Origin of the sequence: Actinomadura sp. NBRC 104425, from assembly GCF_030269545.1 — a bacterium.
Lineage (GTDB): Bacteria > Actinomycetota > Actinomycetes > Streptosporangiales > Streptosporangiaceae > Spirillospora > Spirillospora keratinilytica.
This window is the reverse complement of sequence record NZ_BSTN01000005.1, coordinates 56430-112628: the sequence shown is the minus strand read 5'-3', so window position 1 is coordinate 112628 and position 56199 is coordinate 56430. Positions and strand designations below refer to the sequence as shown.

The window sequence follows — 56199 nt, the reverse complement described above, 5'->3', positions numbered from 1 at the left end:
CTGTTCCGGTGACACCCCGATCCTGATGGCCGACGGCCGCACCAAGCCCCTTCGCCAGGTGCGCGTCGGTGACCGCGTCTACGGCACGCGCCGTGTGGGGAGCCACCGCCGTTACGTGGTGACGCAGGTCCTCGACCACTGGCAGACGGTCAAGCCCGCCCACCGGGTCACGCTGCGGGACGGCACCCGGCTCGTCGCCAGCGGCGACCACCGGTTCCTGACCGGCCGCGGCTGGAGGCACGTCACCGGCGGCGAGTCCGGGGGCGAGTCCGGGGGCAGGCGGCGTCCGCACCTGGTGCCGGGCGACGTCCTGGTCGGCACCGGACGTTTCGCCGCGCCGCCGAAGGTCGACGACGACTACCGCCGCGGCTACCTGTACGCGGTGCTGCACGGTCACGGGCTCACCGGCCCGCGCGGTGTGCGCCTGCCCTCCGGCGATGCCGAGGTGCTCGCCAGGGTGCGCCGCTACCTGGAGCATTTCGGTGTCCCCTGCGAGCGGGTTCCGCGTGGGCCGGCGGAGCGCGGCGGTGAGCAGGTCGGCGGTGAGGGGGTCGGTGTCGGCGGTGCGGTGGCGGTGGCCGCCGTGCAGCGGCTGGCCCGGTGTCCGCGCCGGCCGTCGCGGGCGTGGCGGACGGGTCTGCTCGCCGGGTTGTTCGACACCGGCGCCGACGGCGGTCACGCGGTGTCGCGGATCGCGGTCGCCGACGCGCAGCTGTCCGGCAGGCTCCAAGACGCGCTGGCCGAGCTGGGGTTCGCCTTCACCGTCGACGCCGGCGCCGGGGCGGCGCCGTGCGGTGTGCGCCTGACCGGCGGGGTGCGGGAGCGGCTGCGGTTCCTGCACGCGGTCGGCCCGGCGGCCGCGCGCAGGTGGCCGCTCGAGGGCGCGGCGGTGGCGGGGGATGCGTCGCTGGAGGTGGTGTCGGTCGAGCCGCTCAGCCTGCAGGCGCCGCTGTACGACATCACCACCGGCACGGGGGACTTCATCGCCGACGGGGTGGTGTCGCACAACTGTTTCGCGCGCCGTTCGCACGAGTTTTTGGACTTGGACGCGGGCGCCGACTTCGACTTCAAGGTCGTGGTGAAGGTGAACGCGGGCGAGCTGGTGCGCCGTGAGCTGGCCTCGCCGCGGTGGCGGGGCGAGCACATCGCGTTGGGCGCCAACGTCGACTGCTACCAGCGCGCCGAGGGCCGCTACCGGCTGATGCCGCCGATCCTGGAGGCGCTGCGGGACGCCGCCAACCCGTTCTCCATCCTGACCAAGGGGTCGCTGATCCTGCGGGATGTGCCGTTGCTGGTGGAGGCGGCCCGGCGCACCGAGGTCGGTACGGCGGTGTCGGTGGGGTCGGTGGACCGGGAGCTGTGGCGGCTGGTGGAGCCGGGCACTCCCGCGCCGGACAAGCGGTTGGAGGTGTGCGCGGCGCTCAACGACGCGGGCGTGCGCTGCGGGGTGGTGATGGGGCCGGTGCTGCCGTATCTGAGCGACTCCCCCGCGCAGTTGGAGGAGACGGTGCGCCGGATCGCCGAGGCGGGCGCCACGTCGGTGACGGCTATCACGCTGCATCTGCGGCCGGGGGCGCGCGAGTGGTATCTGGCGTGGCTGCGGGAGCACCGCCCCGACCTGGTGGTGCCGTATGCGCGGCTGTATCGGGGCGGCGCGTACGCGCCGCGCGAGTTCCAGCAGCGGATTGCGCAGCGGGTGCGGGAGTTGGCGGTCAAGTACGGCATCGACCGCCGTTCCTCCGGGCACCGCGGCCAGGCCCCGCCCGGGCCCCGCACCGCCGGCGCGCCGCCGCCCGGCGGTCCGCAGCAGCTGTCCCTGCTGTGACCAGGGGCCGCAGCCCCGGGGGGCATGCCTTTATGGGCGAATGCCCCCCGGGGGCTGCGGCCGGGGCGCGGGGGGATCATCGGTCGGGGCAGGCGCCGACCAGTTCCACGCCGCCGCGCGTTCCGGACGCGGCGTCCGCGGTGCCGCGGCCGGTCTCGGCCCAGTTCAGCAGGGCGGTGCGGCAGGCGTGGTCCAGGTGCCGCAGGCCCGACAGGTGCAGTTCGATCCGCCGGTCGCGCGGCAGGCTCTCGAGGGTGTCGAGCAGCTTCGGCAGCCGCAGGAAGGTCGCGTTGCCGGTGAGGCGGACGCGGATGGGGCCGGTGCCGGCGTCGTCGACGTCCAGGTGCACGTGGGAGGTCTCCCACGCGGTTTTGAGCACGGCCAGCAGCAGTCCCAGCAGCACGCCCTCGAACAGGTTGAGGGCGATCACGGCGGCGGCGGTGCAGGCCAGGATGACCGCTTCGCCGCGGTGCTCGCGCCACAGCCTTGGCAACTGCGCCAGCGGGATGAGCTTCCAGCCGGCGTGCACCAGCACCCCGGCCAGCGCGGCCAGGGGGATGGCCTGCAGGACGGCGGGGAAGGCGGCGGCGAACACCAGCAGCCACACGCCGTGCAGGACGCGGGAGGCCTTGGTGCGGGCTCCGGCCTGGACGTTGGCGGCGCTGCGCACGATCACCGCGGTCATCGGCAGGGCGCCCAGCGCGCCGCACACGGCGTTGCCGGTTCCCTGGGCGACCAGTTCCCGGTCGTAGCCGGTGCGGGGGCCGTCGTGCATGCGGTCGACGGCGGCGGCGCTGAACAGGCTTTCGGCCGAGCAGATCAGCGTGAACGCCGCGACGGTGCCCAGCACGGTCACGTCGGCCAGCAGGGCCAGCTCGGTCGGGCCGGGCGGCTGGATCGCCTCGGCCAGTCCCTGCACGTGCAGCCGGTCGACCGGCAGGTCGAACGCGGCCGCGGCGGCGGTGGCCAGCGCGACGGCCGCCAGCGGTCCGGGCACGGCGCGCACGGGGCCGGGCAGCCGGTGCCAGCAGGCCAGGACGGCGATGGTGCCGGCGCCGACGCCGAGCGCGGCGGGCACGCCGGGTGTGGTGAGGGCGTCGGCGGCCAGCCTCGGCAGTCCGGCGATCTTGGCGGGGCCGGAGTCGGGGGCGGGGGTGCCGGCCATCGCGTACAGCTGTCCGGCGATGAGGGTCAGGCCGATGCCGGCGAGCATGCCCTCGACGACGGCGATGGAGGTGGCGCGGAACCAGCGGCCCAGGCGCAGGGCGCCCAGCAGGATCTGCAGCAGCCCGGCGGCCAGCACGAGCACGCCGAGGGCGCGCAGCCCTAACTGCTGGACGGCCTCGTTCACCAGGACGGTGAGTCCGGCGGCGGGGCCGGAGACCTGCAGGCTGCTGCCGGGCAGCGGGCCGGCGACCAGGCCGCCGACGATGCCGGTGATCAGGCCGAGTTCGGCGGGGACGCCGGAGGCGACGGCGATACCGACGCACAGCGGAACGGCGACCAGGAACACCACCAGGGAGGCGGGCAGGTCGTGGCGCAGCACGGCGGCGGGGACTGCGCGTCGCCCGCCGCCGCGGTGCTGTCGGGTGCCGCGGCCGGTGGGGGCGGCGGTCGCGGCGGTGTTGTCATGGGCACCGGCTTGGGTGTCGGCGCGGGTGCCGGGGGTCACGTTGCGCTTGCCGGTCACTGTTCGTCCTTTACAGGGGCGTGAAGGTGTCGTCGCAGGGGCGGTGGGCGTACACGGTTCCGGTGTGGACCTGGTAGTACCAGCCGTGCAGGGTGAGGGTGCCGTCGGCGAGGCGTGTGCGGACGGCGGGGTAGCCGCGCAGGCGGTCCAGTTGGGTGAGGACGTGGCGTTGCACGGCGGCGGTGAGGGCGGTCTCATCGTCGGCTGTTGCGTCGGCTGTTTCGGCGGTTGTTTCGGCAGTTGTTTCGGCGGTTGTCTCGTGGGCTGTCTGCTGCGGGATGCCGGGTGCGCGGCGGCCGGTGTCCGCTCTGTCGGTGTCGGGTCTGTCGGTGTTCTGGCTGTCGGTGTCCGGTCGGCCGGTGTTTTCGCTGGCGGTGTGGTGGGCGGTGGTGTCGGCGAGCCAGCGGGCCAGGGCCGGCACGGTGGTCAGGTCGTCGCCGCGGACCAGGGCTCCGACGGCGCCGCAGTGGGAGTGCCCGCACACCACGATGTCGTTGACCCGCAGGACCTGGACGGCGAATTCGATGGTGGCGGCCTCGCCGCTGGGCCGGTCCAGGCTGTAGGCGGGGACGATGTTGCCGGCGGTGCGCAGTTCGAACAGTTCGCCGGGCAGGGCGCGGCAGATCAGCGACGGGATGACCCGCGAGTCCGAGCAGGAGATGAACAGCACCTGCGGGGACTGGCCGGCGGCCAGGGGCGCCAGTTGCCAGCCGTCGGCGTCGGCGCGGGCGGGGAAGGCGCGGGCGTGTTCGATCAGTGAGTGCATGCTGGATCCCTCCAAGGGCGCCGCCGTCTGCGGGCGTGCGCGATCGATGGAGCAACGGTCGGTCGGGGTCGGCGGTGTGGGATGGTGCGCGTGCCGCGGCGCCGGCCGGCGGCGCTCACCTTGGTGCGCGTCGTGTGCCGGGTCGCCGGTGCACGGCGGGCCGCGCCGCGCGGGCGGTGCCCGGTCGCGGGTGCCGGCGGGTGGGGGTGCCGACGGCGACGGGCGGTGTCACCGCCGCGTGGCGGGCGGAGACGCCCCCGGCGGTCGGGTGCCGGTGGAGGGTCTTGTCAGCAGCGGAACACCTGCAGCAGCGCGGAGGTCTGCGCGGCTGTTCTGCGGGTCAGGCAGCGGGGCCGGGCGTCGAAGCCGTGCGGCCGGTGGTCGGTGGGTGTGAGGGTGCCGTCCAGGTGGGGTGCCAGGACATAGTCGGGGCCGTGCAGCGGCCGGTTGTCGGTGGCGATGCCGCGCAGTCTCAGATGGGAGACGTGCAGCGGGACCTGGACGGGTTCGTGGTTCCGGCAGGACTGCCCCGCGTCGGCCCGATCGGCGCCGATGGCGGCGTTGCCGGGTGCGGCGGTGCGGGGGGTGTCGTGGACCGCGGCGGATACCGCGGTGGACATTGCGTTGGATACTGCGGCGGATACCGCGGTGGATGCGGTGGCGCGTCCGTGGGGCCGCGTGCCGTCCGCGAGGGTGCCGATCGCGCGCGGGGCGGCGTGGGCGGTGTCGGCGCGGGCGTGGGCGTCGGGGTGCGCGGAGGCGGTGGCGTGCGGGGACAGTCCCGCGATGAGCACCACCAGCCCGGCCAGCAGGCACGACAGCACGGCCGACGCCCGCGTGAGCGTTCGCGCCAGTGTCACCGCCGGCCCCCTCATCGTGTCGGCCCCGGGGGGTTTGGTCCCCGGATGTCGGCATGGTGCGTCCGGTCGCACGGACCGGTTCCGAACAGTGATCTGATGGCTACAATAAGGCAGCCTCGGCACCGCAAGGTTATCGCCGCGTTAAACATGTCGAAGATCACATTGCGGATTCCCGGTGGCCGTCGCGGTCCGACGTGGCGCAACACGCAGGTCACGCCGCACGTGCGGTCCGGCGGGCGCCGGGTCGGCGCGGCGGCGCGGCCGGTGCGGGGCGTGTCGGCGAAGTCAGCGAATACAGGCCGGCGGGTCAGGTCGCCGGAGATCACGTGCAGTGGATCGCCTATAGGCTCGGGGCATGCCGGGGTTGGCGCGTGAGCAGGAGCGGCCCGTCGTCGTCGAACGCGCGCGGGGCGGGGACGGCGAGCTGGTGCTGCGCAGGTGCGGAGAGCACCACGAGATCATCAGCAACGGGGTCTTCCTCATGGACACCCGGGACGGGCGGTCCGAGCGGCTGCTGGTGCGCGCCGCGGTGGCGGACCTCAAGGCGCCGGTGCGGGTGCTGGTGGGCGGGCTGGGCGTGGGGTTCTCCCTGGCCGAGGCGGTGACGCTGCCGCAGGTGGCCGCGGTGACGGTGGTGGAGAAGGAGCCCGCGGTCATCGCCTGGCACCGCACGCATCTGCGTCACTGCTCGGCGGGGGCGCTGGAGGATCCGCGGGTGCGGGTGCACTGCGCCGACCTGCTGGAGTGGCTGGCCGGCTCCCCCGGCCGCGGGCCCGGCGCGGCGGGTGACGCCACCGACGGCGGGGCGGGCGGCGGGGTGTTCGACGCGGTGTGCCTGGACATCGACAACGGGCCGGACTGGACGGTCACCGCCTCCAACGCGCGCCTGTACGGGGCGGCGGGGCTGGATCTGGTGGCCGCGCGGATGTCGCGGCGCGGGGTGCTGGCGGTGTGGAGCGCGGCCGCGGCTCCGGCGTTCGAGGAGCTGCTGCGGGGGCGGTTCGCCGAGGTGCGGGTGCGGCGGGTGCCGGTGCCGCGCGGTGAACCCGACGTGGTCTACCTCGCGCGCGGCCTGCGGGACGCCGCCGGCGCCTGACCGGCGCAGCCCCGGGATCGGAGGCGGCCCGCAGGCGGCGCCGCATGTGGCACGGCGGATGGCACGGCGGGCGGCGTAGTGCGGAGGCGACAAGAAACCGGGGCCGGATTCTGTAGGGATGCCGGATCCTCCGCCTCGTGCCCGGTTCGCTAGTTTCGGGCTGTCGTTAAGCGAGGGAGGTTCTGTGGCTACCGCTCATGTGGCCCGGCGGCGTGCGGCCGTCCTGGGTGATCTGCTGCCCGGTGCGCTGGCACGCGACGCCGCGCTGGTGGTCGGCTCGGCCGCGCTGGTCGGAGTCGCCGCCCAGGTCGCCGTGCCGATCCCGGGGACGCCGGTGCCGGTCAGCGGGCAGACGTTCGCCGTACTGCTGGCCGGTGCGGCGCTGGGCTGGGGGCGCGCGGCGCTGGGGATGGCGGTGTACCTGGCGGCGGGGCTGGCCGGGGTGCCGTGGTTCGCCGAGGGCGCCTCGGGGACCGGGTCGCCGTCGCTGGGCTACGTGCTGGGGTTCGTGGTGGCGGCGGCCGCGGTGGGCCGGCTGGCCGAGCGGGGCGGCGACCGCACCCCGGTCCGCACGGTCGGCACCATGCTGGTCGGCACCGCGATCATGTACGCGGCGGGCGTGCCGTACCTGATGGCCGCGCTGGGCGTGGACCTGGGCCGGGCCCTGGAGCTGGGCGTCACGCCGTTCCTGGTCGGGGACGCGCTGAAGGTGCTGCTGGCGGCGGGGCTGCTGCCGGCGGCATGGCGGCTGGTGGGCACCCGCCGCGACGGCGCCGCCTGACCGCTCCCCTGTCTGCCGATCCGCCCGCCCCGGGTGCCGCCCCGGGGCGGGCGGTCGCCTGTCCGGGGCCGATCAAGGCCCGGCGGCGGCCCGCCCCGGGGCTGCCGGAGTGTGGCGCACGCCTCAGAACGACCACCGGCCACCCCCGTTTGAACGGGTTCAAATCTGCCGTACAGTGGGCGCGTGAGGCTCGCCGTGACCGCGCCGGACCGTCTCGACGTGCGCACCGTCGAGATCGACGATCCAGGCGACTTGATCAGTTGTCTTCCGCATCCGTCCGCGCTGGCGTGGGTCCGCCACGGCGAGGGCCTGGTGGGCTGGGGGGAGGCGGCGCGGTTGACGGTCCCGGCGGGTCCGGGCCGGTTCACCGCGGTGCAGGACCTTCTGGCCGAGCTGTTCGGCGGGGCGCGGGTGGACGACCCGCTGGGCGTGCCCGGGTCGGGCCCGGTGGCGTTCGGCAGTTTCGCGTTCGACCCGGCCTCGGGCGGCTCGGTGGTGATCGTGCCGCGGCGCGTGCTGGGCCGGCGCGGCGGCCGGGCCTGGCTGACCACGATCGGCGAGGCGTCCGGCCCGGTGGCGCGCCCGGTGGAATCCGCCGACCCGCTCACCGCACCCTCCCAGCTGACCTGGAGCGACGGCGCGCTCAGCGCCCCGCGGTGGCAGCGCGCCGTGGCCGCGGCGGTGCAGCACATCCGAGCCGGGCGGCTGGGCAAGGTGGTGCTGGCCCGCGACCTGTTCGCCCAGGCGGCCGAGCCGATCGACGCGCGCGTGCTGCTGGCGCGGCTGGCCCACCGGTTCCCCGCCTGCTACACCTTCGCCTGCGGGGGGCTGGTCGGCGCGACCCCCGAACTGCTGATCCGCCGGACCGGTGACGAGGTGGAGTCGCTGGTGCTGGCGGGCACCACGGCGCGCGGCACGGACCCGGCCGACGACACCGAACGCGCGGCACGCCTGACGGCCTCGGCCAAAGACCGCCAAGAGCACGCCTACGCGGCGCGGATGGTGCGGGAGGCGCTGGCGCCGCTGTGCGCCGAGCTGAGCGTGCCCGACGACCCGCAGGTGCTGACGCTGCCGAACGTGATGCACCTGGCGTCGCCGGTGCGGGGACGCCTGCACGGCGAGCGGTCGGTGCTGGACGTGGTGGAGGCCCTGCACCCCACGCCCGCGGTGTGCGGAACGCCCACCGACCAGGCCCTGGAGCTGATCAGGCGGCTGGAAGGCATGGACCGGGGCCGGTATGCGGGCCCGGTGGGCTGGGTGGACGCCCGCGGCGACGGCGAGTGGGGCATCGCACTGCGGTGCGCCGAACTGGACGGCGCCCGGGCCCGGCTGTTCGCCGGATGCGGCATCGTGGCCGACTCGGACCCGGCGGCGGAACTGGCCGAGGCGCACAACAAGTTCCGCGCCATGCGCTACGCCCTGCAGGGCTGACGGCCGGCGGCTCACTCGGGCTGGCAGGTGGGGCACCAGAACAGGTTGCGTCCGGCCAGGGTGCGGGCGCGCACGGCCGTGCCGCACACCAGGCAGGGCTGCCCGGTGCGCCGGTACACGTAGACCTCGCCGCCGTGGTCGTCGACACGCGGGGGCCGGCCCATCGCCTCGGGGGTGTGTTCGGGGCGGACGGTGTCGATCCGCCCGGTGCGCACCCCCTCGTTCATCAACGCCACCAGGTCGTCCCACAACGCCTGCCACTGCGGCCGGGACAGGGCGCGCCCGGGCAGGTCGGGGTGGATGTTGCCGCGGAACAGCACCTCGGCGCGGTAGATGTTCCCCGGGCCGGCGATCACCGACTGGTCCATCAGCAGCTGGGCGATGGGGGCGCGGCTGCGGCTGATGCGGCGCCAGGCCCGGTCGGCGTCGGCGTCGGCGCGCAGCGGGTCGGGCCCCAGCCGGTCGCGCAGCAGCTTCACCTGGGGCGTGTCGAGCAGCTCGCAGGTGTTGGGGCCGCGCAGATCCGCATAGTCGCCGGTTCCGGTCAGGCGCAGCCGGACCTGCCCGACGGGACCGGGGGCGGGCAGCGCCCCGAAGGCGTACTTGCCGTAGATGCCCAGGTGCACGTGCAAGACGCGGTCGTTGGCGAAATACAGCAGCAGGTGCTTGCCGTGGGCGTCGGCGCGGTCGAGCACCTGCCCGTCGATGAGGCGGGCGCCGTCGGCGAAACGCCCCTGGGGGCTGAGGGCGCGCACGGGCCGGCCGCCGAACCGGGCACGGTGTTCGGCGGCCAGGCGGTGGATGGTGTGTCCTTCGGGCATAGCGCGCCCAGCATAGGCGGACGGTGATCTCCACCGCGCCCGAAACCAGGCGGGTCAGCCGCGGGCGGCGGCGCCGACATCGCGCATGTGCCGCAGCGCCTGCCGGTAGGAGTCGACCAGGCCGGTCTCGGTGTAGGGCAGGCCGACCCGGGCGCAGTGCGCTCGGACCAGCGGCTGCAGCCGGCGCAGGCTGGGCCGCGGGGCACTGGGGAACAGGTGGTGCTCGATCTGGTAGTTCAGGCCGCCCATCAGCCAGTCGGTGAGCAGCCCGCCGCGCACGTTGCGGGAGGTGAGCACCTGGCGGCGCAGATGCCCCCAGCGCTCACCGGGGCCGGGCATGGCCATGCCCTTGTGGTTGGGGGCGAACACGCACCCCAGGTGCAGGCCGAACAGGGCATGGTGGACCAGCGCGAACACCACCGCCTTGCCCGGCGACATCAGCGTGAACACCAGCACCAGATACCCGACCGCGTGCGCGGCCAGCGCCAACGCCTCCACAAGCAGCCCGCCGCGCCCGTCCCGCCAACCGCTCCGCCCGCCGCGCCGGTCACCGGCACGGGACCGCAGATGCAGAACACTGCCGGCCTTCAGATTGAACCCCTCCAGCAGCAGCAAGGGAAAGAACGCGGCCGCCTGATGCCGCGCCAGCCACGCCCAGACGCCGCGGCGCCGCCCGGCCTGCTCGGCCGTCCACACCAGGACGCCCTCCCCGACGTCGGGGTCCTTGCCGACATGGTTGGGATTGGCGTGGTGGCGGTTGTGCTTGTCGTTCCACCACGACTGCCCCATACCCAGCAGCAGGTTGCCCAGCAGCAGCCCCAGCCACCAGCCGGAACGGGCGGTGCGGGTGATCTGATGGTGCCCGGCGTCGTGGCCGAGGAAGGCGGTGCGCGCCGACAGCACCGCCAGCGGCACCGCCAACGCCGCCACCCACCACGACGACCCCGCCCACGCCACCGCCGCCCAGGTCAGGGCGGTACCGCCGAGGGTGATCACGAAGTCGCGGACGTAGTAGCCGGTGCGGCGGTCCAGCAGGCCGCGGGCGCGGACCTCGCGCGCCAGCGGCGCGAAGTCGCTACCGGACGGACCACCGGACGGACCACCGGACGGACCACCGGACGGGCCGCCGGCCGGTTCGGCGGCGGTGGCGGGCAGGGCAGCGGGCATCGGTCCTCCGTGGATCGCGGGATGGAAAAGCAGGGTGCGCGGCGTCCTCCGCCGTCGTGATCACCTGCTGGCGACGCTATGCGCACCGCAACCGCACGGTCGCCCCGCCACAGAGCCAACCGCGGCCTGGCTCCCAGGTCTGGGGTGAGGCGACCGTCCGGCACCTGCGGTACCGGGTGATCACCGGCACCCGCCAGCCTGCCGCCGCCCGCCACCGCACGCACGGGTGCCCGCTCCCCCACCGAGGTGGGGCCAACCCCCCGAAGGAGGGGGGCAATACTCCCCTCAAGGTCTCCCCGAACTACCCCCGGGCCGCCTCCCCCGCCCCGCCGGCACCACGCCGCGTCACGGAGCGGGGGCGTAGCAACCCTGCCCACCACCGCGCCCACAAACGGCATATAGGGTCGTAAGTCATGAATGCGAGCAGTCGGTGGATCGAACTGGACGGTGCGGTCAACGTCCGCGACCTGGGCGGACTCCCCACACTTGACGGACGCGCGACACGCCGCGGACGAGTGCTCCGCGCCGACAACCTGCAGAACCTCTCAGTAGCCGACGTTCGCGTACTCCTCGACGAACACGCCCTCAAAAACGTCATCGACCTGCGCAGCGAAGCCGAAGTACGCCTCGAAGGCCCCGGCCCGCTCACCCGCATCCCCTCAGTACGCCTGCACCACCTGTCGCTCTTCGCCGAAGGCGGCGCACACACCGACGTCACCGCCGACACCGTCGACGTCGACAAAGTCCTGCCCTGGCACTACCGCGAACACCACGGCCCCGAACACGAACGCCCCATCGCCCACTACCTCGGCTACCTGCACAACCGGGCCGACTCCATCGTGACCGCCCTGCGCGTCATGGCCCGCACCGACGGCGCCGCACTCGTCCACTGCGCCGCAGGCAAAGACCGCACCGGCGTCGTCTGCGCACTCGCCCTCGAAGTGGCCCAGGTGACACGCGAAGCCATCGTCGCCGACTACGCCATGACCGGCGAACGCCTGGAAGCGATCCTGGCCCGACTGCGAGCCAGCGACACCTACGCCGCCGACCTCGACTCCCGCCCCGCCCACACCCACCAACCCCACGCCGCCATCATGGAGAAATTCCTGGCACGCGTGGACGAGGAATTCGGCGGCACGCTGGAATGGCTCGCCCAACACGGCTGGACCAGCGACGACACCGCCGCCCTGCGCAACCGCCTCCTCACCTGACCACCGCCGGGACCACCACCCCGCTCACACCGGGCCGCCGTCCTCCCCCTCACCACCGTCCGACGGCCCCGGCGACGGCGAAGACGGCGACGGAGACGTCGCACTCGGCGACGGGCGCGGCGCCTCCGTCGGCGGCGGCACCAGCGAAGGCGACACCGACGGCGACGGCGGATCCTGCGGCGCCACCGGCGGCTCACTCACCCGCGGCTGACACGCAAACAACACCACCAGCAACAACCCCAACAACCCCAAAACCGCCACCAACGTCACAATCGCCGCAACCAACGGCCGATCCGAACGCCGCCCCGGCACCACCCCCACCGGACCAGCCGACACCTGCCCCAACGCAGGCTCCCCCGCCCCCAACCAATACGGCTGAAACTGCGGACCCCGACGCCGCCCATTCCACCGCCCCCCGAAAGACCCCCGCAACAACACAGAATCCAAAAACCGCTCTGCCCCCACACGATCAGGACGGTCCGCGTCATACCGCGTCGCCACCCACGGCGCCACCCCATCCGGCTGCGCCGCCACCACCGGCGCCGCATCCCCATCCCCCTCACCGGCCTGCGCCCCCGACCCCGGCCACGCAGCCTCGATCGCCGCACGAAAACGATCCCGCGCCGCCGCATCCCCCGCAGCCCCGCGGTTCAACACCGCCACACTCGCCTGCCGCCCCTCGGCATCCACCCCCAGATACACCACCCCGGCAGACGTCTCCGCCAACCGCGCCGACAACCGATACGGCCCAAGCTGAACAGGATCACCCGATGGCAGCGGCCTCGACATGGCCGCCAGACTAACAACCCACACCCACCACCAGACCCCACCACACCCGCATGTCCCGCACACCCCCGCAAACGTGATCGCGTAGGGTCGAAAGGAGCGCCCGGCCGCTCCCCGCGGAACCACTCCGAGGACAGTGAGGACGCCCAATGACCACCGCCGCCCACGATGTCGACCAGGCCGCGACCCTCCTCCAGCAGACCGTGAGCGAGGTCAAAAAGGTCATCGTCGGCCAAGACCACATGGTCGAGCGTATGGTCGTCGCCCTCCTCGCCAAAGGCCACTGCCTCCTCGAAGGCGTCCCCGGCGTCGCCAAGACCCTCGCCGTCTCCACCCTCGCCCGCGTCGTCGGCGGCACCTTCGCCCGCCTCCAATTCACCCCCGACCTCGTCCCCTCCGACATCGTCGGCACCCGCATCTACCACCCCTCCACCGAACAGTTCGACGTCGAACTCGGCCCCGTCTTCGCCAACTTCGTCCTCGCCGACGAAATCAACCGCGCCCCCGCCAAAGTCCAATCCGCCCTCCTGGAAGTCATGGCCGAACGCCAGGTCTCCCTCGGCGGCAACACCTACCCCCTCCCCCAGCCGTTCATCGTCCTGGCCACCCAGAACCCCATCGAATCCGAAGGCGTCTACCCCCTCCCCGAAGCCCAGCGCGACCGCTTCCTCATGAAGATCGACGTCCGCTACCCCGGCGCCCACGAAGAACTGCAGATCCTGCAACGCATGAGCGTCGACCCACCCGAAGCCACCCCCGTCCTCGCCCCCGACCGCCTCACCGCCCTCCAACGCGCCGCCGCAGAAGTCTCCGTCCACGAACTGGTCGCCGACTACATCGTCCGCCTCGTCATGGCCACCCGCGAACCCGACCAGTACCGCCTCCCCGACCTCCGCCAGGTCATCGAAATCGGCGCCAGCCCCCGCGCCACCCTCGGCCTCGTCGCCGCCGCCCGCGCCCTCGCCCTCATCAACGGACGCGACTACGTCCTCCCCGACGACGTCCGCGCCGTCGCCCGCGACGTCATGGCCCACCGCATCGTCCTCACCTTCGACGCCCTCGCCGACGGCGTCGACACCAACGAAGTCGTCGCACAGATCCTCGCCGCCGTCCCCCCACCCCGCGTCGTCTGGAACCACGGCGCCGCGGTGAGCGCATGACCGCACCCGCACCCCACCCCCACCGGGGCACCCCGCACAAAGCCTCCCCGGCGCCCCAGCCTGCCTTCCACCCGCCCGCCGACACCCCCGCCCGCCCACGCCGCACCGACAAACTCGCCGCCCTCGCCCCCGAACGCACCCTCCGCCGCCTCGAACTCGCCGTCACCCGACGCCTCGACGGCCTCCTGCACGGCGAACACATGGGCCTGCTCCCCGGCCCCGGCACCGAACTCGCCGAAGCCCGCCTCTACCAACCCGGCGAAGACGACGTCCGCCACATGGACTGGGCCGTCACCGCCCGCACCACCACCCCCCACGTCCGCGACCTCATCGCCGACCACGAACTGCACCTCTGGGCCCTCACCGACCTCAGCCCCAGCATGCAGTTCGGCACCACCACCCTCCTCAAACGCGACCTCGCCGTCGCCGCCCTCGCCGCCGTCGGCTTCCTCACCGTCCGCCTCGGCGACCGCGTCGGCGCCTACCTCCTCGGCCCCGGCGGCCTGCGCCGCTGGCCCGCCCGCACCGGCAAAGCCGCCATGTACACCCTCCTGCAAGGCATCCTCGACACACCCACCCCCACCGCCGACACCCACCCCCACACCCCAACCCCCGACCTCGCCCAGGCCATCACCGCCCTGCACCGCGGCCAGACCCGCCGCGGCCTGCGCGTCATCGTCTCCGACTTCCTCGACCCCACCGACCCCGCACTTCACAACCCCCACCCCGCCTGGGAACGCCCTCTCCGCCGCCTCGCCGCCCGCCACCAGGTCCTCGCCGTCGAGATCATCGACCCCCGCGAACTCGACCTCCCCGACGTCGGCCTGGTCGAAATGACCGACCCGGAAACCGGAACCGTCCACGAGATCGTGCTCAACCGACGCACCCGCCAACGCTACGCACAGGCCGCCGCAGCCCAACGCCGACGCACCCGCGACGCCCTCCGCCGCTGCGGCGCCCACCACCTCATCCTCCGCACCGACCGCGACTGGATCACCGACATCGCCCGCTTCGCGCTGCGCCAACGCCGCGCCGCCGGACGCGCCGTCGCCGCCCAGGGGGTGCGCCCATGACCTTCCTGTCACCCGAACGCCTCTGGCTGCTGGCGCTGCTCCCGGTGCTCGCCGCCGCCTACGTGCTCGTACAGCTGCGCCGCCGCCGGCACACCGTCCGCTTCACCAACCTGGCCCTGCTCAGCCAGGTCGCCCCCCGCCGCCCCGGCTGGCGCCGCCACGTCGCCGCCGGCCTGTTCCTCAGCATGATCCTGCTGATGATGATCGGCTTCGCCCGCCCCGCCACCGGCGTCAAGGTCCCCCGCGACCGCGCCACCGTCCTGGTCGCCGTCGACGTCTCCCTGTCGATGATGGCCCGCGACGTCGCCCCCACCCGCTTCGAGGCCGCCAAGGCCGCCGCCAAGAAGTTCATCCGCGACCTGCCCAGCCGTTTCAACGTCGGCGTCGTCTCCTTCGCCGGCAGCGCCAACCTCGTCGCCGCCCCCTCCACCGACCGCGAGGCCGCCATCGCCTCCATCGACCAGCTCGTCCTGGCCAAGCGCACCGCCATCGGCGAGGCCGTCTTCACCTCCCTGCAGGCCGTCCGCTCCTTCGACGCCCAGGCCAGCCAGGGCGACCCGCCGCCCGCCCACATCGTGCTGCTGTCCGACGGCGACAACACCACCGGCCGCACCGTTCCCGAGGCCATCGACGCCTCCCGCGCCGCGAACGTCCCGGTTTCCACCATCGCCTTCGGCACCCCCTACGGCACCGTCGACATCGAAGGCGAGACCACCAGCGTCTCGGTCAACAAGGAGACCCTGCGCATGCTCGCCGAGAACACCCAGGGCAAGGCCTACGAGGCCGCCGACGCCGACCAGCTGTCGGAGGTCTACGCCAACATCGGCAGCTCGCTCGGCTGGAAGATCGAGCACCGCGACGTCTCGGCCCGATTCACCGGCATCGCCCTGCTGTTCGCCCTCGCCGCCGGCGGCACATCCCTGCTCTGGTTCTCCCGCCTGCCCTGACGGCCCCGCCCCGTCCGGCACGGCGGTCCCGTGCGCTCCGGCGGGACGCCCGCCGTGCGCGGCCGTCCCGCAACGCTGGTACGGTCGGCCGACGTGGGGGAACACTACTTCGCCTCGCGGCCCGAGGCGCCCAGCCGCCGCCGCACCGTCGATCTCGTCCTGCCCGACCTGCACCTGCGGCTCGCAACCGACAGCGGCATGTTCTCGCCCGACCGCATCGACCCCGGTACGCGCATCCTGCTGGAGACCGCGCCGCCTCCCCCGGCTGCCGGCACCCTCCTGGACCTGGGCTGCGGCTACGGCCCCATCGCGCTCACCCTGGCGACCCGTTCGCCCCAGGCGATCGTGTGGGGGGTGGATGTGAATCGCAGGGCTTTGGAGCTGGCTGAGCAGAATGCCACAACCGCGGGCCTTGACAATGTAAGGTTCTGCTTGGCGGACGAGACCGATCCCGGGCTCCGCTTCGACGCGATCTGGTCCAACCCGCCGATCCGCATCGGCAAGAAGGCCCTGCACGACCTGCTGCTCGCCTGGCTGCCCCGCCTCACCCCCGGCGGCCGCGCCCACCTGGTCGTCCAAAAGCACCTCGGCTCGGACTCCCTGCAGCGCTGGCTGAACGACCAGGGCTTCCCCACCGAGCGGATCGCCTCCCGCTCCGCCTACCGGGTCCTCGCCGTGTCCGCCCGAACGCAGGAAGGCCGAACGCCATGAGCAAGCCGCGCACCGCCGCACCGGCCCGCCGGCAGCTGCGCCCCACCGACGTCAAGCGCCTCAACCGCGACTGGCGCCGCCGCACCGACGCGCGCCTGGGGCTGCTGGTCGAGTCGGTCACCCAGCCGTTCAACATCGGCTCCATCCTGCGCAGCGCCGCAGCCTTCGGCGTCGAGCACCTCTGGCTGGCCGGCAACGCCACCACCCCCGACCACCGCGGCGTCGGCAAGACCGCCCTGGGCAGCGAACGGTTCGTCCCCTGGGAGCACGCGGGAACCGCCGCCCAGGCCGCCGCCGCCGTGCGCGAGGCCGGCCTGCGCCTGGTCGCGATCGAACTCACCGGCGACGCCCAGCCCCTGCACGAGGCCCCGCTCGACGGAGACGTGTGCCTGGCCGTGGGCGGCGAGGACCACGGCTGCTCCCCCGCCCTGCTGGCCGCCGCCGACGCCGTCGCCTACATCCCCCAGATCGGCCGCGTCGGCTCCCTCAACGTCGCCGTCGCCACGGCCATCGCCCTGGCCGAGGCGCGCCGCCGCGAATGGGCTCACGACCCCACGCCTTGACAAAGTAAGGCGACACCCCGGGACGGTGAAGATCGCCTGCGGCCGCGCCGCACGGCGATAATCGGGACGTGCGGCGCAGCTACGCATTCCTCGACCACGACGGCCCCATCGCCTTCGCCCACCGCGGCGGGGCCGCCGGCCGTCCCGAGAACTCCATGGCCGCCTTCCAGCGCGCCGTCGACCTCGGCTACCGCTACCTGGAGACCGACGCGCACGCCACCGCCGACGGCGTCGTCGTCGCCTTCCACGACCGCACCCTCGACCGCGTCACCGACCGCCGCGGCGCCATCGCCCGCCTCCCCTACGCCGAGGTCGCCAAGGCCCGCATCCACGGCACCGAGCCCATCCCCCGCCTGGACGACCTGCTCGGCTCCTTCCCCGACGCCCGCTTCAACATCGACCTCAAGGACGCCCCCGTCATCGGCCCCCTCGCCCGCGTCCTGCACCGCACCAAGGCCTGGGACCGGGTGTGCATCACCTCCTTCTCCACGCGCAGGCTCGCGCAGATGCGCGCCCGCCTGCCGCTGTTCACCGACAAGGAGGTGTGCATGGCGCTCGGCCCCCGCGGCGTCATGGCGCTGCGCGCCAAGTCCTACGGCGGCCCCGCCGCCAAGCTCGTGCGCCTGGCCGCCACCGGTGTCGCCTGCGCCCAGGTCCCCTACGGGCTGGGGCCCGTCCCGTTCGTCACCGAGTCGTTCGTCGCCCAGGCCCACGAACTGGGCCTGCAGGTGCACGCCTGGACCGTCAACCGCCGCGCCGAGATGGAACGCCTCCTCGACCTGGGCGTCGACGGCATCATGACCGACGACCTGATCGCCCTGCGCGACGTCATGGCCGCCCGCGGCCTGTGGCGGCCCGTCCCCGCCTCGCCCGACGGCCGCTGAAAGCCCGCCGGCCCCCGGTCAGCCGGTGGCGGCGGCGTCCGCGGCCCGGTCGGCCAGCAGCCGCAGGCTCTCCACCGCCGCCGACCCGGCGGGGGCGTGGTAGACGGTCAGGACCTGCTCGTCGTCGTCGGGCAGCCGGAACGACTCGAACGACAGGGCGAGGTCGCCCGCCAGCGGATGGCGCAGCCGCCGCACGCCGTGGCTGCTCTTCCTGACGTCGTGGCGGGCCCACAGGCCGCAAAACTCCGCGCTGCGCGCCGACAGATCGCCCACCAGCGCCGCGAGCCGGGGATCGTCCGGCCGGCACCCCGCGTACAGGCGCAGCGCGCCGACGACGTCCGCCGCCACCGCCTCCCAGTCCACGAACAGGCGCCGATGGCCGGGCCGCAGGAACACCAGCCGGGCCCAGTTGCGCTCGCAGAGGGGCAGCCGGCCCCAGTCGCCGAACACGGCCGCCGCCATCGGGTTCCAGGCGAGGATGTCGGTGCGGCGCCCGGTCACGTAGGCGGGCACCGTCTCCAGGGAGGCCAGCATGTCCCGCAGTGCGGGGCGCACCCGGTCCCGCTGGGGCGGCGCGTCCCCGTGCCGGCGCCGGCACTTCACCAGATGCGTCAGGTGCGCGTGTTCGGCGTCCGTCAGCCGCAGGGCCCGGGCGATGGCGTCGAGCACCTCGAAGGACACGTCGTTGCCCCGGCCCTGCTCCAGACGCGTCAGGTAGGCGACCGACACCCCGGCGAGCTGCGCCAGCTCCTCGCGGCGCAGCCCCGGCACCCGCCGGTGCCGCCCGCCGGACGGCAGCCCGACGTCGGCCGGCTTCACCCGGGCCCGGCGGCTGCGCAGGAACGCGCCGAGCTCGCCGCGCGGATCGACCGCCGGCTCACCGGCGTCCGCCGCGTCGTCCGCTTCAGCCCGATGGTCCATGGGTGCATTATCCCGGTTGCTCCCCACCCGGCGGAGCCCGCTCGCCCGGCGGGCGCCGCCGGGCCGTTTCCCAGCCGGCTCGCTGCGCGTCGCGGGACCGCACGGCGGCGCGGGCCGCAGCGGGACGCATCCGGGAGGCGACGGCCAGCGCGAGGGCGACGACCGCGGCCATGGTCAGAAAGGCGCCGGAGAAGGCGGCGCCGGCCTGACCGGAGTGCACGGGGTTGACCGCGCCGCCGGCGTGCCGCCCGGCGGTCACCGGCACCCCGAACAGGGCCGGGCCCGCGCCGGCGCCGAGGAACCGGGCGCCCTGCAGAATCTCCGGGCCGGCGCCGACCTGGTCGGGCGGCAGCGCGCCGGCCGCGGCGCTGATGACCGGTGTCAGCACGAAGATGAAGCCGACGCCGAGACCGAGCATCCCGGCCGCGGCGGGGACCGGCGACCCGGTGCCCGCGAACACCGACAGGAGCAGGGCGAACAGCCCCATGGCCGCAAGGCCCGCCGGCACCGGGGACCGGGTGCCGGCGACGGTCGGCGATGCGCCCGGCCGGCGGCGACAGAACGGCGGCGCCAGGACGGCGGCGCCAGGACGGCGACGGCGATCCCCGCCGGGATCATGACCAGGGCGCCCGCTCCCGGTGTGAGACCGTTGACATCGACCACCGGCAGCGGGACGGACACCAGGCCGCCCGGATCGACGGTCGTGGCGAGGAACGGCTCAGGGGGTGAAGCCGGGGCGCTGAGGGCCGCCGGGGCCGGGAGGGCGGTACTGGGCGGCGATGCGCAGCGGGGCCTGGTGGGGCGGGGGCGCGGGCTGCGGCTCCGGGCGCTCCTCCACGCCGGACGAGCCGGTCTGGATGAGGTGGAGGCGCCCTTCCCGCAGGCTCTCCAGCAGTTCGAGGTCCTCGGCCGACACCAGGGCCGCCATGACCTTCCCCCGCCGGGTGAGCGCGATTCGCTCCCCGGAGTAGGCGACCCGGTTCACCAGGTCGGCGAACTCCGCGCGTGCCTCCGTCACCGGCTTCTCCACGTGTTCATCTTACGGCGAACTCCCCTGTCATCCCGGGCGCCGCCGACGTAGGCTCCCGGGTTGAAATGTACAGTACGTACCGAACGTACAGATGATGTCGGGAGGGTTCATGCGCGAAGGGCTCCGGCAGGGCTTCGGCGAGGAGCGGTCCGGCCCGGCGACGTACGTGGGCAGGAGCGAAGCGGCGGTGGACGTGCCGGCGCGGCTGGGGCAGGAGCAGCTGATGCACCGGCTGCTCGACCAGCGGATCGTGCTCCTCGACAAGGAGATCGACGACGACCTGGCCAACCGGGTCTGCGCCCAACTGCTGCTGCTGGCGGCGCAGGACCCGCACCGCGACATCACCGTCTACATCAACTCCCCCGGCGGCGTGGTCGACGCCGGGATGGCGATCTACGACATGATGCAGTTCGTGCCCAACGACGTGGCCACCGTCGCGCTGGGCCTGGCGGCGTCCATGGCGCAGACGCTGCTGTGCGCGGGCGCCCCGGGCAAGCGGTACGCGCTGCGGCACGCGCGGGTGATGATGCACCAGCCGCACGGCGGCATCGGCGGCACCGCGTCCGACATCAAGATCCAGGCCGAGCAGTCGGTCTACCTCAAGCGCGTGCTGGCCGAACTGCACGCCCGGCACACCGGGCAGCCGCTGGAGCGCATCGAGGCCGACTCCGACCGGGACCGCTGGTTCACCGCCGAGCAGGCGTTGGAGTACGGGTTCGTCGACCGCGTCGTCGACAGCACCGACCGGGTGGACGCGTGATGGGGCGCCTGCCGCGGGCCGAGGGCCGGTACGTGGTCCCCTCGTTCGTCGAGCGCACCGCGTACGGCCACAAGGAGATGAGCCCGTACAACAAGCTGTTCGAGGACCGGATCGTGTTCCTGGGCGCACCGGTCGACGACACCGCCGCCAACGACGTCACCGCGCAGCTGCTGGCGCTGGAGGGCATGGACCCCGACCGTCCCATCAGCCTGTACATCAACTCGCCCGGCGGTTCCCTGACGGCGATGATGGCGGTGCTGGACACCATGCGCTACATCCGCCCGCAGGTGGAGACCACCTGTGTGGGGCAGGCGGGGGCAGCGGCGGCGGTGCTGCTGGCCGCCGGGGCCCCGGGACGGCGGGCGGCGCTGGTCAGCTCGCGGATCCTGCTGCACCAGCCGGCGGTCGAGGTGTCCCGCGGGCCGTCCGCCGACCTGGAGGTCCAGGCGCGGGAGATCAACCGGCTGTGGGAGCGGATGGCGGAGATCCTGGGCGAGGCCACCGGCCGGGACCCGGCGCGGGTGAGCGAGGACATCGCGCGCGAGCGGTACTTCACCGCCGCCGAGGCGCTGGAGTACGGGCTGGTCGATCATGTGCTGACCACGCGCGGCCGGCCGGGTGCGGGGGCGCCCGCCGGGCCGAACGTTTCTGCCGGGCGGCCCGGCTGACCGGATAGAGCAGGGTTGGAACGGCCCCGCGACGGGAATCTTGTCACGGTCAGCAGCGTTGGCTAGGACGAGACCGCAAGCCGTCTGGGAGGCACGTGACGATGGCCGAGCGCGCACTTCGCGGCACTCGACTCGGAGCGACGAGCTACGAGAACGATCGCAATACCGATCTTGCTCCCCGTCAGGAGGTGGACTACACCTGCTCCCGGGGGCACCGGTTCACCGTGACGCTCGCCGCCGAGGCCGAAGTGCCGATGACCTGGGAATGCCGCAACTGCGGCGTGACGGCGCTGCGGGTCGACGGTGAGGCGCCGCAGGCGAAGAAGGGCAAGCCGCCGCGCACCCACTGGGACATGCTGATGGAGCGCCGCACGGTCGAGGACCTTGAGGAGGTCCTGGCCGAGCGGCTGGCTATCCTGCGGGCGGGCCGCAGAAAGACGGCCTGACCCCGTTCCGGCTCGGATGCGGTCCGTGCCGTCACACCGGCGACGGCACGGATCCGCGGCCGCGTCCCCCGACCGCGCTTGCAGACCTGGTCTCGCCTCTGCCGGCGGCACATCGGCGCTCCCCTCGGTCGTCCCTCGGATGCTCGCCTCAGAGCCGTCAGCGCCCGCCGCGAACGTTGATCTCGCCGCTGCCGCCGTCGTCCTTGATGACCTCCCCCGGCACCACCGTTCCCGTCGGCGTGCCGCCGGTGCCACCGCTGCCGAACGGGTCGCGGATGCCGAAGGGGCCGAACGCCTCGTCCATCCCCGGCGGGGGGACGGTCCGGACGCCGGCGGCCCGGACGCCGGCGGCCCGGACGCGGCGGGCGACGCGGGCGGCGAGCAGCCGCCGCAGCAGCGGCCGGGTGACCGGCAGCACGAACGCCAGGCCGAGCACGTCGGTGAGGAATCCGGGGACGAGCAGCAGCATGCCGCCGATGAGGATCAGCGCGGTGTCGGCGGGTTCGCGGCCCGGCGCGCGGCCGCGGCCCAGGGTCTCCTGCAGGTCCCGCCAGGCGCGCCGTCCCTCGCGGCGGACGATCCAGCCGCCGAGCAGGCTGCCGGCCGCCAGCAGCGCGACCGCCCACCAGGGGCCGATCGCCTGCACCGCCTGGACGATCAGGTAGATCTCCAGGATCGGCAGCAGCAGGAACGCCAGAACCAGTACGAGCGGCAGCATGGCTCCATCTTCAGCTAGGCGGTCGGCCCTTCACCTGTGTCAACGCCGGGGCGGCGGCGAACGTTTCCACGCGGCGGCCGCACCCGCCGGCCGGGTCTCCCCGAGGCGGGCCGGATGCGGCCGTGATGGGCGGGGGTGCGGGTCAGCGGGGCGGGCGGCGCTTGCGCAGGCGCGTGCTGGTGCCCCACTGGGTGATCCGCCACATGGCCTCGACCATGATGTCGCGGTTCATCTTGCTGGCGCCGTGGGTGCGTTCGACGAAGGTGATGGGGACCTCCACGACCCGCAGCCCCTCGCGCAGCGCGCGCAGCGCCAGGTCGATCTGGAAGACGTAGCCGCGGGAGTCGACGCCGTCCAGGCCGATCTTCTCCAGGGTGGCGGCGCGGAAGGCGCGGTACCCGCCGGTGGAGTCGTGCAGCGGCAGGCCGAGCATGAGCCGGGCGTAGGTGTTGGCGCCGCGGGAGAGCACCTCGCGGCGCAGCGGCCAGTTGCGGACCTGGCCGCCGGGCACCCAGCGGGCGCCGATCACCAGGTCGGCGTCGGTCAGGGCGCCGAGCAGCCGGGGCAGCTCCTCGGGCTGGTGGGAGCCGTCGGCGTCCATCTCGACCATGACGTCGTAGCCGTGGTCCAGGGCCCAGCGGAACCCGGCGATGTAGGCGGCGCCCAGACCGTTCTTGGCGGTGCGGTGCAGCACCTTGATCTGGTCGTCGGCCGCGGCCATGGCGTCGGCGACCTCGCCGGTGCCGTCCGGGCTGTTGTCGTCGACCACCAGCACGTCCACCGACGGCACGGCCTTGCGCACCCGGCCGACCAGCCGCTCGATGTTGTCGCGCTCGTTGTAGGTGGGCACGATGACCAGCACCCGACCGAGCTCGGCTGGGATCTCCATCGGCGTCAATTCCCCTCGTCTTGTCCGGCGGTTGCCCTCGCGGCCGCCGCGACCGCCCCCGCGGCCAGGAGCACAAGCGCCCATTCGGGCGCCGCGCCCAGTCGGTCGGCCACCGTCCGCGACGTGCGCGCCGGCACGGCGGCGACATGCATGTCGGGGACGAACTCCCGCGACCGGTAGATCATCCGGCCGTCCGGGGCGACGACCGCGCTGATGCCGCTGGTCGCCGCAACCAAGATCGTACGGCCATGTTCGACCGCCCGCAGCCGGGACATCGCGATCTGCTGCGGGGGCAGGCTGGTGCGCCCGTAGGTGGCGTTGTTGGTCTGCACGACCAGCAGGGAGCCCGCGGACACGTCGCGGACCTCCTTGTCGTAGGCGACCTCGAAGCAGATGACGTCGCCGATCGTGGTCGGCCCGAGGCGCAGCACGCCCGAGCGGGTGCCCTTGGCGAAGTCGCGGGGGATGCGCTCGAACCGGGTGATCAGCTTGGTGAGCAGGGAGCGGAACGGCAGGTACTCGCCGAACGGGACGGGGTGCCGCTTGACGTAGTAGTCGCCGGGGCCGGCGCGGGGGTCCCAGACGATGCCGCGGTTCTCCACCTTCTGCCCGTCGGGGGTGTCGACCAGGGCGCCGACGAGCACGGGCACGCCGATGTCCTTGACGGCGCCGTCGATGGCGGCGTAGGCGTCGGGTTCGGCGAAGGGGTCCAGGTCGCTGGCGTTCTCGGGCCACACCACCAGTTCGGGGCGGGGCAGCTGCCCGGCGCGCACGCGGGCGGCCAGCTCGTGGGTGCGGCGCACATGGTTGTCCAGGACGGCCCTGCGCTGCCCCAGGAAGTCCAGGCCGAGCCGGGGGACGTTGCCCTGGATGACGGCGACGGTGACCGGTTTTCCGTCTGTGGGCGTCGGGATGAGGAACGCGCCGCCCACGACGGCGGCCGACACGGCCAGGGCGACGGCCAGGGGCCGGGCCGCGGCGCGGTGCAGGCGCAGGCCGCGGCGCGCCCGGGCGGCCGCGACGACGGCGTAGGCGGCCAGCGCGCCGACCAGGGCGGTCAGGAAGGTCACCAGCGGCGCGCCGCCGACCGCCGCCCACGGCGTGAAGGGGGAGGCGGTCTGGCTGAACGCCAGCCGCGCCCAGGGGAAGCCGCCGAACGGGACGCGTCCGCGGACCGCCTCCTGGGCCACCCACAGCGCGGCGGTCCAGACCGGCCAGCCGGGCAGGCGGGTGACCAGGGCGATTCCCGCGCCCATGGGCGCCCAGTACAGCGCCTCGATCAGGCTGAGCGCGATCCACGCGTCCGGGCCGACGGGCCGGACGCCCTCCAGCACCGGGACGAAGAACGCCACGCCGCCGACGAACCCCAGCCAGGCGCCGGTGCGGGCGGGCAGGCCGCGCAGCGCCAGGGTCAGCAGGGCGACGCCGACGAGCGCCAGCGGGGGCAGGTCGGCGGACGGGAACGCAAGCCACAGGATCAGGCCGCCGGCCGGCGCCAGCAGGATGCGGGGCCAGCCGGCCCGCCCGCCGCGGCGCAGCCGGACCGACCAGGCCGGGCGTGCCGTGCGCGCGGCGTCCGCCTCGGCCGTCCCGGCCGTGCCCGCCGCGTCGGCCGCTGCGGGCTGTTCCGGGAGAGTCTCCTGCGCCACCGGCACGCTCCTCCGCTCGTGCTGTTCCCCTGGCCGAACGGTACCGGGCCGCCGGGGCGGTGGCGACCGGGCGCGATCCCCTTTATGCCGGAAACGCACCGAGTGAGGGAAGCCGTAGTGTTCATCCGCCCGCTGGCGGGGGTGCGGGGGAGCGTGCGCAGGCGGGTCGGAAGGCGAGAGGGCGGGGGCACGGAGGAGGGCCCGCGACATCCCTCGGGCCGGAGTCGTCCCACAGGCGGTGAGAACGAAAGCTCCGTTTTCTACTGGATGTCCGGGCCCTTCCCGGGTCCAAGCCCCCGACCGATCGGGCGGCCCCGCCGGGCGCGGCACCCGGGCAACGCACCTGGCTCGGGACGGAGGCGAGGAGCGATCGGTGTGCGATCCGCGCTCGTCCCCGTCGTGGCGCGGTGTCCGGTGGCGCCATCGAGCGGCCGATCGGTGAGTCCCGTGCTGGACTGGTGCCAAACTACCGGCTTCGCGAGCTGTGTCAACCGCCGCATGCGCTGCGGTGTTTCCGTGTCATCCCAGCTCAGCGCCATGATCGACGGTGCGGGGAGATCGCGCCGCCCGTCCGTTCCGCCGCCGGTGCCCGATTCGGGGCGCCCCGCGCCGCGCCCCGGCCGCCGCGAACCGGCCGTCACGCGCCCGCCGGAGGCACCACGACGGTGCCGGTCGCGGTGACCGCGACGATCGGCTCCGCGAGCACCTCGGCGGCCGACGGACCCTGGTCGGGACGGCCCCGGCACACCACGCGCGCCTCGAAGTCCAGGGTGCGGCTGCGGGTGCCGACACGGGTGACGGTGGCGGTGGCCTCCAGCACGTCGCCGGCCCGCACGGGCGCGCGGAACTGCACGTCGGAGTAGGAGGCGAACAGGCCCTCGTCGCCGTCGGTGCGGATGCACACCTCGGTGGCCACGTCCCCGAACATCGCCAGCACGTACGCCCCGTCCACCAGGTTCCCGGCGTAGTGGGCGTGCCCGTAGGGGACGTAGCGGCGGTGGGTGACGGTGAGCCCCAGACGCGGGTCGCTCACGGGGCGGCCTCCCGGGGGAGCAGGGCGTGGACGAGGTAGCTGGCGACCTCCGACGGAGTGGTGCCCTTGCCGAAGATGCGGTCCACCCCCAGCTCCTCGGCGGTGACGGTGTCGAAGCGGGGGCCGCCCACCACCAGCAGCGGACGCCCCATGCCCGCGGCCACGGCGGTGGGGTACTCGGCGTGGAACGCGGCGGCCATCTGCTTGGTGTTGTGCAGGTGCGCGTTGCGCTGGGTGACGACCTGGGACACCAGCACCGCGTCGGCGTTCTCGGCCTTGGCGCGCGCCACCAGTTCCTCCACGGTGACCTGGGCGCCCATGTTGACCACGTGGATCTCGCGGTAGTACTCCAGGCCCTTCTCCCCCGCGTAGCCCTTGACGTTGAGGATGGCGTCGATGCCGACGGTGTGGGCGTCGGTGCCGATGCACGCGCCCACCACCACCAGGCGGCGGCCCAGCGCCGACCGGATCGCCAGGTTGACCTCCTGGGCGCTCAGCAGCGGGTACTCGCGTTCGGGCGGGGCGGGGATGGCCGCGTAGTCGATGAGGTGGCTGACCCGTCCATAGACGATGAAGAACGTGAAGTGGGGGCCCATCGCCTTGGCGTGCACCACGCTGGCCGGGTCCAGCCCCATCTTGGCGGCCAGTTGCAGCGCGGCGGCCTCGGCGCGTTCGCCCGCCGGCACGGGAAGGGTGAACGACAGCTGCACCATGCCGTCGCCGGTGGTGTCGCCGTAGGGGCGGATGACCTGCCGGGTTCCGGCCTCGGCGGGGGTGCGGGCGGCGGTGGAGCCGGGGGTCGCGGCCGTCATGCGGGCACCTCCTCCTGCGCGCGCGCCGCGGCGTGGGGGTCCTCGGTGTCGAGGATCTCGATGGCGGGGTTGAAGTAGCCGTCGGCGCGTTCCACGACGCCGTCCAGGCCCTTGCCGCCGTCGGGGGGACGGCGGGTGACGCCGAACGTGCCGTCGGCGATGGCGTTGAGCAGCCCGTCGTCGGCGATGCGGGCCAGCAGGTCCACCGCCTCGGCCAGCACGCGCCGCGCCCGCTGCACGATGAACCCGTCGGGGCGCGGGGCGAAGTCCTCGGCCAGGTCGCCGCAGGCGTCGCGGACGTAGCGCACGTTCTCCAGCGCCAGGTCGCGGTCCGACAGCCAGGGGGTGTGGATGCCCTCGGTCATCATGCCGATGAGGATGATGGACTGGCCGGTCATCACCCCGGCCAGGTTGAAGAAGGCGTCCAGCAGGTACCCGGCGAAGATGTTGCCGGTCATGTGCTTGGTGGGCGGCATGTACTTCAGCGGCGCGTCGGGGAACAGCTCGCGCACCAGCTGGGCGTGCGCCAGTTCCAGGCGGAACGAGCCCGGCAGCGACGGGTCGATCTCGAAGGCGTGGCCGAGGCCGAGCTGGGCGTCGGCCAGACCCGCCTCGTGCCCGAACCGCTCGTTGAGCAGCTGGCTGACGATCACCGTGTGCGCGGCGTCGACCGCGTCGGCGGTGGTGAGGTAGTTGTCCTCCCCGGTGTTGACCACGATGCCGGCGCGGGCGTGGATCTGCCGGGAGAACCGCTGGTCGATGAAGGTGCGGCGGGGGTTGATGTCGCGGAAGATGATGCCGTACATGCAGTCGTTGAGCATCATGTCCAGGCGTTCCAGCCCGGCCAGCGTCGCGATCTCCGGCATGCACAGGCCCGAGGCGTAGTTGGTCAGCCGCACGTACCGGCCCAGCTCGCGGGACACCTCGTCGAGCGCGGCCCGCATCAGCCGGAAGTTCTCCTGCGTGGCGTAGGTCCCGGCGTAGCCCTCGCGGGTGGCGCCCTCGGGCACGTAGTCCAGCAGCGACTGCCCGGTGGAGCGGATCACCGCGACCACGTCGGCGCCCTCCCGGGCGGCGGCCTGCGCCTGGGGGATGTCCTCGTAGATGTCGCCGGTGGCGACGATCAGGTAGATCCACGGGTGCGGCGGGTCGCCGACCTGCCCGAGCAGCCGGTCGCGTTCGGCGCGGCGGGCGTCGATGCGGTCGATGCCGGCGCGGGCGGCGGCGCGGGCCGCGTCACGCGCCGCCCGCGCCGCGTCCCCGGCGGGCAGCCGGAACCGGACCCGGCCTCGGGCGGCGGCCCGCGCCAGCTCGGCCAGCGACTCATGCGGGCCGGTCAGCAGCGCGTCCCACACCGGCAGCGCCACGCCGTGCTCGAGGCCGACCTGGCCGCGCACGGCGTCGGCGAGGTGGTTGACCCAGGGACGGCCGTCGGCGTCGGCGCCCGCCAGCCCGGCCAGGCGCAGCAGCGCCCGCTCCACCGACACCGTGGTATGGGTCCGGGCCATCTCGATGATGGGTTCGGCGGCGCGCGCGGCCAGCCGCCGGGCCGTGCGCACCGCCTCCGGATCGAGATCCAGCTTGGGCTGCGGCGTCATCGCCGTCCTCCGATCCACCGGCAATCATCCGTCTCAACGGAACATCTACGGAAGATCCTCCGGTATCAGACCCTGATTGCGCAAGAACCTCTATGGCCGGCTCCGCTCGCAGCCCGCCGCCCGCGCCCGGCGCCGCCCCGGCGGCAAGGCCGGACGCCGGACGCGGGGGCCGGTCACAGCCCCGGGATCTGGTGGTTGCGGAACGCGTCGACGAAGAGCCGGTGGTCGTCGCGCACCACCGCCGCGTACTCCATCCCGAACTCGATCATCGCCGCCACGAACGCCGACTCGTCCGGGCCGATCACCTTGGCGATGGCCTCCTCCACCTGGAAGTCGACCAGCGTGTGGTCGGAGTCGGTGTCGGACACGCAGTGGATCTTGGCGGTGGCGCGGCCCAGGTCGTCCAGCAGCGGCAGCATCTCCTCCGGCTCGGTCAGCCCCGACCAGTCCAGGTCCTCCTCATAGGGCGACAGCTCCTGCACCACGAAGCCCACGCCGTCGATCTGCGTGTACCCCAGCCACGGGTCGGTGTTGGCCTGCAGCGCCCGCCGCGACACCGCCGTGCGGTGGCCGTGGTGCAGGAAGTAGCCGCGGATGCGCTCGTCGTCCACCACCCGGCTGGGCGCGGCCACGTTCCCCTGCTTCACCGACAGGATGACGTCGTTCTCCAGCGCCTGCGTGTGCCCCTCCACCAGCACGTTGTAGGCCGACAGCCCGGCCGACCCGATGCCGAAGCCCGACGCGCCCACGATGTCCTTGACCCGGTAGGTCAGGCTGCCGAACCGCTTGTCCTCGGGGATGGTGCGCAGGTACTCCTCGTAGGCCCGCTCGACCTTGGCGCGTTCCGCCTCGTCCAGCCGCCGCACCCCCGGCCCCTCGCGGAAGCGCCGCTCGTGCCGCTCGACGACCGTCTTCTCCTCCAGCAGCCCGATGCGGGTCGACGACAGCGCCGAGACCAGCACCTGGCGCACGTGCCCGTCGGTGTTGTCCAGGGTCAGCGCGAAGCCCTGGTCGTCGCCGTGCTCGGCGAAGGACCGCACCTGGTCGACGTAGGCGCGCACATACGTCTCGATCATCCGCTGGATGTCGGCGTCGGAGATCGCCTTGCTCCACGCCAGCAGCGCCACGCTGGCCACCAGCCGCTTGACGTCCCAGGTGAAGTGCCCGACGTAGGCCTCGTCGAAGTCGTTGACGTCGAAGACGAACACCCCGTCGTCGCTCATGTAGGTGCCGAAGTTCTGCGCGTGCAGGTCGCCCTGGATCCACACCCGGCTGGTGCGCTCGTCGGCCCACGGGTCGTCGTCGTGCACGATGTCGGCGTAGAACAGGCAGGCGCTGCCCCGGTAGAACGCGAACGGGTCGGCGGCCATCTTCCGGAACCGGCGGCGGAAATCGGCGGGACTGCGCTCCATCAGATCCGCGAAGGCCTCGACCAGCACGTCGACGATCTGCCGCTGCCGCTCCTGCGGGGCCTTCTCCCGCAGGGACCGGGTGATGCTCGCCATCTACTGTTCTCTTTTCTGCTCTCGAACGCCGGGGCGCGCTCCTCCCCGGAGTCCGGGCCCGGGCGCCCCCCGCCGCTACCGGACGTACCCGAGTCATTGTGCCGAATCACCCCCCGTCCGGGCGGTGAACAACGCGCGAACCCCGGGCACCGACCGCACCAGTTCCAGCGCCATCCGCGCGTGCCCGGGCACGAATCCGTTGCCGATCAGCATCGTGACGTCCGCGGCCAGCCCCTCGGCGCCCAGCGCCGCCGCCGGGAACGAGGTCGCCATCGAGAAGAACACCACCGTCCCGCCCGGCGCGGTGCCCAGGATCGCCCCGTGCTCGCAGCCGGGCACGTCCACGCACACCACCGTCACGTCGGCGGGCTCCCCCAGCGCCTGCGCCACCGCCACGGGGTCGCGCGCGTCCGCCACCACCACCGCGTCGGCCAGCCCGGAGGACTCCAGCCGCCGCCGCTCATCCTCATCGGGCACCAGTCCCACCGTGCGCGCCGCCCCCGCCCGCCGCGCCGCCGCCAGCGACAGCGACCCGCTCTTGCCCGCCCCGCCCAGCACCGCCACCGCCGGGGGCGCGCCCCTGCCGACCCGCTCGGCCACCACGCGATGGGTGAGCGCGGGCGCGCCGCACACGTCCATCACCGCCAGCGCCAGCGGCATCGGCAGGTCGTCGGGCAGCACCGCGGCGGCGGATCGGGCGAACAGGATGGCGTGCCCCTCGGCCGGCACCTGCTCGGACCGGCCGTCCCACCGGGCCAGCCCGTCGGTGATCGCCAGCGGGGTGAGCGTCAGCGACACCAGCGTGGCGATGCGCTCCCCCGGCCGCAGACCGAGCGGCGAGGCGGGGCCGGCCTCGTCGACGACGCCGACGAGCATGCCGCCCGAGCCGGTCACCGGGTTGTGCATCTTGCCGCGCTCGGCCACGATCTCCAGCACGGCCCGGCGCAGCGCCTCGGCATCGTCCCCGTGCTCGGTGCGCAACTGCCGGTAGGACGCGGCGTCCAGGTTCAGCCGCTCCACCCGCACCCGCACCTCGTCCGGCCGGATGCGCGGATCGGTGTCCAGGCGGCGGGCGGCCTGCGGCAGCACGCCGCGCGGCTCCAGCACCCGGTGCAACCCCACCGCCGTCCCCGCCACGGCCGTGCCCTGGGCGCTCAACGCGGCGCGAGAGTTTTCGGGCCCGCTGCGAAGATCGTTCATCTCTGTCCCGCCTCGCCTTCCCTGTCCGAATGCGAATCTGTAGATTATCCCGGGCAGCACTGGTTTATCCGGAAGTCTTCCCGTAACGTCCGTCTTATACAAGATTTTGTCCGCAGCACGTCGCGAGAGGTCAACGATGACCACTGCCCTGCACTCCCAGCCGGACACCGCCCGCAGCGCCGGCGGGCCGGCCGAGCAGCCCTACGCCTACCGGCGCCGCCCCCTGGTCGAACCCGACTGGCGCCGCCTCCCGGGCTGGCGGCACGTCACCACGGCCGAATGGGAGTCGGCCCAGTGGCAGCGCGCGCACTGCGTCAAGAACATCCGCCAGCTGCGGCAGGTGATGGGCGGCCTGCTCGACGAGTCCTTCTACGCCGACCTGCAACGCGACCAGGACGAACGCGCCACCATGTCGATGCTCGTCACGCCGCAGATGCTCAACACCATGGACACCGCCTCCACCGAGGCGTTCTACGCCGACCCGGTCCGCCGCTACATGATCCCGGTGTTCAGCGACCGCCGCACCGACTGGCCGTCCCACCCCCGGGCCACCCGCGACTCCCTGCACGAGGCCGACATGTGGGCCGTCGAGGGCCTCACGCACCGCTACCCCACCAAGGTCCTGGCCGAACTGCTGCCCACCTGCCCGCAGTACTGCGGCCACTGCACGCGCATGGACCTGGTCGGCAACTCCACCCCGGCCGTCGACAAGCACCGCTTCACCGTCCGGCCGCCCGACCGGCACCGGGCCATGCTGGACTACCTGCGCCGCACCCCCGGCGTCCGCGACGTCGTCGTCTCCGGCGGCGACGTGGCCAACCTCCCCTGGCCGCGCCTGGAAGCCTTCGTCGACGCCCTGCTGGACATCGACAGCATCCGCGACATCCGCCTGGCCACCAAGGCGCTCATGGGCCTGCCCCAGCACTGGCTGCAGGACGACGTCCGCGCGGGCATGGAACGCCTCGCCGCCAAGGCGCACCGGCGCGGCGTGCAGATCGCCGTCCACACCCATGTCAACGCCGCCCGGTCCGTCACACCGCTGGTCGCCAGGGCGGCGCGCGGGCTGCTCGACACCGGCATCCGCGACGTCCGCAACCAGGGGGTGCTGCTGCGCGGTGTCAACGACTCCCCCGCCGCACTGCTCGACCTGTCGTTCGCCCTGCTCGACGAGGCCGGGATCATGCCCTACTACCTCTACATGTGCGACATGATCCCGTTCAGCGAGCACTGGCGGCTGGCGGTCTGGGAGGCCCAGCGGCTGCAGCACGCCATCATGGGCTACCTGCCCGGCTTCGCCACCCCCCGCATCGTGTGCGACGTGCCGTACGTGGGCAAGCGCTGGGTGCACCAGCTCGCCGACTACGACCGCGAACGCGGCATCTCCTACTGGACCAAGAACTACCGCACCGGCCTGGAGGCCGCCGACCCTGACGCCCTCACCCGCCGCTACGAGTACTACGACCCCATCTACACCCTCCCCGAGTCCGGCCAGAACTGGTGGCGCGACCACTGACCCCGAACGACACCGCCGAACGGGAGACCGCCCCGCACCCCTGCCGGCACACCTGCTCGCACAAGCCGCCCTCTGGCAGCCCGCCCTCGACGGCCGGCCGGTCCGCCTCGCCGGTCGCCGCCCTCGCGCCGCTGGGGAGGTTGCGGCGAGACAGGTGGCCGCGCTGCCACACCGGCGCGCCTCCGCGAGGCGCCCGGCAGGCCGGACCGGACGCCTACAGGCCCGGCATCGACGCAGCCCGCCCCTGAAGCCGGCGGCCACCGGGGCGGAGACGCCCCCGGCACTGCGCCACGTCGTGCCGCGCCCCCGCCGGCCATCCGGCCCCTCTACCACCTGACCGGCCGCGTCATGGTTTGCGCCGCCGCCTTCACCGCGCGACCCTTCGGGCTCAGCATGCCGTGGCCGCTCACGACCGCAACCGCCGTGTCGCGCCCCCGCGCCGGCCGCGCCTACACCCGCACGGCGCTTGCCGTCCTGCTCGAGCGCCCGCGCCTCGCCGTGGTCCGTTTCACGTCGTTGTGGGGTTGGTTGTTCGTGGGTTTGTGCGCTTGTGTGTGGTGGGTCGCTGAAACCGAACGTCTTTACATTGTAGATTTTTTTGGGCGGTGTGGGGCGTCACACCGGCGGCGGGCCGGGAAACCAGGGGCGGCACGGCGGCGTCGGAGAGAGATCACTCGGGACGGGGTCCCGGGCGATAACGTCACAACGGATGAGTGGGGGCATCTGCGCATGGTCGTGGAACGCCAGGTCGAGCTTGTCTTCGGGCGGGAGAGCCGGGACGCCGGGACGCATACCAACCTGTCCGCCGTCCGCCAGGACGGCCGCTGCCTGTGGGTGGCCGGGGACGAGACCGCCACCGTCGAGCGGCTGACGGCGACGGTGGCCGGCGACGGGCGGGTGACCGGCTACGACGGCCAGCTCACCGTCCCCCTGGCCGACCTGGTCCCGCTGCCCGCCGGACGCGGCGAGGAGGCCGACATCGAGGGCCTGGCCCGCGCCGACGGCTGGCTGTGGGCGATCGGCTCGCACAGCCTCAAGCGCAAGAAGATCAAGGACGGGCAGAAGGCCGCCAAGGCCCGCAGGCGGCTGGCCACCGTCGTCCGCGAGGACAACCGCTTCATCCTGGCCCGCATCCCCCTGGCCGCCGGCGCCGACGGGCTGCCCGAGCCCGTCCGGCGCGACGGCGGGCGCACCGCCGCCGTCCTCGGCGGACACGGCGACTCCATCACCGACCTGCTGGCCGACGACCCGCACCTGGCGCCGTTCCTGCACCTGCCGGGCAAGGACAACGGCGTCGACATCGAGGGCGTCGCCGCCCACCGCGACCGCCTGTACGTGGGGCTGCGCGGCCCGGTGCTGCGCGGCTGGGCCGCGGTCATCGAGATCAGCCCGCAGACGCATCCCGACGACCCGCACCGGCTGCGCCCGCGCCCGCTCGACGGCGGCGAGCCGTACCGCACCCACTTCCTCGAACTGGACGGGCTCGGGGTGCGCGACATGTGCCCGCACGGCGACGACCTGCTCCTGCTCACCGGGCCGAGCATGGACCTGGACGGGCCGGTGCGCGTGGTGCGCTGGCCCGGCGCGGCCCTCGCCGACTCCCCCGGCGTGGTGCCCGCGTCCGACCTGGAAGTGCTGGGCGAACTGCCGCACGGGCAGGGGGACGACCACGCCGAGGGCATCGCCGTCCTGGACGAGTCCGACGCGTCCGAGCTGCGGCTGCTCGTCGTCTACGACAGCCCGTCGCCGGCGCGCCTGACCGAGCGCGGCGGCGTCCTGGCCGACGTGGTCGCCTTCGAACGCCGACCCCCGCGCGGCACGTCGGCCTCCGGGTGATCCGCGATCCTCACATCCCTTAACCGGCATACGCACCCGCCCGTATACGGGTCGTCCGTAGGTGGAAACACGCAGGCGTCGGGTCACGTGGCTCCGCCACCTCCGGAGAGTCGCGGATGACCTGTCCAGAAGGTTGACCCATTGTCACCTTGGAGATGCATGCTGTTACTTCATGTAACCGGTTCCGGACGCTGCGTACTGCTAGGTTTTCGACCGGTCGCCCAGCCGCCGCCCCTCACCCCGGCGGGCGGCCTCGCGGCGTTCACAGTGGGCCGGCCGGTCCGTTGCGCGACCGGAACCTGCTCCGGGGGCGATCGACCGCGTCGCAACCACCGGCGCCTCGATCACCCCGCGACGATGTGGACCGCCGCAAGGCCGTGCCGGACGCCGCGCCCTCCCCCGGCATCCGGCACGGCCGTCCCGACGCCCGCTCCCGACGGCCGGGATGCGCCGTGCGGCGGCCCCGCGAAGGCGCGAACCCGAGCGCCGGAGACGTCGTCCTACAGGCCGAGGAGGGGCGAAAGTGATCTTTCTTCCCTCGCTTGCGGGCTTTTCTGGACAGGCGACGACGGGATCTGGATACTCACAGCTATGGACGGTCAGCCCTCATATCCGGTGAGAGCGTCCGATATGGAGCGCGACCGGGTGCTGCGTGTGCTCAGCGATCGCGTGGCCGAGGGCCGGATGTCCCAGGAGACGTTCGAACGCCGCGTCGACCAGGTGCTGCGCGCCCGCAGCCAGGCGGAGCTCGCCGACATCGTGCACGACCTGCCCACCGGCAACCGGATGGTGGACCGGCTGACCGGGCTGGTGTCCCAGGTGTCGCAGGTGACCGCGCGGCTCGAGGCGGCCTGGCGGACGCCCCGGCTGCCCCGGTTCGTCCTGCCGGGCAACGGGCTCACCCGGGTGCTCATCGGCCGCGCCCCGGGGTGCCAGTTCATCCTCACCGACCTGACCGTCTCCCGGTTCCACGCCGAGATCTACCGCGCCGACGACGGCTGGATGGTCTCCGATCTGGGCTCGATGAACGGCACCCGGGTCAACGGCTGGCGGCTGACCGGCCCCGCGCGGGTGCGGCCCGGCGACGAGATCGGCTTCGGCAATTCCAGCTTCATCGTGGCCGCCCCGACCGCCTAGCCGCGGGCGGCCCGACCGCTCAGCCGAACACCTCGGCGGCCTGCGGCGCTAGACCGTGCCGGCGCGGTAGACGACGAACGACACCGCGATGTACTGCAGGACGTAGGCGGCCACGGTGAGGGCGTGGAACACCTCGTGGAAGCCGAACCAGCGCGGGGACGGGTCGGGGCGGCGCAGGCCGTAGACGAGGCCGCCGATGCTGTACAGCACACCGCCCAGCGCCACCAGTATCGCGACGGTGACGCCCGTGCCCTCCAGGAACTGCGGGACGAAGAAGGCCGCCACCCAGCCCAGGCCGATGTAGAGGGCGGTGTAGAGCCAGCGCGGGGCGCGGATCCACAGCACGCGGAACAGGACCCCGGCGATGGCGCCCGCCCACACCACCGACAGCACGATCGCCCGTACCGCGCCCTCCAGGATCAGGTAGGCGAACGGCGTGTAGGTACCGGCGATGATCAGGTAGATGTTGGCGTGGTCGAAGCGGCGCAGCCAGTCCGCGACGCGTGCGGACCAGCGGCCGCGGTGGTAGGCCGCGGACACCCCGAACAGCAGCGTCGAGGTCAGCGCGTACACCGCCGCGCACAGCCGCGAGCCCACGGTGGGGCCGAGCGCGACCAGCAGCAGCCCCGCCACCAGCACCAGAGGGAACGTCCCCGCGTGCAGCCAGCCGCGCAGTTTCGGCTTGACCGCCTGCGCGAGGTCCGCCGCCGCCTGCCTCACCGCGCACCTCCCTTGCCGCTCGGGTTTCAGCGTAGCCCGGTCCCCGGTCCCTTGATCACAGGAATGCCGGGGTGATTCCCGGCACGTTCCCACGGAATGGTTACGCGGTGCACAAGGCCGCGTGCCTTGACAAAGTAAGGTGCATTTCGGCACCCGGTAGGGTCGCCCTGTCCGGGCACGCGGAACGCGTCCGGAACACCGGAGACGGGAAGCGAGCGGGAGGGAGCAGCCTGTGCGGATCGGGTTCGCGGTGCCGGCGTCGGGAGGATGGGCGACGCCGCACAACCAGGTCGAGGTCGCGCGGCGGGCCGAGGAGCTCGGCTACCACTCGGTCTGGACGCTGCAGCGGCTGCTCAACCCGGCGGACTCCGCCGACCTCACCTACCGCAACGTGCCCGACCCGCTGCTGACGCTGGCGTACCTGGCGGGGCAGACCGATCGCGTCCGCCTGGGCGTGGCGGTGGTCAACATGCCGTTCCTCTCCCCCGTCCTGCTCGCCAAGCAGGCCGCCACGCTCGACCGCCTGTCGGGCGGGCGGCTCGACCTGGGGCTGGGCCTGGGGTGGATGCCGGAGGAGTTCGCCGCCGTGGGCGCGCCCATGGAGCGGCGCGGGGCGCGCGCCGAGGAGTTCCTGACCGTGCTGCGCACGCTGTGGAGCGACGAGGTCAGCCGGTTCGACGGCGAGTTCTACCGGCTCCCGCCCGTGCGGATGGAGCCCAAGCCGGTGCAGACCCCCGGGCCGCCGGTGCTGCTCGGCGGGGCGTCCGAGCCCGCGCTGCGCCGCGCCGGACGGCTGGCCGCGGGCTGGGTCAGCTCCAGCCGCGCCGACCTGACCGCCATCGGAGCGTCCATCCGGGTCGTGCGCGAGGCCGCCGAGCAGGCGGGGCGCGATCCGGACGCGCTGCGCATCGTGTGCCGGGGCGCCGTCCGGCTGCGCGAGCCGGGCCTGCCGGACCGCCGTCCGCTGACCGGTTCGCCGGAGGAGGTGCGCGGCGACATGGCCGAGCTGGCCGCGCACGGCGTCACCGAGCTGTTCGTGGACCTGAACTTCGACCGGGATCTGACCGGCCCGGACGCCGATCCCGCGCGGTCGATGTCCGTCGCCCGGGAGGCGCTGGAGGCGTTCGCCCCCCGCGGCTGAGCGGGGCACGCCCGGTCTCACCGGGCCGGGCGGGGTCCGGGCGGCCGCCGGTCGTGTCCGGGGGGAATACCGGCGGCCGCGGAAACGAGGGCCGGGTGCCGTCACAGCTTGGGACGGCGGCCCTCCCAGGGGGTGCTGAGGACGACCGTGGTGCGGGTGGCCACGTTGGCCGCGGCGCGGATCTTCTGGAGCAGATCCTCCAGCTCGTTCGGCGACCCGACGCGGACCTTGAGGATGTAGCTCTCGTCGCCCGCGACCGAGTGGCACGCCTCGATGGCCGACAGGTGGGCCAGCCGTTCGGGCGCGTCGTCGGGCGCCGACGGGTCGATCGGTTTGATCGACACGAACGCGGTCATCGGCAGCCCGATCCGCTCGTGGTCGAGCACCGCGGTGAACCCCTTGATCACACCGCGCTTCTGCAGCCGGCGCACCCGCTGGTGCACCGCCGACACCGAAAGGCCGGTCTCCTTGGCCAGGTCGGTGAAGCTCATCCGGCCGTCGTCGGCCAGCAACCCCATGATCTGGCGATCGATCTCCTCCACCCCGAAAATCTAGCGTGTCCGCGCGACACGCCGCAGAATCTTCGGCGAGCGGACCGCACCGGAATCGGCCCGCGGCCCCGTGCCGCAGGGCGGTTCAGCGCCCCGCCGCGCGGGACGAGGCGGTCCGCGGGGAGCGGGGCGGGCCGCAGCTGCCCCGGATCACCAGTTCGGTCGGCAGCAGGACGGGCCGGGCCGCGCGCAGCGGGCGGTCGCGCAGCAGCATCTCGCACGCGCGGTAGCCGATGTCGCGGGCCGGACGCGCCACCACGGTCAGCGGCGGGTCGCACAGCTCCGCCCACGGCACGTCGTCCACCATCGCGATCGACACGTCGGCGGGGACCCGCAGGTCCAGTTCGCGGGCCACCAGCACGGCCGCCTCGCCGAGCAGGTGCCCGGCGGCCAGCACGGCGGTGACGTCGGTGCGCCGCTGCAGCAGGCCGGCCGCGGCGGCGTAGGCGGAGTCGCGGGCGGGCCGCGCGGACACGATGAGGTCCTCGTCGGCGGCGACGCCCAGCTCGGCCAAAGTGTCGCGGAACGCGCGCTCGCGCACGCCGGCGGCGGCGCCGGGCGCGGCCGCGCCGAGGAAGGCGATGCGCCGGTGCCCGAGCCCCACCAGGTACTCCACCAGCGTCCGGACGCCGGAGCGGTCGTCGGCCAGGACGGCGGGGAGCTCGTGCAGGCCGGGCAGCGCCCGGTCGGCGAACACCACGCGGGCGCCCGAGCGCACCGCGGCCCGCCAGGCCGCACCGGACCCGGACGCGGCGGGCAGGGCGATGACGCCGGCCAGCCGCTGCTCGACCAGCCGGTCGACGATCTCGGCCTCGCGGGCGGGGTCGCCGTGCGCGGCGTCCAGCACCAGGTGCTCGCCGAGGGAGCGGGCGCAGGCCAGCACGCCGTCGATGAGCCCGGCGCAGAACGGGTCGGTGACGTCGGGCACCACCAGCCCGATGCCGCCGCTGCGCCGCAGCCGCAGCCCGCGCCCGAGGGCGCTCGGCCGGTAGTCCAGCTCGCGGGCGGCGGCCAGCACCCGCTCGCGGGTGCGCTCGCTGACCGCCCCGGTGCCGGAGAACACCCGCGAGACGGTGGCGATGCCGACGCCGGCCGCCGCCGCCACGTCCTTGATGGTCGCTGATCCGCGTTCGCTGGTCACCGTCCGATTTTTCCACGAGCACCCTTGCCTTGGAAACGTTTCCATGAGTTTTAATCCTCCTCATGGAAATGGGCCCACATCGAGAGCATGGGCTGGAAACGTTTCCATCGGAGGGATGAGATGGCCAAGATCGTGCTGGACCGGGTCGACAAGGTGTACGCCGGCGGTGTCAAGGCGGTGAACGGGCTGAACCTGGAGATCCGCGACGGCGAGTTCATGGTGCTGGTCGGCCCGTCGGGCTGCGGCAAGTCCACCGCGCTGCGGATGATCGCCGGGCTGGAGGAGATCAGCAGCGGCAAGATCTCCATCGGCGACCAGGTGGTCAACGACCTGGCGCCCAAGGACCGCGACATCGCGATGGTGTTCCAGAACTACGCGCTGTACCCGCACATGACCGTCGCGCAGAACCTGGAGTTCGGCCTGAAGCTGCGCGGCGTGAGCAAGGAGGAGCGGCGCAAGAAGGTCGAGGAGGCCGCCAAGATGCTCGGCCTCGAGCAGTACCTGTCGCGCAAGCCCGCGGCGCTGTCCGGCGGTCAGCGGCAGCGGGTCGCGATGGGCCGCGCGATCGTCCGCGAGCCGCAGGCGTTCCTGATGGACGAGCCGCTGTCCAACCTGGACGCCAAGCTGCGCGTGTCGATGCGCGCGTCGCTGAGCCAGCTGCACGAGCGGCTCGGTGTCACCACGGTGTACGTCACCCACGACCAGATCGAGGCCATGACCCTCGGCGACCGGGTGTGCGTGCTGCGGGAGGGCAGGCTGCAGCAGGTCGACACGCCGCAGCGGCTGTTCGACAGCCCGGTCAACCTGTTCGTCGCCGGCTTCATCGGCTCGCCCGCCATGAACTTCGTGTCCGCCGAGCTGACGCGCGGCGACGGCGGCGCGCAGGTGGCGTTCGCCGGGTACACCCTGCCGGTGCCCGACGAGGTGCTGGACGGCAAGCCCGGGCTGGACGGCTACCTCGGCAAGAAGGTCATCCTGGGCGTGCGGCCGTCGGACTTCGAGGACGCCGCGCACGCCAAGCCCGACTGGGCGCCGCTCACCGTGACCAGCACCGTCACCGAGGAGCTGGGCAGCGAGATCAACGTGATCTTCACGATCGACGCGCCGCCGGTGGAGCACAAGGACACCGCCGACCTGGCCGAGGACGCCGCCGAGGGCGACGGCGACGGCGCCATCCCGCTCACCGACAACAAGGCGCTGTGGACCGCCCGGGTCAACGCCCGCTCGCACGCGCGGCCCGGCCAGCAGATCGAGCTGGCCGTCGACACCCGCCGCCTGCACTTCTTCGACCCGGCCACCGGCCTGGCGATCGGCCACCCGGACGCCGCCGGCGCGGCCGGCTGACGTGCCGCCGCGGGAGCCGCCCGCCGACCGGCGCCGGACGGCCGCCGCCCCCGGGAGCAGACGGGCGCGGGCGGCGGCGAACGCGCCGGCGCGCCGGCACGGCCGTCGGCGACCCGCGCCGTGCTTCAGCGCCGCGCAGCGGGACCCGCGCGATGCGGTCGCCGGTGTGCGGCGGCCCGCGCATGGCGCCGGTCCCGCTGAACCGCGCCGGACGGCATGACCCGCGACGGGGCACACGACCGATCACAGACGGCGCGGCTCACGGATGAGGCCCACGGGACACCGCGTCCCGGGGGCCTCGTCCGTGGCGCCGGGGGCGTCCCCGGCTTCATCCACAGGTTGTCCACAGACTGTGGGTTGTGTGACTCTCCGTAACCGCCAGGCCGCCCGCCGGCCGCCTGACGGACGGCCTCCGTTCATCCGGCGTGCTCGCTCAGCGGAAACCCGCCCGGGCGGCGCATCACTTGACCGATCCCGCGAGGACGCCCTGCACGAAGTAGCGCTGGAAGGCGAAGAAGACGGCCAGCGGGACGACCAGCGACAGGAACGCGCCCGGCGCCAGGATGTCGATGTTGCCGGTGAACTGCCGCATCTGCGACTGCAGCCACTTGGTCATCGGCTGCGACTCGGTGTCGGCGAACACCAGCGCGACCAGCAGGTCGTTCCACACCCACAGGAACTGGAAGATGCCCAGGGACGCGATGGCCGGGCCGCCCAGCGGGAACACCACCCGCCGGAAGATCGTCCACTCCGTCCCACCGTCCATCCGCGCCGCCTCCAGCAGGTCGCGCGGGATCCCGGCGAAGAAGTTGCGCAGCAGGAAGATCGCGAACGGCAGGCCGAACGCCACGTGGAACAGCACCACGCCGGTGATCGAGCCGAACATCTGGAACCCGCCGAACTCGATCTTGCCGTACAGCTTGGCCACCGGGATCAGCGCCACCTGGACCGGCACCACCAGCAACGCCACCACCAGCAGGAACAGCCAGTCGCGGCCGGGGAACTCCAGCCAGGCGAAGGCGTAGGCGGCCAGTGCCGCGATCACCACCACCAGCAGCGTGGACGGCACCGTGATCAGCACCGTGTTCCAGAACGAGTCGACGAAGTCGGGCTTGTCGAGCAGCGCCGAGTACGACTCGACGGTCAGCTGGGACGGCTCGGTGAACACCTGCCACCAGCCGCCGGCGGCGTTGTCCTCGTTGGACCGCAGCGACGCCACCAGCAGCCCGAACGTCGGCACCAGCCAGAACAGCGCCACCAGGACCAGGACGACCTGGACCGCTCCCCCGCCGACCCGGGACACCACCCGGGACGCGATGCTCCGCCGCGGGGCTCCCGCGGCCCCGTTTCCCGCGTCCGCGCCGACCGCGCCCGGCCCGGGCCGCTCCGCTGCGCTCGCCGTGCTCATCTGCGCTCCTGCCGTAGCCGCCGGATGTTGAACAGCATGGCGGGCATGACCAGCAGGAACAGCAGCACCGCGATGGCGCTGCCCGCCCCCTGGTCATTGCCGCCGCCGAAGGACTCGGTCCACATCCGCAACGCCAGCACGCTGGCGTTGGGATCGCCGCCGCCGATGATGAACACCAGGTCGAACACCTTCAGCACGTTGATCACCAGGGTGACCAGCACGACCATCAGCACCGGCGCGAGCAGCGGGATCGTCACCCGGCGGAACACCTGCCACTCGGTGGCGCCGTCCACCCGGGCCGCCTCCAGCGCGTCGCGCGGGATGGCGGCCAGCCCGGCGGCGATCAGCACCATCGCGAAGCCCGCCCACACCCACAGGTAGGACCCGATGATCGCGGGCGTGATCAGCGTGCTGCCCAGCCACTCGGCGCCGCGGTAGGACGCGGTGAAGGTGTCCTTGGGCACCCGCACCGTGAACGTCCCGGACGGCAGGTCCTTGATCGTGAACGTGCCGTCGGCGGCGGTGGTGGCCTTGCCGACGACCTTGCCGTCCCGCACCGCCTCCACCGTGACGCCGGGCAGGCCGGACTCGCCCGGGTCGGGGGCGTTGGGCGTGCCGCCGCCTCCGCGGGTGAAGTCGAACCAGACCGTGCCGGTGAGCTCACCGGCGCGGGCGGCGGGCGGACGCGCGGCGGGCCGCACCTTCTCCGGCAGGTCCTCGGCCTTGACGCGCAGCAGCGGCACCAGCGCGCTCTGCCCGGCGGCGACCGGCTGCGCGCTCACCACGGCCCCGCCCTCGGCCCGCACCGGCGAGCCGTTCGTGGTGCGGGGCGCGGCGCCCGGATAGGTGACCTGGTCGCGGAAGACGTCGTGCACCGCGACCATCGCGGCGTTGGCCACGCCCTTGTCGGGGTCCTGCTCGTACACCAGCCGGAAGATCACGCCGGAGGCGAGGAACGAGATCGCCATCGGCATGAACACCACCATCTTGAACACGGTGGCCCAGCGGACCCGCTCGGTGAGCACGGCGAACAGCAGGCCGACGATGGTGACCAGCGTCGGCGCCAGCACGACCCAGATCGCGGTGTTGCGGACGGCGACCAGGTTGTCATGCCCCTGGAACACTCCGACGTAGTTGTCCAGCCCGACGAACGAGTCGCCGGACGCGTCGAAGAAGCTCCGCACGACCGAGTAGACGATCGGGTAGACCACCAGGAAGCCGAGCAGCAGCAGCGCCGGCAGCAGGAACACCAGCGCCAGCCAGGACGGCGGGGCGATGCCCTCGCCCCGCCCTCGGGGTTGCCTCATCGACGAACGTCCCAGTCCCTCAGTCCTTGTACGCCTTGGCGGCCGCGGACTCCAGCCGCTCCTGCGTGCCCTTGACGTCGGACGGCTTCTGCACGAAGGCGCGCAGCGCCTCCCACATGCCCTCGCCGGGGGTGGCGCCGAACGCGGCGGGCGTCAGGTCCGACAGGTCGTAGCGGGCGGCGTCGCCGGCCTGCTGCAGCTGCTGGATGAGCTGCTTGGCGACCGGGTCGGAGTAGGCGTCGGGCGCGACGTTCTTGTTGGGCGACAGGTAGCCGCCCAGCTTGGCCCAGGTGCGGCCGGACTCCGGCGAGGCCAGGAACTTCATCAGCTCCATCGCGCCCTTGGAGTCCTTGAGCGCCACGGCGATGTCGCCGCCGAGCATGGCCGGGGCGGTGTTGCCGGCCTTGGGGAAGGCGAACACCTGCGCGTCGGTGCCGACCTTGGCCTTGGTGGTGGCGATGTTGGCCGCGGCGAAGTCGCCGCCGTAGACCATGGCGGCCTTCTCCTGGCCGAACACCTGGGTGACCGACTCGTCGAACTTGGTCTTGGTGGCCTGCGCGACGCCGCCGGAGATCAGGTCGGGCTTGCCCCAGATCTCGGCGAGGGTCTGCAGCGCCTTGCCGACGGACGGGTCGGTCCACTTGATCTTGTGCTCGGCCAGCTTGTCGTACATCTCCGGGCCGGCCTGCGACAGGTAGACGTTCTCGAACCAGTCGGTCAGCGTCCAGGAGTCCTGCGGGCCGGCGGCCAGCGCCAGCGGGGTGGTGCCCGAGTCCTGCAGCGTGCCGGCGGCCTTCACCAGGTCGGCCCAGGTCTGCGGGGGCTGCACGCCCGCGTCGGAGAACACCTGCGGCCGGTACCACATGATCGACTTGTAGGCGGCCTTGACCAGCACGCCGTAGGTCTTGCCGTCGGCGGAGGCCAGGTTCTTCCAGTACGGGGAGAAGTTCTGGTCGACCTGCGCGACCACGTCCTGCGCCAGCGGCTTGAGCGCGCCGTCGGCCGCGTACTGCTTGAGCAGGCCGGGCTGCGGCAGGATCGCCACGTCCGGCGGGTTCTTGGCCTGGATCCGCGGCCCGAGGTAGGCGTCGGTGTTCTCACCGGTGGAGGCGTAGGAGACCGTGGCGCCGGTCTTCTTCTCGAACTCCTTGAGGACTTCGCGGAAGTTCTTCTCCTCCTGGCCGGTCCACTTGGCCGCCACCTCGACCTTGACGCCCTTGAGCGCGCCGCCGCCGGCGGGGGTGTCCTCGCCGCCGTCGTCACCGCCGCCGCAGCAGGAGGCCGCGACCAGCAGCCCCGCCGCCAGGACGGCGCCCGTCACACGCCTGCTGACCCTCATCTGTCATCCTTCCTGGTCGCCGGACGCGGCCGGTGCCTCCCACAGCGCCGCGCCGGTGTCGATGTCGAAGAAGTGCAGCCGCCCCGTGTCGACGTGGACGACGACGGGGTCGCCGACCTTGACACGGGTGCGGGGGCTGAACCGCGCGACGAGGTCGGTGCGCGGGGCCTCCAGGGCGCCGAGCACGTCGGTGCCCGCGTCGCGGGCGAGCTCCTTGGTGTCCTCGGTGACGACCTGCGCGGCCTCGACCGCGAAGTGCACCAGCACGTCCGAGCCCATCGCCTCCACCAGGTCGGCGGTGGAGCGCAGGGTGCCGCCGGCCTCGCCGCCGCCGGATCCGGCCAGTTCGGCGTCCTCCATGTCCTCGGGGCGGATCCCGACGACGACGTCGCGGCCGAGGTGGGCGCGCAGGGCGGGCCGCTCGTCCAGCACCCGGGCCGGCACCGGCAGGGTCTGCCCGCCGACCTCCAGCCGCAGCCCGCCGTCGTCGCCGTCGCGGTCGAGCCTGGCCTGCAGCAGGTTCATGGCCGGGGAGCCGATGAAACCGGCGACGAACAGGTTGGCGGGCCGGTCGTACAGCTCCTGCGGCGGCGCGACCTGCTGCAGCACGCCCTTCTTCATGACCGCCACGCGGTCGCCGAGGGTCATCGCCTCGGTCTGGTCGTGCGTGACGTAGATCGTGGTGACACCGAGGTCGCGCTGGATGCGGGCGATCTCGGCGCGCATCTGGACGCGGAGCTTGGCGTCCAGGTTGGACAGCGGCTCGTCCATCAGGAACGCCTGCGGCTCGCGGACGATCGCGCGGCCCATCGCGACCCGCTGCCGCTGGCCGCCGGACAGGTTGCGGGGCTTGCGGTCCAGGTACTCGGTGAGGCCGAGGATCTGCGCGGCGTGTTCGACCTTGGCGCGGATCTGGTCCTTGGGCAGCTTGCGCAGGGACAGCCCGAAGCCGATGTTGTCGCGCACCGACAGGTGCGGGTAGAGGGCGTAGCTCTGGAACACCATCGCCACGTCGCGGTCGCGGGCGGGGACCCGGTTGACGACGCGGTCGCCGATGAGCACGCGTCCCTCGGAGATGTCCTCCAGCCCGGCCACCATGCGCAGCGCGGTGGTCTTGCCGCATCCCGACGGCCCCACCAGCACCAGGAACTCGCCGTCGGCGATGGAGAGGTTGAGATCTCGCACGGCGCGGGTCCCGTCGGAATAGACCTTGCCCACGCCTTCCAGGACGACCTCTGCCACGACGTCTCCTCTTCTACCGCCCCTGGGGCGGACACCCCTCCCACCGCCGGGGACCGCACCCGGCCGGACGCCCGTTCCGCCGAGCGCGTCACCTGGCGGTCACACGTTCGTAATATCGTCGGAACGGTGCCCCACGGTCGTACCGCCATCGGCACCGCCCGGGCAACACGCAGAGCACGTCGTAACAAAGATCGTTATGCGGTCGAATTCAAACGTTGTCCGCTGTGACCCTTTATCTGCCGTAATCCAATCCCACTGTGACATTCCTGGCATTGGGCTGGACCGGCCGGCGGTGGTCCGCCAGGGTGGAAAGCGGAGCCGCCGGGCGGCCCCGCGGGGCCGCCCGGCGGCGGGTCATGGGCGGCGGATCGCGGATCGCCGTGCCGGCGGACCGCCGGGCGCCGCCGAAAGCGGGCGAGATCATCGCGGCGGCTCCGCCGGGCGCGCGGCGGCCGCCCGCCGGCCCGCCGCGGAGAAATCGCTTTCCCTGACGTCGGCGCTGTGGGCGGTGTCGCCGTGACATCAGGCCCGTCCGCCTGCGGGCCCGAGGTCCGGGGTGGATGCGCAGCGTGCCGCTACGGCTTGCGGCCGACGCCGCAGAAGTGGGCGTACTCGGGCGGCTCGCCCCAGGGGGTGGCCTCGGGCCGCCACCTGGAGCACGACACCACGCCGGGCTCCAGCAGCTCCACGTCCTCGAAGAACGTTCGCAGCTGCGCCGCCGAGCGGGCCACCACGGGCGTGCCGCCGCTCTCGGTCACCCCGCGGGTGGCCTCGTGCATGGCCTCGCCGTCGACCTCGTCGGTGGTGTGCGAGATCGCCATGTAGCTGCCCGAGGGCAGCACCTCCACCAGCCGCCGCACGATGTCGCGCGCCTCGTCGTCGTCCACGATGTGGTTGAGGATGCCGAGCAGCAGCAGCGCGATGGGCCGGGAGAAGTCCAGCGTCCGCGCCGCGGCCTCCAGCAGGGCGGCGGTGTCGCGGATGTCGGCGTCGATGTAGTCGGTGACGCCCTGGGGGCTGATGTTGGTGAGCAGGGCGCGCGCGTGCACCAGCACCAGCGGGTCGTTGTCGACGTAGACCACGCGGGCGTCGGGCACCGCGCGCTGCGCCACCTCGTGGGTGTTGTCGGCGGTCGGCAGGCCGGTGCCGATGTCGAGGAACTGGCGGATGCCCTCCCCCGCCGCGAACCGCACGAACCGGCCCAGGAACGCCCGGTCGTGGCGGGCGGAGACGGCGATGTCGGGCAGCAGCTGCTTCACCATGTCCCCGGCCTCCCGGTCGACCGGGTAGTTCTCCTTGCCGCCCAGCCAGTAGTCCCAGATGCGGGCCGAGTGCGGGACGCTGGTGTCGATCACCGGCGGCGCGGAGCCGCCGTCGTGGGCGCCGGGGATGTCCTCTGCCATGGCACGGCCTCCTGTGCGACGTTCTACGACAATTCTGACGAATGCTGACGAATCAAGTGATCACAGACTAGGGCGTCGGCGCCTCGTCCGGCTCTGCGATGCCGGCTCTTCCGATAGCGTCTGGCGCCATGCGGCTTCACGTGGGATGCGCGATGTGGTCTCATGCGCCATGGCAGGGGCGCTTCCTGCCCCATCCGCTCCCCCCGGCCGAGCGCCTGCGCGCGTACGCGAGCTGGTGCAACGCGGTCGAGGGCAACACGACGTTCTACGCGACGCCCTCCCGGAGCACCGTGGAGACGTGGGCACGGCAGACCGGCCCGGACTTCCGCTTCCTGGTCAAGCTGCCCAGGACCATCACGCACGAGCGCCGTCTCGGCGGCGGCGGGGAGGAGCTGCGGGCCTTCCTGCACGCGATCGAACCGCTGGGGCCCCGGGCGCACGCGCTGTGGGTGCAGCTGCCGGGGTCGTTCGGCCCGTCCGACCTCGGCGCGCTGGCGAGGTTCCTGCGCGGGCTGCCCCGCTCGTACGGGTGCGCCGTGGAGGTCCGGCACCGCGCGTTCTTCGAGGACCCGCGGTCCGAGCAGCAGCTGGAGCGCATGCTCGGCGGCGTCGGCGCCGAGTGGGTGCCGTTCGACACCACCGCGTTCTTCCAGAGCCCGCCGACCAGCGACGCCGAACGGGACGCGTGGGTGAAGAAGCCGCGCCTGCCGTACCGGGCGCGCGCCCTCACCGCAAGCCCGGTCGTCCGGTACCTGGGCCGCGACGACACCGCCCGCACCGTCGAGGGCTGGCGGCGCTGGGTCGGGACGGTCGCCGGGTGGCTGCGCGAGGGGCGCTCGCCGACGGTGTTCGTGCATACCCCCGACAACGCCGACGCCCTGGAGCTCGCGCGGCGCTTCCACGAGGAGGTCCGGGCCGTCGTGCCGGGACTGCAACCGCTGCCCGAGCCGGTGCCCGCCGAGCCGCCGACGCTGTTTTGAGCCGCCGCGCCGCAGGTGCCGTGCGGCGCCGCCGGGATAGGGTGCGGACCATGCGCGACGTCCCGCCGGAGCTGGCCGAACACCCCGACCGGCTGCGCTGGAACGCCAAGTACGCGCAGGCCGCCGAGACGTTCCCGGTGCATCCGCTGGCCGAGCGCGCCCTGGCGATGCCGCTCCCGGACGGCCCGGTGCTCGACCTGGCCTGCGGCACGTCCGGCAGCGCGCTGCTGGCGGCGGCGTCCGGGCGCGCGGTGACGGCGGTGGACGTGTCGGAGGTGGCGCTCGACCGGCTCGGCCGGGAGGCGCGGCGGCGCGGCCTGGTCGGCCTGGTCGCGCTCGTCCAGGCCGACCTGGGGACGTGGCGGCCGCCGCCGGGGCGGTACGCGTTCGTCTTGTGCGCCGGGTTCTGGGACCGGGCGGTGTTCGGTCCCGCGGCGGCGGCCGTGGCGCCCGGCGGGCTGCTCGGCTGGGAGGCGTTCACGGCCGAGGCGCGGCGCGTGCGGTCCGGGCTGCCCGCCGAGTGGTGCCTGGCCCCGGGGGAGCCCGCCGCGCTGCTGCCCGGCGATTTCACGGTTGTCGATCAGAAGGACGCGCCGGATCCCAGGCACGGGGCCAAGCGGTGGATGCTCGCGCGGCGGGAGACCGGCCCGCGCCCGTGATCCGTCACCGCCGGGGATGTCACGGACAGACCGAAGCCAGGTTTTCGGATCAGCCGACTCGCACGGCGACACTGACAGATGATCAAGACATGGTTAGGGTGCGTGGGGTGCCCGCAGCGGCCCGGTGCCGAGGCCGCGCGCTCCCTTCCCCCCACGCGTTCAGGAGAGGACGATGCAGCCTTCCGCAGTCGCCCCCCTTGTCATCGATCCCACCGGCAGCGACCTGCACGGCGAGGCCGCCCGCATCCGCGAGCGCGGACCGGTCGCGCGGGTCGAGCTCCCCGGCGGCATCGAGGCGTGGGCGGTCAGCGACCCGCAGCTGATCCGGACGCTGTTCACCGACCCGCTCGTGTCCAAGGACCCGTACCAGCACTGGCCGACCTGGATCAACGGGGGCATCGGCCCGGACTGGCCGCTGTTCGCCTGGGTGGTCGTGCGCAACATGCTCACCGCCTACGGCGAGGACCACCGCCGCCTGCGCCGCCTGGTCTCCAGCGCGTTCACCGCGCGCCGCACCGCCGCGATGCGGCCCCGGATCGAGGCCATCGCCGCCGGGCTGCTCGACGAGTTGGACGCCCGGGCGCCCGGCGAGGTGGTCGACCTGCGCGAGGGCTACGCCTACCCGCTGCCGATCCAGGTCATCTGCGAGCTGTTCGGCATCGAGGACCGCGCCGCCCGCGAGGAGATGCGCCGCTGCACCGACTCGTTCTTCCACACCTCCGCCGGACCGGAGGAGGTCGACCACGCCTACACCCGGATGCAGGAGCTGCTGCGCGACCTGGTCGCCGCCAAGCGCAAGACGCCCGGCGACGACCTGTCCTCGGCCCTGATCGCCGCCCGCGACGACCAGTCGCGGCTGTCGGAGCAGGAGCTGGTCGACACCCTGCTGCTGCTGATCAGCGCGGGCCACGAGACGACCGTCAACCTGCTCGGCAACGCGGTGCACGCGCTGCTCACCCACCCGGATCAGCTGGCGCTGGTCCGGGACGGCCGGGCGAGCTGGGACGACGTGATCGAGGAGACGCTGCGCGCCGAGGGCCCGATCGCCAACATCCCGCTGCGGTTCGCGGTCGAGGACATCGAGCTGGACTGCGGTGTCACGCTGGCCAAGGGGGAGCCGATCATCGCCTGCCTGGACGCGGCCGGGCGCGACCCGAACGTCAACGGGCCGGACGCCGACGAGTTCGACATCACCCGTTCGGTCAAGGAGCACCTGGCGTTCGGCCACGGCGTCCACTACTGCCTGGGCGCGCCCCTGGCCCGGCTGGAGGCGTCGATCGCGCTGCCCGCCCTGTTCGACCGCTTCCCCGGCATGGCGCTCGCCGCCGGTCCGGGAGAGCCCGCTCCGCAGGAGTCGTTCATCTCCAACGGGCGCCGCACGCTGCCCGTCCGGCTCAAAGGCTGACAGCGCGACAGCACTCTGACGCCATATGTGACATCACAAATGACGTCATGATGACGTCACTCTGTTGACGGTGACGTCATCATGACGTCATAGTGGTGTCATGGACCTCACGCCGTACGTCGACACCCTCCGCCGCGAACTCGCCGTCGCCGCCGAGGCCGGTGGCGAGGACGCCCGCGCGCTCGCCGAACGGCTCGTCGCGCCGCTGGACTCGGCCGCCCGGCTCGCCCTGCTGGAGGCGCTGTCGGCGGCCGCGGACGAGATCACCCGCGAACTGGCGCCCGGCTCGGTCGAGGTGCGCCTGCGCGGCCGCGACCCCGACTTCGTGGTGACGCCGCCCCCCGCCGACCCGCCGCCCGAGGCACCGCCCGCCAGGAGCCTGAAGGATGCGCTGGTCGGCGCCTTCGAGGTCTCGATGGGCGTACGGCCGGCCGCCGTGTCCCCCGAGGACGCCGACGAGGGCGGCGAGGGCGGCGAGGGCGGCGGCACCGCGCGTCTCACCCTGCGCCTGCCCGCCCATCTCAAGCCGCGCATCGAGGAGTCCGCCGCCGCGATGGGCCTGTCGGTCAACGCCTGGCTCGTCCGCGCCGTGACCGCCGCCCTCGACCCGTCCGGCCCCGGCGGCCCGGCCGGCCCCGCGCAGGGCCGTCCCATCGGCCGCCACTACACCGGCTGGGCGCGCTAGCGCCCCCAGCGCATCACCGCTCTTCACCCACTGGGTCCAACGCCCGTCCGCGGTGACGGGACATCTGCTCGCGCCATGAGGAAGGCCTCGCCATGCCCGCATTCGACACCCCGGAACCGATCGCCGCGACCATCGAGATGGCCGCCGGCCACCTGTACATCCGCGCGGGCGACCGCGCCGACACCGTCGTGGAGGTGCGTCCCACCGACGAGTCCAGCGAGGCCGACGCCAACGCCGCCCGGCAGACCACCGTCGAGTACGCCGACGGCCGGCTGACCGTCACCGGGTACAAGAACCGGCTGCGCTCGCTCGTCGGCCGCGGCCCGTCCATCGACGTGACGGTGGAGCTGCCCGCCGGCTCGGCCGTCGACGCCGACTCCTGGTCGGAGATCCGCACCGAGGGGCCCCTGGGCGACTGCACGTTCGCCACCGCCGCGGGCGCCCTGCGCATCGACCGCACCGGACGGCTGCGGGCCCGCACCGCCGCGGGGGAGGTGACGCTCGGCCGGGCCGACGGGCCCGCCGAGGTCACCAGCTCCACCGGCAGGATCCGCGTCGGCGAGGTCGACGGCACGGCCGTGCTGAAGACCTCCAGCGGCGACATCGGCGTCGGAGAGGTCACCGGCGAGGCCCGGCTCAAGACCGCCCACGGCGACATCACCGTCGGAAGGGCGCTGGCCGGCCTGTCGGCCAAGACCGCCTTCGGCGCCGTCCGCGTCGGCGAGGTGGTGCGCGGCTCGGTCGTGCTGGAGACCCGGTTCGGCGAGGTGGAGATCGGGGTCCGCCAGGGCACCGCCGCCTGGCTGGACGTCGCGTCCCAGAACGGCAGCGTGCGCAGCGACCTGGAGACGGCCGAGGGTCCCGGCTCCGCCGAGGAGACCGTCGAGGTGCGCGCCCGCACCGGCTTCGGCGACATCGTCATCCGCCGCTCCTGACCCCGTGCCCCGTCCCCCCGAGAGAACCTGCCGAGAAAGAGGAACATCATGGAAGGCCCCCCGAACCGGCCCGCGATCAGTGTGTCCGGGCTGCGCAAGTCCTACGGCGACAAGGTGGTGCTCGACGGCGTCGACCTGACCGTGGCCGAGGGCACGATCTTCTCGCTGCTCGGCCCCAACGGCGCCGGCAAGACCACCATCGTCAAGATCCTGTCCACGCTGATCCCCGCCGACGCGGGCGAGCTGCGGGTGGCCGGGCACGACGTGGTCCGCTCCCCCGACGCGGTGCGCGCCGCCATCGGCGTCACCGGCCAGTTCTCCGCCGTCGACGACCTGCTCACCGGCGAGGAGAACCTGGTCCTCATGGCCGACCTGCACCGCCTGGGCCGGGCCGAGGGACGGCGCCGCGTCGCCGCGCTGCTGGAGCGGTTCGACCTGGTGGACGCGGCGAAGAAGACGGCCGGCACCTACTCGGGCGGCATGAAGCGCCGCCTGGACCTGGCGATGACCCTGGTCGGCGACCCCCGCGTCATCTTCCTGGACGAGCCCACCACCGGGCTGGATCCGCGCAGCCGCCGCGCCATGTGGCAGATCATCCGCGAGCTGGTCGCGGGCGGCGTCACCATCTTCCTGACCACCCAGTACCTGGAGGAGGCCGACGAGCTGGCCGACCGGATCGCCGTGCTGGACGGCGGCCGCATCGTCGCCGAGGGCACCGCCGACGAGCTCAAGCGCCGCGTGCCCGGCGCCCACGTGCGGCTGCGGTTCGCCGACCCGGCCGCGCTGGAGTCGGCCGCGCGCCTGATCGGCACGGCGGCCCGCGGCGACGAGCCGCTCACCCTGCGGGTGCCCAGCGACGGCGCCGTGCGGTCGCTGCGGGTGCTGCTCAGCCTGCTCGACCAGCAGTCGATCGACGTGGACGAGCTGACCGTCCACACGCCCGACCTGGACGAGGTGTTCCTCGCCCTCACCGGCCACCACACCACGGAGGTCTCCCGATGACCGCGCTGTCGCTCGCCGTGACCGACTCGGCGACCATGCTGCGCCGCCAGCTGCGGCACATGCTGCGCTACCCGTCCCTGACCGTGCAGCTCATCGGCATGCCCGTCATCTTCCTGCTGCTGTTCGTCTACGTGTTCGGCGGAACCCTCGGCGCCGGGCTCGGCGGCGCCGCCGGCGCGGCCGTCGGCGGCGACGGTCGCGACGAGTACCTCGCCTACGTCACCCCCGGGATCCTGCTGATGACCGTGGGCCTGTGCGCCACCGGAACGGCGGTCGCGGTGGCCATGGACATGACGGCGGGGATCGTCGCGCGGTTCCGCACCATGGCGATCTCCCGGTCGTCGGTGCTGACCGGGCACGTGCTGGGCAGCATGGTGCAGATGGTGCTGGCCGTCGCGGTGCTGCTCGGGGTGGCCGTGGCGATCGGGTTCCGTCCCGACGCAACCCCGCTCGAATGGCTGGCCGCGTTCGGCATGCTGCTGCTGATCAGCCTGGCGCTGACCTGGCTGTCGGTGGCACTGGGCGCCCGGTCCAAGAGCGTCGAGAGCGCCAGCAACGCGCCCATGCCGCTGACACTCCTGCCGTTCCTGGGCAGCGGTTTCGTCCCCACCGACTCGATGCCGGACTGGCTGCGCTGGTTCGCCGACTACCAGCCCTTCACCCCTGTCATCGAGACCCTGCGGGGCCTGCTGCTCGGCACCGAGATCGGTCACGACGGCGCGCTGGCCGTGGCCTGGTGCGCAGGCGGGACGGTGGCGTGCTTTGTGTGGGCGCGGCGGCTCTACGAGCGCGCCCCCGTCCGCTGACCCGCGCCACGAGCCGGACGGGCGGCGCGGCCGCGCGACATCGTGCGCCTCGGCGCATGGAGCGCGGCCGCTCCGCCGTTCCGGTGGTCCTCCCTGTGATCCCGCTAGTCGGCCGATCCTGCAAAGGCGGCGTCGAACGAGGCGGCGGGCGGCTCGATCTCGGCCAGCCGCCGGACGATCCGCAGGGCCTCAGGCGCGCCCGCCAGCCGGTCCATCCCCGCGTCCTCCCACTCGATGGACACGGGCCCGTCGTAGCCGATGGTGTTGAGGGCGCGGAAGCAGTCCTCCCACGGCACGTCCCCGCGGCCGGTGGAGATGAAGTCCCAGCCGCGCCGCGGGTCGCCCCACGGCAGGTGGGAGCCGAGCCGGCCGCGGCGCCCGTCGGCCCGCCGCACCTTGGTGTCCTTGCAGTCCACGTGGTAGATGCGGTCGGCGAAGTCGAGCAGGAAGTTCACCGGGTCGATGTCCTGCCAGACCATGTGCGAGGGGTCCCAGTTGAGGCCGAACGCGGGCCGGCGCCCGACCGCCTCCAGCGTCCGCACCGCGGACCAGTGGTCGTAGGCGATCTCGCTGGGGTGCACCTCCAGCGCGAACCGCACCCCGACCTCGTCGAACACGTCCAAAATCGGGTTCCACCGCTCGGCGAAGTCGGCGTATCCGCGTTCGATCATCGCGGGCGGCACCGGCGGGAACATCGCCACGGTGTGCCAGATCGACGAGCCGGTGAACCCGACCACCGTGCGCACGCCCAGCTTCGCCGCGGCGCGGGCGGTGTCCTTGATCTCCTCGGCGGCGCGCCGCCGCACCCCCTCCGGCTCCCCGTCGCCCCAGATCCGCGCGGGCAGGATGGCCTGGTGCCGCTCGTCGATCGGATGGTCGCACACCGCCTGCCCGACCAGGTGGTTGGAGATCGCCCAGACCTTCAGGTCGTACTTGGCGAGCGTCTCCAGCTTGCGCGGGACGTAGGAGTCGTCGGCCAGGGCCTTGTCGACCTCGAAGTGGTCGCCCCAGCAGGCGATCTCCAGGCCGTCGTACCCCCACTGGGAGGCCAGCCGGCAGACCTCCTCGAACGGCAGGTCCGCCCACTGGCCGGTGAACAGGGTGATCGGTCGTGCCATGTCGCTCCTCGGTTCGTGCAACGGGTCAGGTGCGCGAGGCCGCGTCCGGTGTGTCCAGGGTCACACGCGCCGGGGCGCGTCCCAAGGGGGTCACCGCCTCGGGAACCGGACGGCGCGCAGGTACTCGTAGCCGACCTCGGCCGTGGTGAGCGGCGCGGTCGGCTGGTCGTGCTCGACGATGTACTCGACGACCCCCGCCTCCCGGGAGTGGGAGAAGATCCGCGGGAAGTCGATGGTGCCGGTGCCCAGGTCGGCGAACGAGCCGTCGGCCGCCCGGTCCTTGACGTGGAACTGCAGGACGCGGTGCCGGTGGGCGCGGATCAGCTCCACCGGGTCGCGACCGCCCGCGACCGCCCAGTACAGGTCCAGCTCCAGGTGGACGTACCTGGGGTCGGTGCGGGAGGTGATGATGTCGTACGGCACCTCGCCGGTGGGCAGCCGCTGGAACTCCTGCGAGTGGTTGTGGTAGCCGAACCGCAGCCCGTACCGGCGGGCCAGCCGTCCCGCCGCGTTCAGGTCGTCGGCCAGCTTCTTCCATTCGTCGGCGGTACTGAACGACGCCCACGGCACCACCGCGAAACGGTGTCCGAGGGTGACGCAGTCCTCGAACATCGGGGCCATGTCCTCCGCGAGCGAGATGTGCCCGGAGGTGGCGTGCAGGCCGTGGCGGTCGAGGACCCGCCGGAACTGCGCGGCGGTGAGGCCGTAGGTGCCCGCCAGCTCGACCTTGCGGTAGCCGATGGCGGCCAGGCTGCGGAGCGTGCCCTCGACGTCCTGGGAGAGCAGGTCGCGCAGGGTGTACAGCTGGATGCTGATGGCGCCGCGCGGCACCCGGCCGGTGGGGCGGCGCCCGCCGGCGGCGTGCGCGGTGCCGGGGAGCGCGGCGAGGCCGAGCCCGAGCGCGGTGGCGGCGGTGCCGCCCAGCAGGGTACGGCGGTTGATCTCGTGCACCGTGGGTCCCCTTTCGGAGGGTGGGATCCGTCCCGCCGCGTGCGCGCCGCGGCGGGACGGAGGGTCGAGGGGGAGGTCAGGACGAGGTGGTGTCAGGGTGAGGTGGTGTCAGGGTGAGGTGGTGTCAGGGTGAGGTGGTGAAGGTGATCTCGTCGATCTCGAACAGGTCGCCGGAGCCGCCGGTGAAGACGAAGTAGATCTTCCCGGCCTGGGCGGGGGCGCGGGAGATCGCGCCGGTCACGGTGGTGAACGTGGCGCCGTCCCAGGCGCCTTTGCCGGTCACCCGCGCCGAGCCGAGCAGCCTGCCGTCGGGCGCCCCGGCCCGCAGCTCGATCGTGCCGCCCGCGCCGCCGGCGGAGACCCGCGCGGTGAACGCGGAGGCGTCGCCGAGCCAGTACGGCTCGAACATGATCCAGTCGCCGTTCTGCACGTCGCCGGCGGTGGCGCCGCCGTGCGCGGCGGGGCGGTCGACCCGCGACACGCCCGACTGCTCCTTGTGGTGCTCGGCCTGGCGCGTCCTGGGCTGGGTGACGTTGACGTCGGTTCCGCGCAGCGGCACCACGCCCTTGCGGCCG

General features: G+C 73.3%; 53 protein-coding genes (2 of these 53 running past the window's edge). 26 read left to right on the top strand and 27 right to left on the bottom strand.

Annotation, left to right across the window (positions count from 1 at the left end):
* A protein-coding gene (locus QSK22_RS10240; RefSeq protein WP_285493820.1) for an intein-containing Rv2578c family radical SAM protein crosses the window boundary here: on the top strand, positions 1 to 1825 show its 3' portion. Its footprint begins 230 nt before the window's first position; 1825 of the gene's 2055 nt are visible here — the last part of the coding sequence; its start codon lies off the left edge, out of view; its stop codon occupies positions 1823 to 1825.
* 76 nt (positions 1826 to 1901) lie between these two features.
* Here the strand turns inward: QSK22_RS10240 and QSK22_RS10235 are convergent, their stop codons facing one another.
* The 3 genes from QSK22_RS10235 to QSK22_RS10225 form a co-directional block, all read right to left on the bottom strand.
* Positions 1902 to 3515 (bottom strand): SulP family inorganic anion transporter, encoded by a 1614-nt coding sequence (locus tag QSK22_RS10235; RefSeq protein ID WP_285493819.1) that lies wholly within the window; start codon positions 3513 to 3515, stop codon positions 1902 to 1904.
* A 10-nt stretch (positions 3516 to 3525) separates the two neighbouring features.
* Positions 3526 to 4281 carry a carbonic anhydrase gene (locus QSK22_RS10230; RefSeq protein ID WP_285493818.1) on the bottom strand — a complete coding sequence of 252 codons (756 nt, stop codon included), beginning with the start codon at positions 4279 to 4281 and terminating at the stop codon, positions 3526 to 3528.
* A gap of 287 nt (positions 4282 to 4568) precedes the next feature.
* A complete protein-coding gene (locus QSK22_RS10225) occupies positions 4569 to 5141 on the bottom strand; it encodes a hypothetical protein (protein WP_285493817.1) in 573 nt (190 codons plus the stop codon).
* A 355-nt stretch (positions 5142 to 5496) separates the two neighbouring features.
* Between QSK22_RS10225 and QSK22_RS10220 the strand changes: the two genes are divergently transcribed.
* From QSK22_RS10220 to QSK22_RS10210, 3 genes are all read left to right on the top strand, one after another.
* Complete coding sequence (locus QSK22_RS10220) at positions 5497 to 6237, top strand: spermine/spermidine synthase domain-containing protein (RefSeq protein ID WP_285493816.1); 741 nt, start codon at positions 5497 to 5499, stop codon at positions 6235 to 6237.
* A 184-nt stretch (positions 6238 to 6421) separates the two neighbouring features.
* On the top strand, positions 6422 to 7018 hold the full coding sequence (locus tag QSK22_RS10215) for a biotin transporter BioY (RefSeq protein ID WP_285493815.1): 597 nt from the start codon (positions 6422 to 6424) through the stop codon (positions 7016 to 7018).
* Positions 7019 to 7201: 183 nt separating this feature from the next.
* Positions 7202 to 8449, top strand: a complete 1248-nt coding sequence (locus tag QSK22_RS10210) for an isochorismate synthase (RefSeq protein ID WP_285493814.1) — start codon at positions 7202 to 7204, stop codon at positions 8447 to 8449.
* Between the two features lie 11 nt (positions 8450 to 8460).
* Here QSK22_RS10210 and QSK22_RS10205 read toward each other — a convergent pair whose 3' ends face one another.
* A complete protein-coding gene (locus tag QSK22_RS10205) occupies positions 8461 to 9270 on the bottom strand; it encodes an Fpg/Nei family DNA glycosylase (protein WP_285493813.1) in 810 nt (269 codons plus the stop codon).
* A 54-nt stretch (positions 9271 to 9324) separates the two neighbouring features.
* A complete protein-coding gene (locus QSK22_RS10200; protein ID WP_285493812.1) occupies positions 9325 to 10437 on the bottom strand; it encodes a fatty acid desaturase family protein in 1113 nt (370 codons plus the stop codon).
* Between the two features lie 413 nt (positions 10438 to 10850).
* On the opposite strand from QSK22_RS10200, the gene QSK22_RS10195 reads away from it, so the two are divergent.
* The 7 genes from QSK22_RS10195 to QSK22_RS10165 all read left to right on the top strand — a co-directional run bounded on the left by QSK22_RS10195 (position 10851) and on the right by QSK22_RS10165 (position 17772).
* Positions 10851 to 11648 (top strand): tyrosine-protein phosphatase, encoded by a 798-nt coding sequence (locus QSK22_RS10195; RefSeq protein WP_285493811.1) that lies wholly within the window; start codon positions 10851 to 10853, stop codon positions 11646 to 11648.
* 935 nt (positions 11649 to 12583) lie between these two features.
* Positions 12584 to 13594: an AAA family ATPase gene (locus tag QSK22_RS10190; protein ID WP_285493810.1), complete on the top strand. Its 1011-nt coding sequence runs from the start codon at positions 12584 to 12586 to the stop codon at positions 13592 to 13594.
* Entirely contained in the window at positions 13591 to 14667 is a 1077-nt protein-coding gene (locus QSK22_RS10185; protein WP_285493809.1) for a DUF58 domain-containing protein, read from the top strand. The genes QSK22_RS10190 and QSK22_RS10185 overlap by 4 nt, the downstream gene beginning before the upstream one ends.
* The gene (locus QSK22_RS10180; RefSeq protein WP_285493808.1) at positions 14664 to 15614 is read left to right on the top strand and encodes a VWA domain-containing protein; all 951 of its coding nucleotides are present in this window, start codon (positions 14664 to 14666) and stop codon (positions 15612 to 15614) included. Before QSK22_RS10185 ends, QSK22_RS10180 begins: the two co-directional genes overlap by 4 nt.
* 93 nt (positions 15615 to 15707) lie before the next feature.
* Entirely contained in the window at positions 15708 to 16325 is a 618-nt protein-coding gene (locus QSK22_RS10175; RefSeq protein WP_285493807.1) for a class I SAM-dependent methyltransferase, read from the top strand.
* Positions 16322 to 16888: a TrmH family RNA methyltransferase gene (locus QSK22_RS10170; RefSeq protein WP_285493806.1), complete on the top strand. Its 567-nt coding sequence runs from the start codon at positions 16322 to 16324 to the stop codon at positions 16886 to 16888. The genes QSK22_RS10175 and QSK22_RS10170 overlap by 4 nt, the downstream gene beginning before the upstream one ends.
* 68 nt (positions 16889 to 16956) lie before the next feature.
* Positions 16957 to 17772 carry a glycerophosphodiester phosphodiesterase family protein gene (locus QSK22_RS10165; RefSeq protein WP_285493805.1) on the top strand — a complete coding sequence of 272 codons (816 nt, stop codon included), beginning with the start codon at positions 16957 to 16959 and terminating at the stop codon, positions 17770 to 17772.
* 18 nt (positions 17773 to 17790) lie between these two features.
* Here the strand turns inward: QSK22_RS10165 and QSK22_RS10160 are convergent, their stop codons facing one another.
* The 3 genes from QSK22_RS10160 to QSK22_RS10150 form a co-directional block, all read right to left on the bottom strand.
* The gene (locus tag QSK22_RS10160; protein ID WP_285493804.1) at positions 17791 to 18693 is read right to left on the bottom strand and encodes a helix-turn-helix domain-containing protein; all 903 of its coding nucleotides are present in this window, start codon (positions 18691 to 18693) and stop codon (positions 17791 to 17793) included.
* 7 nt (positions 18694 to 18700) lie between these two features.
* Complete coding sequence (locus QSK22_RS10155; protein WP_285493803.1) at positions 18701 to 19180, bottom strand: MFS transporter; 480 nt, start codon at positions 19178 to 19180, stop codon at positions 18701 to 18703.
* A gap of 231 nt (positions 19181 to 19411) precedes the next feature.
* On the bottom strand, positions 19412 to 19711 hold the full coding sequence (locus tag QSK22_RS10150) for a type II toxin-antitoxin system Phd/YefM family antitoxin (RefSeq protein ID WP_285493802.1): 300 nt from the start codon (positions 19709 to 19711) through the stop codon (positions 19412 to 19414).
* A gap of 235 nt (positions 19712 to 19946) precedes the next feature.
* Between QSK22_RS10150 and QSK22_RS10145 the strand changes: the two genes are divergently transcribed.
* The 3 genes from QSK22_RS10145 (at position 19947) to QSK22_RS10135 (ending at position 21597) form a co-directional block, all read left to right on the top strand.
* Entirely contained in the window at positions 19947 to 20483 is a 537-nt protein-coding gene (locus QSK22_RS10145) for a ClpP family protease (RefSeq protein ID WP_502872294.1), read from the top strand.
* Complete coding sequence (locus QSK22_RS10140) at positions 20483 to 21151, top strand: ATP-dependent Clp protease proteolytic subunit (RefSeq protein WP_285493800.1); 669 nt, start codon at positions 20483 to 20485, stop codon at positions 21149 to 21151. The genes QSK22_RS10145 and QSK22_RS10140 overlap by 1 nt, the downstream gene beginning before the upstream one ends.
* 101 nt (positions 21152 to 21252) lie before the next feature.
* Positions 21253 to 21597, top strand: coding sequence for an RNA polymerase-binding protein RbpA (locus QSK22_RS10135; RefSeq protein ID WP_285494043.1), 345 nt, complete (start codon positions 21253 to 21255; stop codon positions 21595 to 21597).
* A 157-nt stretch (positions 21598 to 21754) separates the two neighbouring features.
* Here the strand turns inward: QSK22_RS10135 and QSK22_RS10130 are convergent, their stop codons facing one another.
* The 8 genes from QSK22_RS10130 to kdd all read right to left on the bottom strand — a co-directional run bounded on the left by QSK22_RS10130 (position 21755) and on the right by kdd (position 31001).
* Complete coding sequence (locus QSK22_RS10130; protein ID WP_285493799.1) at positions 21755 to 22315, bottom strand: FxsA family protein; 561 nt, start codon at positions 22313 to 22315, stop codon at positions 21755 to 21757.
* A 142-nt stretch (positions 22316 to 22457) separates the two neighbouring features.
* Positions 22458 to 23204 (bottom strand): polyprenol monophosphomannose synthase, encoded by a 747-nt coding sequence (locus QSK22_RS10125; RefSeq protein WP_285493798.1) that lies wholly within the window; start codon positions 23202 to 23204, stop codon positions 22458 to 22460.
* Positions 23205 to 23209: 5 nt separating this feature from the next.
* The gene (gene lnt, locus QSK22_RS10120) at positions 23210 to 24853 is read right to left on the bottom strand and encodes an apolipoprotein N-acyltransferase (RefSeq protein WP_285493797.1); all 1644 of its coding nucleotides are present in this window, start codon (positions 24851 to 24853) and stop codon (positions 23210 to 23212) included.
* Positions 24854 to 25490: 637 nt separating this feature from the next.
* Positions 25491 to 25886 (bottom strand): 3-aminobutyryl-CoA ammonia lyase, encoded by a 396-nt coding sequence (kal, locus tag QSK22_RS10115; protein WP_285493796.1) that lies wholly within the window; start codon positions 25884 to 25886, stop codon positions 25491 to 25493.
* Complete coding sequence (gene kamE, locus QSK22_RS10110; RefSeq protein WP_285493794.1) at positions 25883 to 26698, bottom strand: lysine 5,6-aminomutase subunit beta; 816 nt, start codon at positions 26696 to 26698, stop codon at positions 25883 to 25885. The genes kal and kamE overlap by 4 nt, the downstream gene beginning before the upstream one ends.
* The gene (kamD, locus tag QSK22_RS10105; RefSeq protein ID WP_285493793.1) at positions 26695 to 28296 is read right to left on the bottom strand and encodes a lysine 5,6-aminomutase subunit alpha; all 1602 of its coding nucleotides are present in this window, start codon (positions 28294 to 28296) and stop codon (positions 26695 to 26697) included. Before kamD ends, kamE begins: the two co-directional genes overlap by 4 nt.
* A 173-nt stretch (positions 28297 to 28469) precedes the next feature.
* Complete coding sequence (locus QSK22_RS10100; protein ID WP_285493792.1) at positions 28470 to 29801, bottom strand: DUF2252 domain-containing protein; 1332 nt, start codon at positions 29799 to 29801, stop codon at positions 28470 to 28472.
* 93 nt (positions 29802 to 29894) lie between these two features.
* Positions 29895 to 31001, bottom strand: coding sequence for an L-erythro-3,5-diaminohexanoate dehydrogenase (gene kdd / locus QSK22_RS10095; protein ID WP_285493791.1), 1107 nt, complete (start codon positions 30999 to 31001; stop codon positions 29895 to 29897).
* Between the two features lie 136 nt (positions 31002 to 31137).
* Here kdd and QSK22_RS10090 point away from each other — a divergent pair, with 136 nt between their 5' ends.
* The 3 genes from QSK22_RS10090 to QSK22_RS10080 all read left to right on the top strand — a co-directional run bounded on the left by QSK22_RS10090 (position 31138) and on the right by QSK22_RS10080 (position 35487).
* A complete protein-coding gene (locus QSK22_RS10090; RefSeq protein WP_285493790.1) occupies positions 31138 to 32514 on the top strand; it encodes a KamA family radical SAM protein in 1377 nt (458 codons plus the stop codon).
* A gap of 729 nt (positions 32515 to 33243) precedes the next feature.
* Complete coding sequence (locus QSK22_RS10085; RefSeq protein ID WP_285493789.1) at positions 33244 to 34350, top strand: DUF3616 domain-containing protein; 1107 nt, start codon at positions 33244 to 33246, stop codon at positions 34348 to 34350.
* A gap of 615 nt (positions 34351 to 34965) precedes the next feature.
* Positions 34966 to 35487 carry a DUF1707 and FHA domain-containing protein gene (locus QSK22_RS10080; protein ID WP_352231430.1) on the top strand — a complete coding sequence of 174 codons (522 nt, stop codon included), beginning with the start codon at positions 34966 to 34968 and terminating at the stop codon, positions 35485 to 35487.
* A 48-nt stretch (positions 35488 to 35535) separates the two neighbouring features.
* On the opposite strand, the gene trhA is transcribed toward QSK22_RS10080, so the two are convergent.
* On the bottom strand, positions 35536 to 36207 hold the full coding sequence (gene trhA / locus QSK22_RS10075; RefSeq protein ID WP_285493787.1) for a PAQR family membrane homeostasis protein TrhA: 672 nt from the start codon (positions 36205 to 36207) through the stop codon (positions 35536 to 35538).
* 232 nt (positions 36208 to 36439) lie between these two features.
* Between trhA and QSK22_RS10070 the strand changes: the two genes are divergently transcribed.
* Positions 36440 to 37348 carry a TIGR03619 family F420-dependent LLM class oxidoreductase gene (locus QSK22_RS10070; protein ID WP_285493786.1) on the top strand — a complete coding sequence of 303 codons (909 nt, stop codon included), beginning with the start codon at positions 36440 to 36442 and terminating at the stop codon, positions 37346 to 37348.
* 101 nt (positions 37349 to 37449) lie between these two features.
* On the opposite strand, the gene QSK22_RS10065 is transcribed toward QSK22_RS10070, so the two are convergent.
* Both QSK22_RS10065 and QSK22_RS10060 read right to left on the bottom strand, forming a co-directional pair.
* Positions 37450 to 37890: an Lrp/AsnC family transcriptional regulator gene (locus QSK22_RS10065; RefSeq protein ID WP_285493785.1), complete on the bottom strand. Its 441-nt coding sequence runs from the start codon at positions 37888 to 37890 to the stop codon at positions 37450 to 37452.
* 94 nt (positions 37891 to 37984) lie between these two features.
* The gene (locus QSK22_RS10060; protein WP_285493784.1) at positions 37985 to 39040 is read right to left on the bottom strand and encodes a LacI family DNA-binding transcriptional regulator; all 1056 of its coding nucleotides are present in this window, start codon (positions 39038 to 39040) and stop codon (positions 37985 to 37987) included.
* 120 nt (positions 39041 to 39160) lie between these two features.
* Here QSK22_RS10060 and QSK22_RS10055 point away from each other — a divergent pair, with 120 nt between their 5' ends.
* Positions 39161 to 40384, top strand: coding sequence for an ABC transporter ATP-binding protein (locus QSK22_RS10055; protein ID WP_285493783.1), 1224 nt, complete (start codon positions 39161 to 39163; stop codon positions 40382 to 40384).
* Positions 40385 to 40844: 460 nt separating this feature from the next.
* Here the strand turns inward: QSK22_RS10055 and QSK22_RS10050 are convergent, their stop codons facing one another.
* The 5 genes from QSK22_RS10050 to QSK22_RS10030 all read right to left on the bottom strand — a co-directional run bounded on the left by QSK22_RS10050 (position 40845) and on the right by QSK22_RS10030 (position 47083).
* Positions 40845 to 41792: a carbohydrate ABC transporter permease gene (locus QSK22_RS10050; protein WP_285493782.1), complete on the bottom strand. Its 948-nt coding sequence runs from the start codon at positions 41790 to 41792 to the stop codon at positions 40845 to 40847.
* Positions 41789 to 43099: an ABC transporter permease gene (locus QSK22_RS10045; protein WP_285493781.1), complete on the bottom strand. Its 1311-nt coding sequence runs from the start codon at positions 43097 to 43099 to the stop codon at positions 41789 to 41791. Before QSK22_RS10045 ends, QSK22_RS10050 begins: the two co-directional genes overlap by 4 nt.
* A 19-nt stretch (positions 43100 to 43118) precedes the next feature.
* Entirely contained in the window at positions 43119 to 44438 is a 1320-nt protein-coding gene (locus QSK22_RS10040) for an ABC transporter substrate-binding protein (protein WP_285493780.1), read from the bottom strand.
* A 3-nt stretch (positions 44439 to 44441) separates the two neighbouring features.
* Positions 44442 to 45680 carry an ABC transporter ATP-binding protein gene (locus QSK22_RS10035; protein ID WP_285493779.1) on the bottom strand — a complete coding sequence of 413 codons (1239 nt, stop codon included), beginning with the start codon at positions 45678 to 45680 and terminating at the stop codon, positions 44442 to 44444.
* A 575-nt stretch (positions 45681 to 46255) separates the two neighbouring features.
* Complete coding sequence (locus QSK22_RS10030; protein WP_285493778.1) at positions 46256 to 47083, bottom strand: SAM-dependent methyltransferase; 828 nt, start codon at positions 47081 to 47083, stop codon at positions 46256 to 46258.
* A gap of 128 nt (positions 47084 to 47211) precedes the next feature.
* On the opposite strand from QSK22_RS10030, the gene QSK22_RS10025 reads away from it, so the two are divergent.
* The 7 genes from QSK22_RS10025 (at position 47212) to QSK22_RS09995 (ending at position 53555) form a co-directional block, all read left to right on the top strand.
* Entirely contained in the window at positions 47212 to 48063 is an 852-nt protein-coding gene (locus QSK22_RS10025) for a DUF72 domain-containing protein (RefSeq protein ID WP_285493777.1), read from the top strand.
* Between the two features lie 50 nt (positions 48064 to 48113).
* The gene (locus tag QSK22_RS10020) at positions 48114 to 48722 is read left to right on the top strand and encodes a methyltransferase domain-containing protein (protein ID WP_285493776.1); all 609 of its coding nucleotides are present in this window, start codon (positions 48114 to 48116) and stop codon (positions 48720 to 48722) included.
* A 172-nt stretch (positions 48723 to 48894) separates the two neighbouring features.
* The gene (locus QSK22_RS10015) at positions 48895 to 50127 is read left to right on the top strand and encodes a cytochrome P450 family protein (protein ID WP_285493775.1); all 1233 of its coding nucleotides are present in this window, start codon (positions 48895 to 48897) and stop codon (positions 50125 to 50127) included.
* 100 nt (positions 50128 to 50227) lie between these two features.
* Positions 50228 to 50812 (top strand): hypothetical protein, encoded by a 585-nt coding sequence (locus QSK22_RS10010; RefSeq protein ID WP_285493774.1) that lies wholly within the window; start codon positions 50228 to 50230, stop codon positions 50810 to 50812.
* Positions 50813 to 50904: 92 nt separating this feature from the next.
* Positions 50905 to 51747: a DUF4097 family beta strand repeat-containing protein gene (locus tag QSK22_RS10005; protein ID WP_285493773.1), complete on the top strand. Its 843-nt coding sequence runs from the start codon at positions 50905 to 50907 to the stop codon at positions 51745 to 51747.
* A 48-nt stretch (positions 51748 to 51795) separates the two neighbouring features.
* A complete protein-coding gene (locus tag QSK22_RS10000) occupies positions 51796 to 52749 on the top strand; it encodes an ATP-binding cassette domain-containing protein (protein ID WP_285493772.1) in 954 nt (317 codons plus the stop codon).
* Positions 52746 to 53555 (top strand): ABC transporter permease, encoded by an 810-nt coding sequence (locus QSK22_RS09995; RefSeq protein WP_285493771.1) that lies wholly within the window; start codon positions 52746 to 52748, stop codon positions 53553 to 53555. Before QSK22_RS10000 ends, QSK22_RS09995 begins: the two co-directional genes overlap by 4 nt.
* Positions 53556 to 53659: 104 nt before the next feature.
* Here the strand turns inward: QSK22_RS09995 and QSK22_RS09990 are convergent, their stop codons facing one another.
* From QSK22_RS09990 to QSK22_RS09980, 3 genes are all read right to left on the bottom strand, one after another.
* Entirely contained in the window at positions 53660 to 54673 is a 1014-nt protein-coding gene (locus QSK22_RS09990; RefSeq protein WP_285493770.1) for a sugar phosphate isomerase/epimerase family protein, read from the bottom strand.
* Between the two features lie 90 nt (positions 54674 to 54763).
* The gene (locus QSK22_RS09985) at positions 54764 to 55624 is read right to left on the bottom strand and encodes a sugar phosphate isomerase/epimerase family protein (RefSeq protein ID WP_285493769.1); all 861 of its coding nucleotides are present in this window, start codon (positions 55622 to 55624) and stop codon (positions 54764 to 54766) included.
* A gap of 124 nt (positions 55625 to 55748) precedes the next feature.
* A protein-coding gene (locus QSK22_RS09980; protein WP_285493768.1) for a PQQ-dependent sugar dehydrogenase crosses the window boundary here: on the bottom strand, positions 55749 to 56199 show its final stretch. Its footprint extends 2087 nt past the window's final position; the window shows 451 of its 2538 coding nt (coding positions 2088-2538); its start codon lies off the right edge, out of view — the gene reads right to left on this strand; it ends in the stop codon at positions 55749 to 55751.

What these genes read in the sequence shown, in the direction of transcription:
- QSK22_RS10015 (WP_285493775.1), top strand. Translation starts at nt 48,895, where the DNA reads ATGCAGCCTTCCGCAGTCGCCCCCCTTGTCATCGATCCCACCGGCAGC.
- QSK22_RS10205 (WP_285493813.1), bottom strand. Translation starts at nt 9,270, where the DNA reads ATGCCCGAAGGACACACCATCCACCGCCTGGCCGCCGAACACCGTGCC.
- kamD (WP_285493793.1), bottom strand. Translation starts at nt 28,296, where the DNA reads ATGACGCCGCAGCCCAAGCTGGATCTCGATCCGGAGGCGGTGCGCACG.
- QSK22_RS10160 (WP_285493804.1), bottom strand. Translation starts at nt 18,693, where the DNA reads ATGGACCATCGGGCTGAAGCGGACGACGCGGCGGACGCCGGTGAGCCG.
- QSK22_RS10050 (WP_285493782.1), bottom strand. Translation starts at nt 41,792, where the DNA reads ATGAGCACGGCGAGCGCAGCGGAGCGGCCCGGGCCGGGCGCGGTCGGC.
- QSK22_RS09990 (WP_285493770.1), bottom strand. Translation starts at nt 54,673, where the DNA reads ATGGCACGACCGATCACCCTGTTCACCGGCCAGTGGGCGGACCTGCCG.
- QSK22_RS10125 (WP_285493798.1), bottom strand. Translation starts at nt 23,204, where the DNA reads ATGGAGATCCCAGCCGAGCTCGGTCGGGTGCTGGTCATCGTGCCCACC.
- QSK22_RS10090 (WP_285493790.1), top strand. Translation starts at nt 31,138, where the DNA reads ATGACCACTGCCCTGCACTCCCAGCCGGACACCGCCCGCAGCGCCGGC.
- QSK22_RS10135 (WP_285494043.1), top strand. Translation starts at nt 21,253, where the DNA reads ATGGCCGAGCGCGCACTTCGCGGCACTCGACTCGGAGCGACGAGCTAC.
- QSK22_RS10100 (WP_285493792.1), bottom strand. Translation starts at nt 29,801, where the DNA reads ATGGCGAGCATCACCCGGTCCCTGCGGGAGAAGGCCCCGCAGGAGCGG.
- QSK22_RS10190 (WP_285493810.1), top strand. Translation starts at nt 12,584, where the DNA reads ATGACCACCGCCGCCCACGATGTCGACCAGGCCGCGACCCTCCTCCAG.
- QSK22_RS10130 (WP_285493799.1), bottom strand. Translation starts at nt 22,315, where the DNA reads ATGCTGCCGCTCGTACTGGTTCTGGCGTTCCTGCTGCTGCCGATCCTG.
- QSK22_RS10185 (WP_285493809.1), top strand. Translation starts at nt 13,591, where the DNA reads ATGACCGCACCCGCACCCCACCCCCACCGGGGCACCCCGCACAAAGCC.
- QSK22_RS10085 (WP_285493789.1), top strand. Translation starts at nt 33,244, where the DNA reads ATGGTCGTGGAACGCCAGGTCGAGCTTGTCTTCGGGCGGGAGAGCCGG.
- kamE (WP_285493794.1), bottom strand. Translation starts at nt 26,698, where the DNA reads ATGACGGCCGCGACCCCCGGCTCCACCGCCGCCCGCACCCCCGCCGAG.
- kdd (WP_285493791.1), bottom strand. Translation starts at nt 31,001, where the DNA reads ATGAACGATCTTCGCAGCGGGCCCGAAAACTCTCGCGCCGCGTTGAGC.
- QSK22_RS10140 (WP_285493800.1), top strand. Translation starts at nt 20,483, where the DNA reads ATGGGGCGCCTGCCGCGGGCCGAGGGCCGGTACGTGGTCCCCTCGTTC.
- QSK22_RS10200 (WP_285493812.1), bottom strand. Translation starts at nt 10,437, where the DNA reads ATGCCCGCTGCCCTGCCCGCCACCGCCGCCGAACCGGCCGGCGGCCCG.
- QSK22_RS10005 (WP_285493773.1), top strand. Translation starts at nt 50,905, where the DNA reads ATGCCCGCATTCGACACCCCGGAACCGATCGCCGCGACCATCGAGATG.
- QSK22_RS10220 (WP_285493816.1), top strand. Translation starts at nt 5,497, where the DNA reads ATGCCGGGGTTGGCGCGTGAGCAGGAGCGGCCCGTCGTCGTCGAACGC.
- QSK22_RS10045 (WP_285493781.1), bottom strand. Translation starts at nt 43,099, where the DNA reads ATGAGGCAACCCCGAGGGCGGGGCGAGGGCATCGCCCCGCCGTCCTGG.
- QSK22_RS10230 (WP_285493818.1), bottom strand. Translation starts at nt 4,281, where the DNA reads ATGCACTCACTGATCGAACACGCCCGCGCCTTCCCCGCCCGCGCCGAC.
- QSK22_RS10145 (WP_502872294.1), top strand. Translation starts at nt 19,947, where the DNA reads ATGCACCGGCTGCTCGACCAGCGGATCGTGCTCCTCGACAAGGAGATC.
- QSK22_RS10055 (WP_285493783.1), top strand. Translation starts at nt 39,161, where the DNA reads ATGGCCAAGATCGTGCTGGACCGGGTCGACAAGGTGTACGCCGGCGGT.
- QSK22_RS10025 (WP_285493777.1), top strand. Translation starts at nt 47,212, where the DNA reads ATGCGGCTTCACGTGGGATGCGCGATGTGGTCTCATGCGCCATGGCAG.
- QSK22_RS10040 (WP_285493780.1), bottom strand. Translation starts at nt 44,438, where the DNA reads ATGAGGGTCAGCAGGCGTGTGACGGGCGCCGTCCTGGCGGCGGGGCTG.
- QSK22_RS09995 (WP_285493771.1), top strand. Translation starts at nt 52,746, where the DNA reads ATGACCGCGCTGTCGCTCGCCGTGACCGACTCGGCGACCATGCTGCGC.
- QSK22_RS10195 (WP_285493811.1), top strand. Translation starts at nt 10,851, where the DNA reads ATGAATGCGAGCAGTCGGTGGATCGAACTGGACGGTGCGGTCAACGTC.
- QSK22_RS10010 (WP_285493774.1), top strand. Translation starts at nt 50,228, where the DNA reads ATGGACCTCACGCCGTACGTCGACACCCTCCGCCGCGAACTCGCCGTC.
- QSK22_RS10020 (WP_285493776.1), top strand. Translation starts at nt 48,114, where the DNA reads ATGCGCGACGTCCCGCCGGAGCTGGCCGAACACCCCGACCGGCTGCGC.
- QSK22_RS10170 (WP_285493806.1), top strand. Translation starts at nt 16,322, where the DNA reads ATGAGCAAGCCGCGCACCGCCGCACCGGCCCGCCGGCAGCTGCGCCCC.
- QSK22_RS10180 (WP_285493808.1), top strand. Translation starts at nt 14,664, where the DNA reads ATGACCTTCCTGTCACCCGAACGCCTCTGGCTGCTGGCGCTGCTCCCG.
- QSK22_RS10155 (WP_285493803.1), bottom strand. Translation starts at nt 19,180, where the DNA reads ATGGGGCTGTTCGCCCTGCTCCTGTCGGTGTTCGCGGGCACCGGGTCG.
- QSK22_RS10000 (WP_285493772.1), top strand. Translation starts at nt 51,796, where the DNA reads ATGGAAGGCCCCCCGAACCGGCCCGCGATCAGTGTGTCCGGGCTGCGC.
- QSK22_RS10030 (WP_285493778.1), bottom strand. Translation starts at nt 47,083, where the DNA reads ATGGCAGAGGACATCCCCGGCGCCCACGACGGCGGCTCCGCGCCGCCG.